Below are 56,315 nucleotides of genomic sequence, written 5' to 3'. Positions count from 1 at the left end.
CCGGTGCGCAGCTTCCAGATGGTGTTGATGGGCGTGAAGTACGCCGGGTTGATGGTGTCCACCCGGATGAGGCCGAACAGGTTCGAGCCGTTCACCGTCCGAGGCACCACGCCGCCGCCGAAGTTCAGCGTGCGCATCGCGGAGTCGTAGATCTGATGGATGGCGAAGGTCTTCGCCAGGTTGCCGATGTCATCGGTCCGGCCCAACGTGGGCAGCAACGCGACGATGGCCGCGTCATGCATGCGCTCGTTGTTGCCGTTCCACACGATGCCGGCACGCGCCGCTTGATACGCGGCGTACTCGGTCATCAGCTTGGCGTGCTGAATCAACGTGAGCTGGATGATTCCCAGCGTCATGAACACAGCGAGCGGCATGATCATCGCCGCTTCGACCATGGCCTGCCCGGATTGCCGGCCAGCCGCCCCCCGCGGCCGCGAGTCCTGTTCCATTCCCATGGTGCCATTATCTCGATCAGCGCCCCTGAGACGCATCGGTCAAATGGCCAGCTTCAACCGTCCCGCTCTCCCATTTATTGAAAAATCGCGGGCGGTTACGGCGCCGGCTGGGCGTCACTCGTCGGTGTTTCAACCGATTCAGCCTCATGGCTCAATCGGCGACGCGCCGCCTGGGCCGCGCTGGAACCAGGAGCTTCCGTCAAAACCTGATTACACGCCGCCAGCCCCTCGCGTCGACGCCCCAGGGCCAGCTCCGCGTCACACAGCCGGTTGAGCAGTCCCGCACGCTCGGTTCCAGATGCCCCGGCGGCCAGGGCGAGTCTCAACAGCCTCGCCTCCTGGCTCCTGTCCCCTGCCCGGTTCGCGGACTGGGCCTGGCGGGAGAGTTCCGCCACGGAGGAACCCGACGTCTTATCCTCGGCCTCGGAGCGCCCCACCGCCGCGGGGGTGACCGGAGCGGGGCGCGGCATCGGGGCTTCGGGGACGGCATCCGCCTTCCTCGTCGCCTTCATCGGGGACTTCGCCCGGGAGGCTGAAGCGCGCTCCAGCTCCAACTGCTCTCGCGCATCGGACGGCTGCTGGGCCACGCCTCCACGGCTCTCGTTGGCGGAGGATGGCGCGGGGGCGCTGACCACGGTGCCCTGCGCCAGGGGCTCGGTGACGGCCTCCAGGGCGGGCGCCCCCGGGCCTTCGTCCCATGCGCCGTCCTTGGCCAGGTCATCCGCACTGGGCTTGTTCGCCTCCTTTTTCGCGTACGGGCCCCCCAGCCGCAGCCCATCCCTGGGAGGGCTGCTGGATGCAACGGCCTGAGCCGGAGCGGCTTCCGCCAGGGCCTCCTCATCGAGGTTCGACACCTCTCGCTGGGACTTCTCGGCGGGGGCGGTCTTCGAGCGGCTCTGCTTGCCCCCGAACGACTCCGCGCCCTTGACCTTCGCCTTCAGCTCATCGGCACGGCCTCGGCCCCCCACGTCGCCTCCGCTCCCCGCCAGCGCCCAGCCTTCCGCGCGCTGAACCTCCGCGCTTCGCGTCTTCGCCGCGTCCTTGGGGGCATACGCGGCATCATCGTCACGCATCTCCGGAGGAGGTGGCGGAGCCTCCGCGGCGGCGGCCGGAGCCGGCGCGGCGGAGGGCTCGGCGCTTCGTGCCGAAGCGGACGGTACGGGTGCGGCCTTCTTGCTCGGCATCACTTCGGCTGCCGCGAGATTGGCCTGGGTCAGCTCCGGGGACTGCGCGGAGAACGTGAGGATTCCCAGCGTGCTCACCGAGGCGAGCCCGACAACGGGAAGCAGCCAGCGGCGCCAGCGCGACGGCTTGGGCGCGGGCCCCGCGCTGGCCCTGCGCGCGGACTGCTGCGCATACGCCAGCAGCGACTCCAGCCCCGCGTCGGGCGCGCTCTCCTCGGAGAGATGGCCCATGGTGACTCGCACGCCACGAATGTCGTCCAGGGCCTGGGTGCAGCGGGCGCATCCCTGAAGGTGCGACTCCACCACCTGGGCATCCGGGGCGGGCAGCTCGCCATAGGCGAAGTCGAGGAGCCGGTCCTCGTGCGCATGGAGGTTCTGCGGCTTCATCCCACCACCGTCCTTCCGTCCTCGGCGAGATCGCCATCCACGCCCAGCTCCGCCAGTCGGCGACGCAAGCCGTCGAGCGCGTAGCGCATCCGGCTCTTCACCGTGTTCTCCGAGACGCCCGTCACGTCGGCGATTTCCTTGAACGGGATGCCGCTGTACTCGCGGAGGATGAACACCTCACGCTGTTCTTCTGGCAGGGAGGCCAGGGCGCGCTCCAGCAGCGGACGCAGCCGGGCGTTGTACGCGCCCCGCTCCGGACTGGCGCCGGAGTCCGGCAGCGCATCCGCCAGCGCGCGGCCTTCCTCGCCGTCCACGCCACTCACCGGAGACTCCAGGGACGCGGCCTGGCGGTAGCTCTCTTTGCGCGCGCTGTCCACACAGAGGTTCCTCGCGATGGTGTAGACCCAGGTCGTGAACCGGGCCTTCGCCTGATATTCGCCGGCGCTGCGTACCACCTTCAGCCATGTCTCCTGCAGCACGTCCTCCGCCCGTGCCCGTTGCCCGACGAAGCGAAGGATGAAGTTGAACACCGGTGTCCGGTGCCTTCGCACCAACGCCTCGAACGCGCGAGCGTCCCCCGCCTGGAAGGCGAGCATCAATCGCTCGTCTGAGGTCTCCGGTCCCAACACTCCCCCATCGCTCGTGGAGCCACGTTCACTCCGGCCCACCCTCAACCCGTGCCCTCTTAACGGGCGACGGGCCACCAGGGTCTAATCCGGACGTGGCTTCCGGTAAGTGGCGAGAATGACAGGGAGCGCGACGGCTGTCACGAGTGCGGCCTGCGCCAGCAGCACCCCCGGCAAGGGTCGCTGGACGTGGACGTACAGCGACCGGCCGAGCGCCATCCCCAGAAGGACGCCCGTCGCCGTCCGCACCGCGTTGGAACCGGAGACCGGGCGGAAGCGCCCCACCGCCCAGTCCACCAGCGCCGGCAGCGTGAGCAGCAGCACGGCGGGAACATCCCAGGGCCAACCCAGCGGGGCGCGCGCGATGAACAGCCCCACCAGCGTGGCCATCAGCACCGGATAGGTCCCCAGACACCGCGCGCAGACGCGGAGCCCGCCGAGCCGGTACGTGCGGTTGTACTCATCCGGATGATGGTGACTGAGCCAGAACACCGTCGGCACCTCCGGACCGCGGGGCGGTCAAGGACTGGTGGGACTCCCCTTCCGCCAGGAAACACGCGGCGGAATGCCCGGAGCCCAGCGGATACAGCGGGGGCGACTCGCGTCGACACCGCTCCATCGCGTGAGGGCACCTCGGGTGGAACGTGCAGCCCGGAGGTGGCGCGAGCGGCGAGGGCGGCTCTCCGGGCACCAGCAGCCGGGTGCGTGCCCGCTCAGGGTCCGGCACCGGCACCGACGCGAGCAGCGCCTGCGTGTACGGATGGCGCGGTCGCCGGTACAGCGAGTCCGAGGGCGCCAGTTCCACGATGCGCCCCAGGTACATCACCGCCACGCGAGTGGAGACATGCTCGACGATGTTCAGGTCGTGCGCGATGAACACATAGGTGAGGCCGCGCTCGCGCTGCAGGTCCACCAACAGATTCACGATCTGCGCCTGGATGGAGACGTCCAACGCGCTGATGGGCTCGTCGGCCACCACCAGGTCCGGGCGCAGGGCGATGGCCCGAGCGATTCCGAGCCGCTGACGCTGCCCTCCGGAGAACTCGTGCGGGTAGCGCCCCAATGCCTCGCGCGGCAGGCCCATCGCATCCAGCAACGCGGCGACCTCGCGCTCACGCTCCCCGGGCCCTCGGGCGAGACCGTGGATGTCGAACGGCTCGCCTAGGATATCCCGCACCGTCATGCGCGGGTTGAGCGAGGCATACGGGTCCTGGAAGACGAGCTGCATGCGTCGCCGCAGCGGCCGGAGGCGATGCTGGGACAGCCCCGTGAGGTCCTGTCCGTCGAAGTGGATGGAGCCCGCGGTGGGCGTCACCAGGCGCAGCAACGCGCGCCCCAGGGTGCTCTTCCCGCAGCCGCTCTCCCCCACCAACCCCAACGTCTCCCCCCGGAAGACGTCGAACGTCACGCCGTCCACCGCCTTCACCGCGCCGCGCGAGCGACCCAGCCAGCCCCCGCGCACGGGGAAGTGGACCTCGACATCCTTCGCCTGGAGGAGCGGCTCGGTGCTCATGGCGCGGGCACCGGATGATGGCAGGCCACAAGCTGCCCGCCCCGCTTGAGTTCGAGCACGGGCGTCACGCGAGCGCATGCCTCCTGGGCCCGCTCGCACCGCTCGCGGAACGCACAGCCCGACGGCAACCGCCCCAGGGCGGGCACCATGCCGGGGATGGCGCGCAGGCGACGCCGAGGCCCGGCTCGTCCCTCCTCCACCTCGCCCCCCAGCGCTGGAAGCGAGCGCAACAGGCCCGCCGTGTAGGGATGGGCGGGCCGGGCGAACAGCTCGCGCACCGGAGCGTGCTCCACCACCTTCCCCGCGTACATCACCACCACCGTGTCGCAGCTCTCCGCGACCACGCCCAGATCATGGGTGATGAGCATCACCGCCATGCCGCGCTCGGCCTGCAGGCGCTTGAGCAGGTCGAGGATCTGCGCCTGGATGGTGACGTCCAACGCGGTGGTGGGCTCGTCCGCGATGAGCAGCGACGGGTCACACGCCAGCGCCATGGCGAGCATCACCCGCTGCCGCATCCCGCCCGACAGTTGATGAGGCCAGGCGTCCACGCGCTCACCCGGCGCGGGGATGCCCACCTGGCGCAGCATCTCCACCGCGCGCTCCCGAGCCTGCGAGCGCGAGGCCCCCAGGTGGAGCCGCACGCCTTCGGAGATCTGCTCCCCCACGGTGAAGACGGGGTTGAGCGAGGTCATCGGCTCCTGGAACACCATGGCCGCATGGCGTCCGCGCACGCGCCGCAGCTCCTCGTCGGAGAGCTTCAGCAAGTCCCTGCCCTGGAAGAACACCTCGCCCGCCGCCACTCGCACGGGAGGTCGGGGCGCCAGCCGCAGCAGGGACAGCGCGGTGAGGCTCTTGCCACAGCCGCTCTCCCCCACCACGCCCAGGGTTCCGCCGGGAGGCACCGCGAAGGACACACCGTCCACCGCGCGCACCGTCCCCTCGTCCCTCGACAGCTCCACGGCGAGCCCTCGGACGTCCAGGAGGGGCCCGTCCCCCGAGGGCGACGCGCCGGGCGTCACTTCTTCGCCAGCTCCTCCAGGAACTCCACCTCCTGGATGATCTCCTTGCGGATGAGCAGGCGGATGAGGCTGGCCACCATGCGCGCGGGCTTCACCTTCTCCGTGTCCAGCACCGCCTCGTCGCCCCGGGACATGCGCTCCAGGTCGTCGAGGATGGCCAGATCATCGTCGGAGAAGTCAGGCGTCGGCGTGAGCGCCAGCGCGGGCTGCGAACCCTTCGCGGCCCCACCGAACATCACCACCGGCACTCGGGGCTTCTCCTCTTCGTCCGCCTCGAAGATGGGCGGAGGAGGCGGCGGTGGCCGAGCGGCCGGCTTCACGCCCAGCAGATCATCCAGCGCATCTCCCCCAGCCCCCGGCCGCAGGGCTTCCGCGGGCGGGGGTGGCGGCGTCCCGGGCCGACGGGCCGAGGGAGCCGCGGCGGCGGCAGGGGGTCTCGCTGCGGGGGGCTTCGGTGTCTCCGGCATCTCCCACTCCAGTGGCGTCCCCGCGGCGACGGGAGGAGGGCCGGAGCCATCCTCTTCGTACAGCGGCTCCGCCTCGACGATGTCCAGCGGCTCTCCCCGCGCCCGGGCCAGCGCGGCGTCCAGGTCGTCCGACGCGACGACGAAGACCCGCACCTGCTTGCGGAGCTGGAAGCGCAGCTCGTCCACCAACGTCAAATCCCCCGGGTCCTCCACGGCGACGTGGATGCGCTCGCTGCGCCCCTCCACTTCCATGCGGAAGAGCAGGACGCGATGCTCCGCCTGGAAGTCCAGGGACACCAGCGAGGCCACCGCCGGGGGAATCTCCTCGGGCAGCTCCACGAAGGGCAGCCCGTGTTGCACCGCCAGCGCCCGAGCCACATGCAGCGGCGCGCACAGCCCCTGCGCCACCAGCGTCTCGCCCAGCCGCAGGTTCCCCGGAGCGCCTCGACGCCCGAGCGCCACCCGCACCTGCTCCTCCGTCACCACCCCCGCCTCGACGAGCAGCTCACCAATCTTCTTGCGCATAAGGCCGGGCTACCGCTTGACCTTCGCGAGGTACTCGTCGCGGGAGAACACACCCTTCTCGATGAGCAGCTCCACCATGGCCTTGAGGGCCGCGACTTCCTTGCGCTGTACCTCTTCCACGCTGCGCAACAGGTCGGCCGGGCTGCCAGTGCCCGCCGTGCTGCGAGGGGCCTCTGGCACCGGCGGCGCGGGACGCGCGACTGGGGGCGCGGGCTTGGGCGCGGAGATGACCGCGGCGGCGGCCGGATCCAGGTCCTTCAGGTTCTTCACCACCGTGCGGCCCTGGGCGTCCACCACCTTGAAGTTGGTGTCCGCGTCCTCCAGCTCCATGTTCTCTTCGTACATGCGGGCGAAGGCCCGAGCGATGGAGGTGCGCCCCGCCACGTTGGGGATGATGCGGCACTTCGTCACGGCCCGAAGCTCGTCCAGCATCCGCATGTTGAGCGGATCCGACATCGCCACCACGAGCGTCTTGCCCTCGTCCCGCAGCTGCAACGGCAGCACGGAGAAGTCGCGGGCCGTCTGCGGCGGAATCTTGGCCTTCACATGCGGGGGAACCATCTGGACCGCGTCCAGGTTCACCGCCGGCATGCCGAGCTGCTTGGACAGCGCCCGCACCAGGATGTCCTCGGAGACGAGGCTCATCCGGACCAGGATTTCGCCGAGCTTGCCGCCCCACTTCGCCTGTTCGGCGAGCGCGGCCTTGAGCTGGCTCTCCTGGAGCACATTCGCCTTGATCAGCAGTTCTCCGAGCTTGATCTGTGCCATGTCGTGGGCGCCACTCTACCCGACTCCAGCCGCTGCGCTTCTTCTTCCGTGCCTGCCCGGTCAGGAACCCGGCACCGGGGGCGCCGGCGACTCGGGGGCACCGGCCGGCAGCTCCCGCCCCGAGTCATCCACCTCCACGACCTTGGCCCCCTCCGGGGGCGTCAGCTCGTAGAGCGTGAGGTCCGGCCGGCCATTGAGTTTGATCTGCTGGTAGCGAAGCTGGAGCTTCGTCCCCGCCTGCTTCGCGATGAGCTCCACCTTGCCCGGGAAGATGAGGTTTCCCCGCTCGAGGAAGTCGTCGAAGGCCAGGTCATAGCCGGGGACGCCATGCACCTGGCTCTTCACCACGCGCAGATACTTTGGGTGAACCTGGAGCACCTGGCGGGCCGTCCCCCGGTGGAGGGTGAGCACGTAGACGCCCTCCTTCGTGTCCAGCTCCAGCGTCATGCGCTCCGGAGGGATGAGGGGCACCTGGCCCAGCATGATGGCCACCAGTTCCTCGCCCGGCAGGACCACGGGCAGGAAGCGCGACACATTCTGCGGGCTCGCCGGCCCCTGGTAGTACGTGTGCGTCTCCGTCTGGTACAGGCCGAAGCGCGTCCCGTCCGCGACGAGGGAGGCGAGGGGCCGGTTGAAGAAATCGAACGTCTCCAGGTGCAGGAGGGCCGGGCGGGTGACGGAAAGGAACATCCCAATGGTGCCACTCTGCTGGGGAGACTCGACACGCAGCTTCGCGTCTCCCTCGAGGGAGACGACGTTGTCCTGGTTCCGCCGGACACGCTGATAGACGACCTCGGCGTCGGTGAGTTGCCCCTCCGGCCCGAACTCGATGCGCTTGGGGCAGGCCGAACAGAGCACTGCCAGGAAGATTGCGGCGGCTGCGCGGTTCATATCTCCTAGTCTGGGCCATGGCGCCCTGCCGGGTCACCCACCAATGAGCCTGAACGACATCCTGCATTACCTCCGCCTCGGCGGAGTCACCCTGGCCCTGCTGCTGCTGGCCTCCGTCGGCGCGCTCGTCGTGGCCGTCGAGCGCATCATCGCCCTCTGGGGGGTGAGCGAGCGCTCCCGCCTCCTGGGCGAGGCGGTCAGCAAGCACCTGCTTCGTGGCGACGTGCCAGCGGCCCGCACCGCCGCCGAGCGCTCCGACTCCGTCGCCGCCGACATCTTCCTCGCGGGGTTCGACCGGTGGGAGCGCACCCGCGGCTCAGGCGGCGCGGGCGTGGAGGCCGCCGTGGAGCGCGAGCGCGCCCAGGTGGGCCTCAAGCTGCGCCGCAACCTCTGGATTCTGGCCACCATCGGCTCGATTACGCCCTTCGTGGGCCTGTTCGGCACCGTGGCCGGCATCATGCGCTCGTTCAAGGACCTGGGCCTGGACGTGGAGGCCGGCGGCACCGGCGGCACCGGCGCGGTGATGACGGGCATCTCCGAGGCCCTGGTCGCCACGGCGGTGGGCATCCTCGTCGCCGTGCAGGCCATGGTCTTCTACAACTACTTCCAGGCCCGCCTGTCGCGCGTGCTGGTGGAGCTGCGGCTGATGGGCGACGAGTTCGCGGAGCTGCTCAAGGAGCGCGCCTCGGGCCTTCCTCCCGAGCCCGCGCCCCGCGTCGATTCACAGCAGCCCCCCACCTCTCCGGCGCGCGTCGACACGCAGCCCGCCTAGTCCCAGGGAACCGAGCGCCATGGCCATGGGCAAGACACCGGGGTCCGGTGACGAAGGCGAAGAAGGTGTCTTCGCCGAAATCAACATCACCCCGCTCACCGACATCTTCCTCGTGCTGCTCATCATCTTCATGGTGACCAGCTCCGTCATCGTCCAGCAGGGGCCCGGAGGAGGCGCCAAGTCGGGCCTCAAGGTGAACCTGCCCAAGGGCGGCGCCGCGGACGTCACCGCGCGCACCACGGACATGTCCGTCGCGGTGCTCGCCGACGGCCGCTTCGTGCTCGCCGGAAACGTCGTCAGCCAGGACGAACTCCAGAAGGCCTTCGACGCCGCCAAGGTGAAGGACCCGGACACCGTCGTCATCGTCCAGGCCGATGAGGGCGTCCCGCACGGCACCGTCGTCCAGGTGATGGAGCTGGCGAAGAAGGCGGGCCTGGGTCAGCTCGCCATCGGCGTGCGCGAGGGCGAGTAGCACCCTTCCCGTCACACGGCCGCCGCTGAAACACGAAGGCCACCTCGGGAGCGAATCCCCAGGTGGCCTCGGTGTTTCTGGAGGGCACCCCTCTGTCAGGGCGCCCCGTCAGACGATGTCGCGACTCAGACGGACGCGAACGCGGCGTCGGTGATCTCCATCGGGGAGGTGTCCTCGAGGGCGATGAGGCGCGCGGCCTGCTCCACGTTGGGCAGCACATTGCGCGCGTAGTACAGGGCGCTGTACTTCTTGCCCTCGTAGAACGCGCGGTCCGGGTGGTCCGCCGACAGCGCGCCCTGCGCCTTGTCCGCGATGAGCGCCGCGTCCAGGAGCAGCCAGCCCACGGCGACCTCGGACATCATGTTGAGGAAGCGGTTGGCGGACAGCGGAATCAGCGGGAACTTGCCGCCGTCCTGCGACCAGCTGAACACCGTCATCGCGCTGGACATGAGGGCCTCCTGGGCGCTCGCCAGCAGCTTCACGGCCTCGCCGTAGACGGCGTGCTCGCGGTGCGCTTCCACGAAGGCGCCCACGTCACCCATGAACTGCTGGAAGTGCATGCCACCGGCCTGCCCCAGCTTGCGGCCCACCAGGTCCATGGCCTGGATGTGGTTGGTGCCCTCGTAGATGGAGAAGATCTTCGAGTCGCGCGTGTACTGCTCCACCGGGTAGTCCTGGATGTAGCCGGCGCCGCCGTACACCTGGATGGCCTGCGCGCAGAGACGGAAGGACTGGTCGGAGCCGTAGGACTTCACCAGCGGGGTGAGCAGCTCCACCTGGCCCTTGTGGTAGGTGGCCGCCTCGTCGTCCTTGCCCGCCAGTTGCCGCGCCTTGTCCAGGTGCATGGCCAGCTTGATGATGAGCGCGCGGATGCCCTCCACGTGGGACTTGATGTCCAGCAGCATGCGGCGGACGTCCGGGTGCTCGATGATGGCGGCGCGCGGCGCGGTGGGGTCCTTCCACTTGGTGAAGTGGGAGCCCTGCTTGCGGTCCTTCGCGTAGTCCACCGCGTTGTAGTAGGCGGCCGACGCCAGCGCGACGCCCTGGATGCCGACGGCGATGCGCGCGCCGTTCATCATCTTGAACATCTGGCTCATGCCGACGTGCTCGACGGTGCCGACGAGCTCGCCCAGACAGCCGTCGCTCTCACCGAAGTTCAGCACACAGGTCGCCGAGCCGTTGATGCCCATCTTGTGCTCGATGGAGCCCACGGACACGTCGTTGGCCTGGCCGGAGCTGCCGTCCTTGTTGATGCGCAGCTTGGGGACGATGAACAGCGACAGGCCCTTGGTGCCGGGCGACGCGCCGTCGATGCGCGCCAGCACCAGGTGGATGACGTTCTGGGCCATGTCGTGGTCACCGCCGGAGATGAAGATCTTCGTCCCGCGGATGTTGTACGTGCCGTCGGCGTTGCGCCGGGCGGTGGACTTCGCCGCGCCCACGTCGGAGCCGGCGTGCGGCTCGGTGAGGCACATGGTGCCGCCCCACGTGCCGTTGAGCATGCGCTCCACGAAGAGGTGCTGCTGCTCCTTCGTCCCGCACTCGGCGATGACTTCCGCCGCGCCGAACGACAGGCCCGGGTACATGTTGAAGGCCGTGTTGGCGCCCGATAGCAGCTCCTCCACCGTCACCTGCAGCATCATCGGCGCGCCCTGGCCACCGTGCTCCGGGCTCACCGCCACCGTCTTGAAGCCCTGCTCGTAGAGTTTCTTCCACGCGTCCTTGAAGCCCGTGGGCGTGAGCACCGAGCCGTTCTCCACCCGACAGCCCTCACGGTCTCCCACGGAGTTGAGGGGCCCGAGCACCTCGCGCGCGAAGCGGTACGTCTCCGACAACACCGCCTTGGCCTCATCCGGACCCCAGGCGTCGTACGGGGCCTGACCGGCCACCTGGCCGAAGCCGAACTGCTCGAACAAAGCGAAGAAAATCTCTCGAAGGTCGGTCTTGTAGGTGTTGATGCCGGCGGACATGGCCACTCCTGCGTGACGGCTCGCTGCCCGCCTTCGGATGGGAAGGCCTCGGGTCAGCGGCGCGAATGAGACACAGGAAGTGTGGCGGCGACTGATTTTTGAGTCAACCCTGAATGACACCCTGCGTTGAGGGGCAGCCCAGGCCGCCCCTCACCGCAGGCCATGAAACCGCTACTTCTTCGCCTTCTTGGGCGAGGGAAGCGTCGCCGTCTTGGCAGCGGGCTTCTCCCGGGGGACGGTCTTCTTGGACGAGGCGCCGGTGCGGCGCTCGTCCGACTCGTCGGCCTCCTCGTCGACGGCCGAGGCCTCGCTCGAGCCTCCGCCCGTGGACGTGGTGGGGGTGGCGGCCAGGCTCTCCCGGGGCACTTCGATGACGATGGGGGACTGGCCGGAGCGCTGCCGGTTCTCGTCCTCCAGGGAGTAGAAGAGCTGAATCTGCGCGCCGCCCTTCATCACCAGCTCACCGCGCTGGTTCTCCGCCCACAGGTCGATGTCCACGAAGTAACGGCCCGCGGTGCCGTGGCGGTTGCTCACCCGGCCCTTGCAGACGACGGTGTCACCCGGCCACACCATCTTGATGAAGCGCACGTTGTAGCGCCGCATCTGCCCGCCCCGGGCCCAATCGCTGATGAGCTGGCCGAGCATGCCCATCACCAGCATGCCTGGGGCATACACGCTCGGCATGCCCACGCTCTTGGCGTAGAGCTCGTCGACGTGCACGGGGTTGTAGTCGCCAGAGGCGCCGGCGTACCGGGACAGCTGGACACGGTCCACCGGGGCCTTGGCCAGCGCCGGCAGCTCGTCTCCGACGCGGATGGACTCGAAGTAGAGCTTGCGCGCGGGCATCACGGGGTCTCCTTGGAGGCGCGGACCACCAACGTCCGGCGGGCTCGGAACACCAGGTTGCCTTCCTCGTCGCGGCCTTCATCCTCGATGACCGCGATGTCCATCTTGCCGGACATGCCCTGTCGTTCGGAGACGTCCGCGACGCGGGTGGAGACGTAGATGCGGTCCCCGGCGAAGATGGGCCGCTCGTAGTCAAAGCCCTGTTCGGCGTGCAGCAGGCTCTTGATGCCCACGCCGAGTAGCTCCCTCAAGTCCGCGGCCGAATGGAAGGACGCGGGAAACGTGGGAGGCGCGATGATGGTGGGATATCCGGAGGCCCGAGCGTACTCCTCGTCGTAGTAGATCGGGTTGTAGTCTCCGATGGCCTCCGCGAAGCGGCGGATGGCACCCTTCTCCACTTCGTTGAGCGTCGGCGGCGAGGCACGGCCGATCGCATTCTTGTCCAGCATTATCCCTCTCCTGACTCTAACGTCCGGCCGGAAGCTCGAGCACCGTGAGGAGCCCTGCTTCGGCGGCCGTCAAGCGTGGCGCGGCATTCACCAGCGCATTCGCGGTGGCCCGGTCGCCTGCCACTCCCCCCGGGATTTCCAACACCAAACGAGGATCCGCATCGATTTCAATGCGGTCCTTCGGGTCGTCAGCCCCCACGGCGATGGTCAGCTCCAGTCGAACCCGCTCCTGCCCGTCCTCCAACCCGACCACCGACTGGAACATGCCCGCCACCCGTCCCTTCTTCACGGCGAACGCACCGCCCGAGATGTCTTCCTCGGCGAACACGGGGGCTACCTCTTCTTCGTAGTCATCACAATCCAACCCCAGGCCCAGTGCCGCGAGTGCCGCCGACTCCACCAGCCCCACGTGGCCGAGCTGCTCACCATCCACCAACTCGAAGAACTCTTCCTCGGTCAGACCCGCGCCGACCTTGCGCTGCAGGGCCTCCCGGCGGGTGCGAGCGTCCACCACCCGCGTCACCGTCGCGCGCCGCACCGGGCCGCACACCTGCCCCGCCGTGGCCACCAGTCTGTCCAGAACGAAACCCGGGTTGACACCCGCTCCGACGATGGAGACCTCGGCGCGCTGAGCGGCGCGGTCCAGCTTGTCCGCCAGCTCCGGGTACTTCAGGTACGGGAAGGCGAGCTCCTCACAGGTGCTCGCGATGGGCAGGCCCAGCTTCAGCGCCGCCAGCAATTGGTCCATCACCGCCGGCAGTCGGGAGCCCGTGGCATGCAACAGCACCGCGCCCTTCCGGCGGCCCACGGCCTTCTCCAGCGAGTCCATCACCTTGACGCGCGGCGCGGGCCCTCCCAGCACGTCGCCCAACGGACGACCGACCAGGGAGGAGTGGGTATCCACGGCCCCAATCAATTCCACTTCCGGGCAGGACAGGGCAGCTCTGGCAATCTCCTGCCCGATGAATCCCAGCCCCATCACCACCACCGGCACCGGCCCTGCTGGGGCTCTAGCCATCGGAGATTGCTCCAGGATTCCAAGGGGTTAGCGTTGAAACGCAGCCTTGCCGCGCACCATAAATCACACCTTGGCGAGCAGGCAAGCATGACTTGGTTCTACCACTCTTGCACAAAGGAAGAACCTCCAAGGATTTCCGGGGCTTGCAGGCGCAAAACCTGCGGGGGGGCCCTGTTTGGGCGCACGGCAAGGCGTGTATAACGAAAGACAGGCCCGCGACCTCCCGGAGACCTCCAACATGGACCGCATCCTCGTGGTGGATGACGACGTGCTCATCCTCGCCGCGCTCTCCCGGATCCTCCAGACGGAAGGCTATGACGTCGTCACCTACAGCGACCCGGCCCTGGCCGCTCGCGAGGTGGGCTTCAGCGTCGTGCTGACGGACTTCATGATGCCGTACCTCAACGGCATCGAACTGCTGGGCGTGCTCCGGGAGAAGAATCCGAAGGCCGTGCGGTTGATGCTGACGGCGGCGGCGGACTTCCGCACCGCGTCCGAGGCCGTCAATCGGGGCGAGGTGTTCCGGCTGCTCGGCAAGCCCTGGTCGCTCAGCGAGCTGACGAGCAGCGTGCGGCAGGCCGTGGAGCACTACCGGCTGGTGGAGGCCAACGAGCGGCTGACGCGCGAGGTGGCGGACAAGAACGCGGAGCTGGTCGCCATCAACCAGGACCTGGAGCGTCGGGTGGTGGAGCGCACCACGGGCCTCCTGGATGGTCTCATCAGCGCGCTGGACTACCGCGACACGGAGACGCAGTGGCACTCGCGTCGCGTGGCGCTCTACTCGCGCCGGCTGGCGGAGGAGGTGGGGCTGGCGGGGGCCGCGCTGGACGTGGTGGAGCAGGGAGCGCTGCTGCACGACATCGGCAAGATTGGCGTGCGCGACTCCATCCTGCTCAAGCCCGGACCGCTGACGCCGGACGAATGGGTGGAGATGCGCAAGCACCCGGAGTTCGGCTACCGGATGATGGGCAAGATGCCCTACCTGCACGAGGCGGCGCTCATCGTCCTCCAGCACCAGGAGCGCTGGGACGGCAAGGGCTACCCCCAGCAGCTCGCCGGCGAGGACATCTGCATCGGCGCGCGCATCTTCTGCATCGCCGACACCGTGGACGCGATTACGTCGGACCGCCCCTATCGCAAGGGCCGGCCCATGAGCGTGGCCCGGGACGAGATTCGCCGCTGCTCGGGCACGCAGTTCGACCCGAACCTCGCGGACGCCTTCCTGCGCATCCCGGAGACGGAGTGGCAGCGCATCCGCAACCAGGTGGAGGCGCTGGAGGAAGAAGAGAGCCAGCGCTGGCGAAGCCACCCGCTGGGCCCCCAGGCACCGCTGACGCGCGCCAGCGGCGCCTGAAGCCACCTCACGGGGTGAGCGTCACCGCGCTGACCTCGCGGATGACGTCGCCTTCCAGCAGCGCATCCACCACGTCCAGACCCGACACCACCTCACCGAAGGCCGTGTAGCGGCCATCCAGGTGCGGCTGCGGCGCGTGCGTGAAGAAGAACTGGCTGCCTCCGGTGTCCTTGCCTGACAGCGCCATGCCGAGCACCCCGCGCAGATACGGCCGCCGGGTCATCTCGCAGCGGATGGAGTGGCCCGGGCCGCCCTCCCCGTCCCCACGCGGGTCTCCACCCTGCGCGACGAAGTCCGGCACCACGCGGTGGAAGGTGATGCCGTTGAAGTAGCCCTTGCGCGCCAGGGCAAACAGGTTGCCGGAGGTGAGCGGCGCCTCGTCCGCGTCGAGCCGCACGGTGATGTCGCCCTTGTCCGTGCGCAACACGAGCGCGGCGTCCCTGGGCGCGGGCTCCGGGCGGAAGGCGTAGGGAGGAAGCTCCACGCGCTCGGAGCGCACGGGCTGGCCGGTGAGCTGGGTGAGGGCCTCGGCGGCCACGCGGCGCACGTTGGCGTGCGGCAGCGTCAACCACTGCTTCATGCGCGCCTCGGTGCCCGGAATCTGGAGCGCGACGAGCGCACCGCCCACGGGGTCCGCGAGGTCCGGCTCGGAGGGCACGCGGTCGGCCAGCGCCTCCAGGTCCGGATGGGCCCCTGGAGCCTTCAGCTTGCCCAGCGTCGCGGCCGCGGCGCCCGCCACCACCAGGTCCTCGCTCCGCAGAAGCGAGCCCACCGCCGTCGCCGTCCGGAGCACCGGGCGCTCCGCGAGGACCTCCATCGCCGTGAGCCGCACGCGCGCCGACGGGTGGCGCAGGTAGCCCACCGCGAAGTCGGCGGGCGTCTTCTTCGGGGAGAGCGCGGCCTCACGCAGGCCCAGGGCCAGTCGGCGCTCGTCGGACACCCGGCCGAAGCCACAGTTCATCGTGTCCGCCACCATGCCGCGCTGACGGTCCAACGCCGCCGCCAGCCGGCAGTCGAGCCAGCCCAGGTCCGCGCGAGCCACCTCCGACGCCGCGCCTCGCTCCGCGTCCGCCAGCGCCAGCCGGAGCGACACGAGCAACGGCGCGCCGAACTCCGGCAGCCCCTGCTGCGCCAGGGCCAGCAGCGGGTGACCGTCCGCGGAACGCGCCAGCGTCTCCACGCGCGGCGCCGCGCCCGTGGGCATCGGCGTCTCCATGCCCCGCGCCACGCGCTTCGCTCGAGGCGCCAGGGCCTCCAGGGCCTCCAGCGGCGCGCAAGGCCCACCACACGTGGCCGCGAGCTTCGCGAGCGAACGCGCCGCCTCCGAGGCCACGCGAGGCACCGTGTCGTCCAGCAACCGGCCCAGCACCACCGCGTCCTCCGGGCCGCCCACATCGCCGAAGGCCTTCACACACAGGCCACGCACGTCCGCGTCCTCATCCGACAGACACGCGCGCAGCGTCGGCAGGCTCTCCGCGCGCTTCGCCGTGGCCAGGAGATACGCGCCGCCATACCGGGCCGCCACCGGCCGCCCCGCCGCCATCAACGCCTGCGCGGGAGCCAGGGGCACGTCCTTCACCACCGCGGCACCTCCACGTCGCGCCGCCACGCCCAGCGACAGCGCCGCCCGTCCGGCCGTCTCGACGTCGTCGCCCTGGAGCCGCTGGACGAGGCGCGCCAGCGTGTCCGTCGTCGCCAGACGCCCCAGCGAGTCGAGCTGGGCGGCACGCACCGCCGCGTCGCGCTCCTCCTCCTCGGCCACCAGCAACGGCGTCGCCAGGCTCGCCCGCTCGGCCTCCGTGAGCGGCTCCCAGGAGAGCGCCAGCTCGCCCACCGCGAAGGCGGCCTCACCTCGCACCAGGGCTTCGGAGTCCTTCAGTCCGGCGACCACGGCGCCCAGCGTGGCCACATCCTGGATGCGGGCCAACGCGCGCAGGGCCCGCGCCCGCACGCGAGGATCCGGAGCGCCCGTGACGAGCGCCACCAGCTGTCCGTCGCCCAGTGAGCGCCGGTCTTCCCAGTCCCGGATTCGAGCCATCACCTCCGCGTCGGGAGGGTCCACATCAGGGCCCGGCACGGAGCGGACACACCCGGAGACGAGGACGAGGAGGGCCAGACAGACGCTTGGGAGTCGGACGGGGCTCGGGCGGCTCATGCGCTGGGGCCTAGGCCAATTCCCCGCGAAAATCCAGGGGTTAGGCCGCATGCCGTTTGACACACCCGGCCCCGGGCTCCGAAGATGGGTGTTCGCATCTCTCAGCAGGAGCGCTGGTCCTGAACTGCCCTGGCTGCGGCTCGAAGGTAGCCGCGAACGCATCCATCTGTTCTGTTTGCGATTACATCATCGACACCTCGTTCCTCTCCGCGGAGCCGCCTTCCGACAACGACGAGGAATCCACGGGCGCGAGCGAAGACCCTCGCCCCGCCCCGAAGCCCGCGCCCGCCAGGCCCCGACCGGCCAAGTCCGGCGCCAGGCCCCCGGCGCCGGCCAGCGGGGACGCCACCAACGTCAAGAGCGTGCAGGACATCGCTCGCGGTGCACCTCAGCGTCCCAGCCGTCCCGCGCCCGCGAAGAGCGCCGCGACGAACACGGCTCCGCGACGCGCCGCCCCCGCCCCCGCCCCCGCGCCGGCCTCGTCTGGAGCGGACCCGTGGGCAAGAGGGGGCCGGGACGACGACGAGAACAACGGCAGCGCCATCGTCGACCCCGACGAGCTGATGCAGGACGCCAGGGATTTGATGGGCGCGATGGGCGCCGGCGACAAGATCGCCTTCTATGGCGCCGGGCTGGTCGTCCTCTCGTGCTTCACGCCGTGGAAGGAGACGGCGGCGGACGGTGACGCCCTGGGACTGATGAGCACGGGCTTCGGCGCGTTCCTGCTCGCGCTGATGGTGATGGTGGCCATCGGCGCCCGGGTGCGCAGCGCGTTCCCCAACCTCAACCCCGTGGTGCCGTGGATGGCGCAGCTGTTCACCACGTTCCTGTGCCTCATCTGGTGCATCGTCTTCATCAAGGTGTCCTCGGACACGACGCTCGTGCCCACGCCCATCGGCAACGCGGAGATGATGAACTCGTCGCCCAGCTTCGGCGTCTTCATTGGCCTCTTGGGCTCGGTGGCCGCGCTCATCGGCGCGTTCCTCGGACTCAAGAGCAAGAACGACTGACGACACGGCGCGCGCGCCACGAAAGTGGTGCCGCGCGACTCGACGGCGGTCTACCGTTCCCCGCCACCATGTCCGACGCCACTCCCCTCGCCCGACTCACCGCCGCGCTCGCCGGCACCATCTTCGGCCAGCCCCGCGTGCTCGCCGACCTGGTGACCGCCTTCCTGGCGCGAGGCCACGTCCTGCTGGAGGGCGTGCCCGGCGTGGCGAAGACGCTCACCGCGCGCAGCATGGCCGGAGCGCTGGGGCTGCTCTTCACCCGCATCCAGTTCACGCCCGACCTGATGCCGGCGGACATCCTCGGCACCAACATCTTCCAGCCGCAGGACAACGCCTTCCGCCTGGTGAAGGGCCCCATCTTCACGGAGGTGCTCGTCGCGGACGAAATCAACCGCACCCCGCCCAAGGCCCAGGCCGCGCTGCTGGAGGCCATGGAGGAACGCCAGGTCACCATCGACGGCGTCACCCACCCACTGCCGCCCCACTTCTTCGTCGTCGCCACGCAGAACCCGCTGGAACTGGAGGGCACCTATCCATTGCCCGAGGCCCAGCTCGACCGCTTCCTGATGCGCATTCGCGTGGGCTATCCGGACTCCGACTCCGAGACGACCATGCTGCGCGCCTTCCACCAGCGCGAGGGACGGCCGCCCTCAGTGGACCGCGTGCTGGACGCGCCCACGCTCGCGGAACTGCAGGCCCGCGCGGCCCGCGTCACCTGCGACGAGTCCATCCTCCAATACGTGGTCGCCGTGGTGCGGGACACGCGTGCGAATCCCCGCGTGCGCCTGGGCGCGAGCCCCCGAGCCGCACAGGCGCTCCTCGCCGCGTCCAAGGCCCGCGCGGCGCTGATGGGCAATGACTTCGTCACCCCCGACGACGTGAAGGGCGCGGCGGGCAGCGTGCTCAACCACCGCCTGCTCCTCAAGGCCGAGGCCGAGGTGGAAGGCGTCACCGCGGACGACGTGCTGAAGCAGACACTCGAGCGGGTCCGGGTCCCTCGGTGAGCCTGGGCCGTCCCGTCCCCACCGGCCTCGCCGTCGCACTGCTCGCGGTGGGGCTCGTCCCGGCCGCGCTGACGGTGGCCAGCCCCGTGTTCGGCTGGCTGGCGCTGGCCCTGGACGTGGCGGTGCTCGCCCTGTGCGCCGTGGACTTCCTCCGCGCGCCCCGCGGCGAAGACGTGAAGGTGTCACGCGAGGTAGAGCCCATCCTCTCCTCGGGCACTCGCAACGCCGTACACCTCGACTTCGAGCGACTCGACGCGGGCGCCACACCGCTGCGCCTGGAGGTCCGCGACGAGCCTCCCGACGTCGTCGCCAGCACTGGCCACCGCCAGACCCTCCAGGTGCCAGCCCGGAGCGCCACGCCACACGCGCGCTCACGGCTGACGTACTTCGTTACCCCTCCTTCCCGAGGGGATGCGCGCTTCGGAGACCTCCACTTGCGGCTGCTCGGCCCGCTGGGGCTGTGCGCCCGACAGGTGCGGCTGCCCGCGACGCGGACGGTGAAAATCTATCCGGACCTCACCGCGCTCTCGAGCGAGGCCCTCGCCCTGGCCCGCTCCTCGGACGCGCCCTCGGAACGGACCCTGCGCCGCCGCTCGGCCGAGGGGCGCGAGTTCGAATCCCTGCGCGAGTACCGCCCCGGCGACGACTACCGGCACATCGACTGGAAGGCGTCCGCGCGCCACGCCAACACCCTGGTGCGCACGTGGCAGCCGGAGCGGCACCAGCCCATGCTGCTCTTGCTCGACTGCGGGCGGCACATGGCGGGCAAGGTGCACGGCCGGCGCAAGCTGGACCACGCGGTGGACGCGGCGCTCCGACTGGCGCGGGTGGGCCTGGACGCGGGCGACGTGGTGGGCGTCATGGCCTTCGCCAGCGACGTGCTCACCTTCCTCCCACCGCGCAAGGGCCACGAGCACCTGCGCCTCATCACCGAGTCGCTCTACCGCGCCGAGGCCGCGCTGGAAGAGAGCGACTACGGGCGCGCGTACGACTTCGCGTTCGCCCGGCAGACGCGGCGCACCCTCGTCGTCCTCTTCACGGACCTGGTGGACCCGGACGCGTCCGCGGGGCTGCTCACCCGCACGCTGGCCTTGCGCCCCCGACACCTCCCCGTCGTCGCCTCGCTGCTGGACGAGGACGTGCGCGACGCGGCCACCGACGTGCCCGTGGAAGCCCAGGACGCGTACTCGCGACAGGCCGCCACGCGGCTGGAGTCGGAGTTCCGCCGCACCGCCAGCACCCTGCGCGACGCGGGGGCCCTCGTGGTCCGCGCACCGGCCCAGGGTTTCGGCGCGGCCGCGCTCAACGTGTACCTGGACGTCAAGTCTCGCGGCCTGTTGTAGGCCTCGCGAAGATGTCCAGCGGAAAGTTCGCGCGACACTCATTTATCGAGTACGCGCGCGTCGCTCGCGAAGAAGCATGCCAATCGCGCGGAGGCCTAGAATTCGGCCTCGGAGACGACCCCCTTTACAGCGGAGCCTCCGTCAACAAAATGGCCCGTCTCTCTCGCCCGCTGTGTCGGTGGGCGCCCCGAAACAACACGGATGGAGACAGTCTTGGCGGAGGTCGCAAGGGGTTTGAGGTTGGAGGTGGAGGCAGACGCGGCGGCCATCGCCGCCCGCGCGGAGGCCACGGAGCCGCCCGCCCGGACGACGCTGACCCCCTTCCACGAGCGCCTGCTGGCGGAAGAGCTGCTGGCGCGCAGTGGTGATACGCAACAACGGTTGGCGGGAGCCCTGTCCGAGGCGAAGGTCGACCTCAACCCGCATCAGGTCGAAGGCGCCATGTTCGCGCTCGACTCGCTTTCGCGCGGCGGCTGCATGCTGGGCGACGAGGTGGGCCTGGGGAAGACCATTGAAGCGGGGCTCGTCATCGCCCAGCTCATGGCCGAGGGGAAGACGCGCATCCTCATCCTCGCGCCGGCCACGCTGCGCGCGCAGTGGAACAGCGAGCTGCGAGAGAAGTTCGACCTGGACAGCGTGCTCGTGGACGGCCGCACCGTGCGCGCCACTGGCAACTGCTTCGACCAGCCCTTCCCCGTCATCTGCTCGCACCCGTTCGCGGCCAACAAGGCGCACCTGACGTCGGAAATCGCGTGGGACCTCGTCGTCATCGACGAAGCCCACCGCCTGCGCAACGCGCACCGCGCCAACAACAAGATGGGCCAGGCGCTCAAGGCGTCCCTGGGCGGCAAGCCCAAGCTGCTGCTCACCGCCACCCCGCTCCAGAATGACCTGATGGAGCTGTTCGGCCTGATGTCGCTGCTGGACGAGCAGATTCTGGGCCCCGAGCACGCCTTCCGCAGCCGCTACCGCGTGGACGAGGGCGGCGGCATGTCCGAGGCCGCCGCGGGCGAGCTGAAGGAGCGGCTGGCCCCCGTGGTGCAACGCACGCTGCGCCGGCAGGTGCGCGAGTACGTGCGCTACACCAACCGCCGCTCCATCGTGGAGGACTTCACGCCCTCGCCCGAGGAGCATGACCTCTACGAGAAGGTCAGCGAGTACCTCCAGCGCTCGGAGGCCGCGGCGATTGAGCCCGGCAAGAAGACGCTGCTGACGCTGTGCTACCGCAAGCTCCTGGCGTCCTCCACGTACGCCATCGCCCCGACGCTGCGGCGGCTGTCGGACAACCTGGAGAAGCGACTCGCGGCGGCGAAGCTGGGCCAGCAGGCGCTCGCGATGTTCGAGCCCGAGGAGGCCAAGCAGTTCGTCGAGGAGGGCGAGGAGTGGTCCGACGACCCGGCCAAGGCGCCCAACGTGCGCGCCCTGGAGCAAGAGGTCTGGGAGCTTCGGCAGTACGCGGACCTGGCGGACTCCATCAAGGTCAACGCCAAGGGCGAGGCCCTCAAGCGGGGCCTGGACCGGACCTTCACGGTGATGCGCGCGCACGGCTGGCCGGAGAAGGCGCTCATCTTCACCGAGTCCAAGCGCACGCAGCAGTACCTCTTCAACCTCCTGTCGGAGCACGGGTACCGGGGGAAGATTTCGCTGCTGTCCGGTGACGCGGGGACGCCGGAGGACCGGCGCGCGCTGGTGGACGACTTCCGCAACAAGACGCAGATCCTCATCTGCACCGAGGCCGGCGCCGAGGGCCTCAACCTCCAGTTCTGCAACCTGGTGGTGAACTACGATTTGCCCTGGAACCCGCAGCGCGTGGAGCAGCGCATTGGCCGCTGCCACCGGTATGGCCAGCAGCGCGACGTGCTGGTCATCAACTTCCTCAACCGGATGAACGCGGCGGACGCGCGCCTGTTCGAGCTGCTGGAGAAGAAGCTCAACCTCTTCGACGGCGTCTTCGGCGCGTCGGACGAAATCCTGGGCGCACTGGAGAGCGGCGTGGACTTCGAGCGCCGCGTGCTCGACATCTACCAGGGCTGCCGCAAGGTGGAGGACATCAACGCGGCCTTCGACAAGCTGCGCTCGGAGATGGAAGGGCGCATCAGCCAGCGCATGACGGAGATGCGCTCGGTGGTGCTGGAGCGCTTCGACGGCGATGTCCGCCGCCGCCTGCGCGGCCAGGGTGAGCAGACGAAGGAGGCCCTCGCGAAGCGGCAGCAGGAGGCGCGCGCCCTCACCAGCTCGGTGCTTGGCAGCCGCACCTCGGGACGGCTGGAGATCGCCAAGGCCGCCTACGCCGTCAAGGAGCGCAAGCAGGACGCCGTCAGCTACCTCCAGCTCGACGCCGCGGGCCTGCCCTCTCGGCTGGCGCGACTGGCTGGCAGCGAGGGCTGGTGGTTCGCGTACAAGTTCGAGACGACGGGCCTCAAGCCCGAGGAGAAGCTCGTCCACCTGGTGCTGGTGAAGGACCGCGAGGGCAACTTCCGCGCCCTGCCCCTCCAGGACGGCGCGCACTTCGTGAAGCTGGCGGCGAAGGAAGAAAAGCGCCGGCAGCCCGCGCCCGTGTCCGTGCAACTCATGCAGGAGCAGTCGCTGGTGACGGCGAAGGACGAAATCGTCCGCGCCGCCGAGCGCCGCAATGCCTTGGAGCTGGACAAGGCCAAGGAGCGCGCGGACCGCTACGTCGAGGACTGCCTGATGGAGTCCCGTGAGGGCGTCGAGGCGGCCCGGCAGCAGTGGATCGACGCACGCAAGCAGGTGGCGTCCGTGGAAGACATCGCGGAGCGCGCGAAGGCGCGGGCGAACTCGGACCGGATGGAGCGCGAGTACCGCCGCAAGCTGTCCTCGCTGCGCAACGAGGAGGAGAAGCGCTACGCCGCCAAGGATCGGCAGCTCGCGGAGCTCGCCAACAAGGCCAAGGTGAACGAGAAGCGCTCGCTCATCGCCTCCGCCTACTTCTGGCTGTCCTGAGGCGGGAGCGGCTTGAGCCGCACCCACGTCGCACCCCAGCCTCCGTCGAACTCGGAGGCGGGGCGGAAGGACTCCACCTCCTCCAGCTTGGGCAGCAGCGCGTGCACCGTGCGCCGCAGCGCGCCCGTGCCCTTGCCGTGGATGACGCGCACATCGAGCAACCCCTTCTGGCGACACGCCCAGAGGTACTCGATGACGAGGGGCTTCACTTCACGAGGCTGGAAGAAGTGCAGGTCGAGGTTGCCGTCGATGGGCAACTCGAAGACTTCATCGTCAGCGGGCGGGGGTTCCGGCCCCTCCGGCGGGAGCGATGGCTCGCCTGCTGGGAGAGGGAGGAGACGTCGCGGGCTCATTCGTCCATTCCCCCGACTCGCGCTTCTTGCGCTCTGACTCCTGACGCCGCCGCTCTCGGGCCTGCCGGTACTGCTCCGACACCGAGTCCAGCTCCTGCTTCAGCGCGGAGAGGTGCTTGCCCACATCGTCCGCCGCCGCCGTGTCGCGCGCGTTCGCACGCTCCTCGCGCGCACCCGCGCCTCCGGCTGTCGTCATTTGAACCACCAGTGCGGCGACCAGGACGGACTTCATGCCCCCTCAAGTAAGCAAGTGTTGTGCACGGTGGCAAGTCTCGTTCATGACGCGACGCTCCGCTGGCTCCCCTCCGTCGTCCTGCTCGTGACGATACGTTCCGCCAGTTTGATGGCGGACAGAGGTGCGCTTCCCTCGGCTTTGTTGTTGATGGTGACGAAGACGGGGCGCTCGCGGCGCTGGGCGGCCAGGCACGCTCGCGCCAGCAAATCCCGGGTGGGCACGTCCTCGTCCACCAGCCGGTTGAACGGCGCATAGCGAGCACGTGCCTCCTCGTAGCCGAGGTTCGGCGGCAGCATCCACCGCACCACGAGGGCTCGCGCCTCCAGCGCCCGGGTGCGCCTGGCCTGGATGCCCATGGAGGGCATGTGGGCCCACACCGCGAGGACGGGACAGGCGCCCACGTCCGCCAGCGCCTGCGCGAAGCCCTCCGTCAGCAGCTCCTCGTTGCGCACCTCCACCGCGTACAGCGGGCCCTTGGGGAGCGCGGAGAGGAACGCGTGCAGTCGCTCCACGAAGCGCGCGGGGCCGCCCAGCACCTGTGGGTCCTGCGGAGGGAACTGGAAGACGAGCGGGCCGCCCTTGTCGCCCAGTCCCTCCACGAAGGGCCGCACCACGGCCTCCTCCGCGTAGGCCGCGTGAAGGAAGCGCTCGTTGAGCTGGCCTCGATGCGCGCCGTAGCGCTCGTGCATGGGAAAGCGCGCCAGCGTGCAGACCTCGTGTGCCTTCACCAGGAAGCGGAAGTCCGCGGGCACCTGCTCCGCGTACTCGGCGAAGGCCTCGGCGTTGATGGGACCGTAGAACGTCCGGTCGATGCCCACGGTGCGCAGCACGGGGTGGCGCGAGTACGCGGACAGTCCCTCGCGCGCGAGCTGCGACGCGGCGGCCTCGTGGTCATAGACGAGGCCGGACCAGCCGGGGAACGTCCACGACGAGGTGCCCAGATAGATGCCCGTGGGCAGCTCGCGACCGAGGGACGCGAGGGACTCCTCCACGGGCGCGGGCGCTACCGGCTGGGTCCGGCTCCGGCTCCGGGTGGGCGCCTCCACGGGCGCGCCCGTGAAGAGGTCGAGCTGGGAGGGTCCACGCTGCTGGGCCATCGGGCATCTCCTGCGTCCTGCGGACACCGGAACGCGGTGCCGCGCGTCCGGCAGGGATAACGCCGGGCGCCACATGATTCAGGAGGTTGCCTCAGAACCCGGGGCCTACCCAAGAGGGATGTCCGAACTACAGGCAGCCAAGCTCCATGCCCCGGAGCACCGCTCGAGTCCTGTCCCGGACACCGAGCTTCGACAGGATGCTGGAGGTCTGGTTCTTCACCGTGCCCTCCGCCGTCCCGAGCGCCTGGGCAATCTCCCGGTTGCTCAGTCCCCGGGCGATGAGCCGCAGCACCTCGACTTCCCGCCGCGTGAGCCCCTCGGGAAGCTCCGCATGCGCGAAGTCCCGGGACAGCTCCAGGAGCCCCCGGGTCACGCGCTCGGCGACACCGGGGGGCAGCAGCGTCTCGCCCGCGTGGACGCGGCGGATGGCGTCGGCCAGCTCCTCCAGCGACACGTCCTTGAGGAGGAAGCCCTGCACGCCCGCGCGCAACGCCTCGACGATGGCGGCGTCCTCGTCGAAGGTGGTGAGCAGTACCACGCGCCGATGCACGGGCCCGCGCCGCAGCTCCCGCAGCGCTTCCAGGCCCGTCATGCGCGGCATGCGCACGTCCATGAGGACGACGTCGGGATTCAGCTCCGCCACCTTGCGCAGCGCCTCCTCGCCATCCACCGCCTCGCCCACGACGCGCAGGTCGGGCGTGAGGTCCAGCAAGCCGCGAAGCCCCTGTCGCACCAGCGCATGGTCATCCACCAGGACGAGTCGAATCACGCGTCGGCCCTCCTCTCGGCCGGAAGCCACGCATCCAACTCCCAGCCCTTCCCTTCTTCCGCGCGCCAGTCCACGCGGCCTCCCAGGCGGGTGAAGCGCTCTCTCATGCCGGTGAGGCCCGCGCCAGGCATCGGCGACCGCGCGCCCCGGCCGTCGTCTCGGGTCATGACCCGCACGCCGCCTTCCTCGGTCGGGACGATGCGAATCCAGAGCTGCGTCGCGTGGGCGTGGCGCAGCGTGTTCGTGAGGACCTCCTGGACGCAGCGGATGAGCGAGTGCGTCGCCTCGGCCGAATCGAGGGCCAGCGTCTCGGGGACCTCGAGATGGACCGCGAGCCCGGGCATGTCGTGCGCGAGCTGACGCAGCGTCGCAAGCAACGGCGCGGGGGTGTCACGCAACGCCGACACCGTCTCGCGCACCTCGGACAGCAGCATGCGGGCGGCCTCGCGTGCGCGGCGCAGGTGCTCGGCGGAGGGCGTGTCCTTCGCCGTGTGCGCGGCGGCTTCCAGGTTGAGGGACAGGGCGGTGAGGTGATGGCCCAGGGAGTCGTGCAGCTCACGGGCGATGCGCAGCCGCTCCCCTTCCCGCTCGCTGGCGGCGAGCAGCACCTGGGTGGACTGGAGCTCCGCGTGGAGGCGGGCCAGCTCGCCTCGCGCTTCGGCCTCGCGAACCATGACGACGGCCGAGCCCAGCGTGAAGCCCTGGAAGCCGATGAAGATGAGCGCCTGGAGCAGCGCGCGCGACAGCGGGTAGATGGAGACGAAGACGAGCAGCAGGGCCACCGACTGCGCGAGGACCCAGAGCATCGCGCGCCGCTGGGGCAGCAGCTCGGGCGCCTGGGCCGCGACGATGGCGAGCAGCGCACCGTCCACTCCCGTGCGACTGGTGGCCACGATGACGAGCGCGCTGACGGCCTGTACGCCCATCAGCGGAATCCCGCGCCGGTCCTCGACCTCGGCCCGCGCATTCCACCAATAGGCCAGGCCGAACGCGAGAAAGGCCACCAACCACGCCAGCTCGCGCGGAGTGGAGAGCAGCGAGGGCTCGCGCAGCACGTCCTCCGCATGGGGAGAGCCGACAACAGCCCACGTGAGCAACCCCGCCACGCGCAGCAGTCTTCGGATGGATGCGGGCTTTCGTGCGGCGTGCTTCAAGGCCATGGGCGCGGAGCATAGGACCCGCCTCGGCGGCGGGACATATGCCGGAAGTCATGGTGCCCCCGTGTGACTTCCAGCCGATGTGGGCCCTGGAGCACTTGCGTACCTTGGCCTCCGTCTCGCAGCACGTCGGAGTCCTGCATGTCTTTCTATTATCTCGCTCGCGCGATTCACATCATGGCGGGTGTCGTCGGCTTCACCTCGCTGTGGCTGCCCCTGGTGGCGCGCAAGGGAGGCTCACTCCACCGGCGCGTGGGCTGGGTCTACGTGGTCGCGATGGGCGTCGTGGCCATCACCGGATTGATCATCTCCAGTTGGAGATTCCTGCAGGGGCCGGAGCATCAGGCCCATGCGTTGTTCTTCATGTTCCTGAGCGTGATGAGCGGAAGCTCCGCGTCCATGGGAGTACGCGTGCTGCGCACGAAGTCTCGCACGACGGCGCATCGTCACCCCTTCGACCTGGGCCTCTCCGCGCTGACGCTGGGGCTGGGCCTGTTCACCGGAGCGTGGGGCCTCGTGAATGACGTTCCACTCCTGTGGGGCTTCGCGCCCGTGGGAATCCTCCAGGGCGCGGCATCGCTGAGGTACTGGCTCCGCCCGCCCCAGGAGCGGATGCACTGGTGGTTCCAGCACATGGGCGCCATGGTGGGCTCGGGCATCGCCACGTTGACGGCCGTGCTGGTCGTCAATGCGAGGCACCTGGGTATCGAGGGCATGCAGCTCGCCGTGTTCCTCGGCCCCACGCTGGTGGGCGTTCCGGGACTCAAGCTGTGGGAGCGCTACTACCAGGGGAAGTTCGCGGCCAAGAGCAAGAGCCCGCGTCCCGACCGCGCCCCGCCTCCTGCCCATGCACAGCACTCGCGCGCGGCTTCCGAGTCCTGACCGTTGCCCCTGAGGCCACTCGTTCGAGACATGCACCGAGACACCAGGGAGGCCGCCTCGGCCACGAGGACCGAGGCGAACCCCAGGGGCGACTACTGTCCCGTGGTGACGGTGACGCCCGTGCCCACGTTCCGCGCCGTGGTGACGCCCGTCACCAGGTTCCCTGTGGACGTGACGGTCAGCGCGGTGCCCCCGCCCTTCTCGTAGTTCAGTCCGGTGCTGCGCGTGCTGCCGATGCCCCGGATGGCGTTGCCCGTCACGGAGACGAAGCCCGTGCCGTAGTTGACCTGGCTGATGGAAAGGTAGTGGTAGCGCGAGGCGGTGTTGGGCTCGCCTCCGAAGTTGAAGATCTTGTTGTCGGAGATGACCGACGCCGCATCACCCTGCACGGTGGCGCCGATGCCCGCCCAGGTGCCAGCGGTGGTGCCCTCTCCGAAGCCCTCGATGTAGTTGTCGGAGATGGTGGTGCCGAACAGCCGCTGCGCGACGATGGCCGTCTGGCCCACGCCGTAGAGGTGATTGCCGCGCACCTTCCAGCCCGCCGAGTTCTCCAGGCGGATGGCGCTGACACCCGAGTCGGCGATCCAGTTGTCGATGAGGTCCCAGTCCGTCACGGAGTTGCCCGAGTCCTGGACGTGAACGCCGTGGACACCCGAGTCGCTGATGAAGTTGTGGACGATGCGCCCGTTCACCTGCGTGTTGACGATGGGCGTCCCCGCGCTGTTGGTGTTCGTGAGGCGGATGCCCGAGCCGCGCATGTTGTTGATGCGAGTGTTCTCCACGGTGGAGTTCCACGACATCAGCACGATGCCGTCCGTGGCACGGCCGGTGTTGTTGGTCGGGTTCCCCTCCAGCGTGAGGTTCTTCACGCTGACCGGGTCGCCCGTGAAGGTCGCCACATCCAGCCACGTGTCGCTGGCCAGCAGCGCCGCGAGGTTCGCGCCGTTCGCCTGACGGATGACGGTGCCCGAGGGCTCGCCGCCCCGATACGCGCGCTGGCCACGCAGACGCACCGTCGAGTTGATGAGGCAGGGCCCGGAGATGACCAACTCGTCCCCCACCGCGCTGGCGGCGACGGCGGCGTTCAGCGTCTCGTCATCGGTGACGGTGTTGTTGCAGGCGACAGGCACTTGCGCCGCGAGTGCGGGGAGCGGGAGCAGCAGGAGCGCCGCGAGCGAGGGCAACAGCCGCGACGACAGGGAACCACGAGCCAGGGGTGTGGACAGGGTGGGTTTGTGCATGCTCGCCGGATAAACGCAGCCACGCGGCGGCGCACGCTCCAGTCGAGGAATGCGCGCGAGAATCGACACGCATCACCGTCGCGAGACACAACGCCCGCACAAACTTCCACTTCACCGGCACGGTTCGGACGCGACTTTCACGGGCCTGAAAAGCAGCAGGACCGCTGGAGCCGCAGACCCGCTACACCTTGATGCGGATGGCGGCGGGCAGGAGCGTGAAGGTCGCGGGCAGGCGGCCCGGCGTTTCTCCGTCGACGTCCAGGTAGACCTCCTGGCCATCCACGGACTCCGCGTGAACCGTCTGGCAGCGCAGGCGACGCGTGCCTTTCCAGGTGACGTGCGAGCCGTTGTAGACGCCCTTGGACTTGAGGAGGAAGTCGCTCAGGCCGTAACCGGACCAGATGGTGATGTCGAACAGCCCATCGTGCGTGACGGCCTCGGGGGCGACGAACATGCCGCTGCCGAAGTAGCGGCCGTTGGCCACCGCCACGGCGGTGACATCGAGCGTCTCCGGGGGCCCACCATCGGTCGACAGCTGGACCTTGCGCTCGGTGTACTTCACGAGGCCCTTCAGCGTGCCCCAGACGAAGCTGAAGTTGCCGCCGAGCGCCTTGCTTCCGCTGTTCACCTCACGAGCCACCACCGCGCTCACGCCGAGCGAGGCGATGTTGGCGAAGTAGCGCGTCGCGGGGTTGCCGTCGTTGTCGATGAAGTCGAGGCGGCCCACGTCAAAGGGCTCGGTCGTGTCCGAGCGGAGCCGTTCCAGGGAGGACTCCAGGTCAAGCCCCCAGCCGAAGGTGCGGCGGAAGTCGCCACCGGTGCCTCGCGGAATGAGGCCGAGGGCGGCGTTGGGATTGATGGCCTTGCCGTCGCGGAAGAAGCCGTTGGTGACTTCGTTCAGCGTGCCGTCGCCGCCGACCGCGACGATGCACTCGTAGCCCTGGTCAATCGCCTCGCGGGCGATGCGCGCGGCATCCATCCCGCCCTGGGTGAAACCGTGCCCGAACTCGCCAAGCACCTTTCCCACCTGCGCGGCAATCTCCACCCAGCGCTTCCCGGTCTGGCCATTGGCGCTGCGCGGATTGACCACGAGGAACGTCTTCATCGGCACCTACCCCTCCCTGTAACGCCCCTGTTTACGCGGTTGTGGCTCGGTACTCCACTCCGCGACGCACCTCCAGGGTCGTCCAGGTCTCCCGCCACCCCGCGCACCGCTGACGCACCGCACGGTGGGGCCCCGTTCCGGGTGGCGGGTCCATGGAAGGCGCCACCCGGGGACCGTAGGCCGGTCTACACGTGCAGCGTGCCGTCGAGGACCGTCACCGCCACTCCGCCGATGCGCGCCCGCTCGGGCTGCCCGGCACGGCCGGTGACCTCCACCTCGATGCGCCCAGGCTTGCCAATGGCATCCCCCTGCTCGATGCGAGCGCGCACCGTGCCACCCTCCGCCGGCAGCGGCAGCACGCCGTGCATCGCCAGGTACATGCCGAGCGGCCCGGCCGCCGAGCCCGTCACGGGGTCTTCCGCCACGCCCATGCCGGGCACGAAGTATCGCGAGTGTGCCACGCTGCCTGCCTCCAGCGTCTCGCGCGTGAAGAAGTACACGCCGCTCACGCCATGGGGCCGAAGTAGTGTGTCCAACGCGCCCGAGCGAGGCGCCAGCTCCCACACGTCCTCTCTTCGTCGGAACGGCACCATCACCCGGTGCGCATTGCGCCGCACGGGCAACGAGCCATCCACCATGTCCACCGTCCCGCCCACGAGCGCGAGCACCTGCTCCAGCGGAACCGGCGTCTCCAGCCACGGATGCCGAGGGGTGACAATCCACGCCCGACTCCCTCGCGTGCTCGTTGCCTCCAGCTCCACGTCGAGGACGCCCGCCGCGCACTCCAACTTGAGCGCTCCCGAGCGAGGCACGAGCCCCCGCTCCGCCATCAGGTGGAACGACGCCACCGTGGCGTGGCCGCAGAAATCAATCTCAACCGTGGGAGTGAAGTAGCGCAGCCGCACGCCCTGCGCCGTGGGGCCGGAGACGACGAATGCCGTCTCCGATGCTCCCACCGCGGTCGCGATGCGCTGCATGGCCTCCACACTCAGCCCCGCGGCGTCCAGCACCACTCCCGCGCGATTGCCAGCCCCAGCGGTCTGCGTGAAGGCATCGACGATGGTCACCTGCATGGCGTGCGTCTCCCATCCACGGAACCGGGCCAGGGCCCGAACCGTCCTTCGAGTGTACCGATACAATCCAGCTCAAGAATCGACACAATCGATGCATTGCGCGGAGGCGCCCGTCAACTGTATGCATTGTCACCATGACAATCTGGACGCCCAACCTCCGGGGCCGAGAGGGGCCGCTGTATCGAATCCTCGCGGATGCGCTCGGAGCGGACATCGAGGAAGGACGCCTCGCCGCCGGAACCCGCCTGCCCACGCACCGTGAGCTGGCGGAGAAGGTGGGTGTCACGGTGGGCACGGTGACGCGTGCCTACGCGGAGGCCGAGCGTCGGGGCCTTATCGGCGGCGAAGTCGGTCGAGGCACCTTCGTGCGCCACCGGGATGCCCCTCGACAGCTCCCGCCCCCTGCCCAGGACTCGGGCGACGACTCGCTCGTGGACCTGGGCCTCAACTGGCCAGCCACACCCCCCGGAGACCCGGCCGGCTCCGCGCTGAAGAAGTCGCTGGACGCCCTGCAACGCTCGCCTCGCCTCGCGGAGCTGCTCGACTACCAACCCCCCGCGGGAAACCCGGCGCACCGCGAGGCCGGCGCCGAGTGGATGTCCCGCTTCGGCCTGGAAGTCGAACCCTCGCGAGTCATGGTGTGCTCCGGCGGTCAGCACGCGATGGAAGTGGCCCTCAGCACCCTCACGCGCCCCGGGGACACGGTGCTCTGCGAGGCCCTCACCTACCCCGGCCTCAAGGTGCTCGCGAACCGGCTCCACCTGCGACTGCACGGCGTGGCCATGGATGAACACGGCCTGCTCCCCGACGCGCTGGAGACCGCGTGCCGCACCGGCGCGAAGGTCCTCTTCTGCCTGCCCAATCTCCAGAACCCCACCGGCGCCGTCATGCCCGAGGAGCGCCGTCGCCGCATCGCCACGGTGGCCCGACGACACGGCCTCACGGTGGTGGAAGACGACGCCTACGGCCTGCTGCTCGACAAGCGCCCCCCACCGCTCTGCACGCTCCTACCGGAGTCCGGCTGGTTCATCGCCGGCGTCTCCAAGCTGCTCGCCCCGGGGCTGCGCATCGGCTACCTCGCGGCGCCAGCGGGACCGAGCACCGAGCGACTGGCGGAGGAAGCAGCCCTCGCCGCGCGGATGACCCCCGCGCTCACGGCCGACATCACCGCGCGCTGGGTGCGTGATGGCACCGCCGACGAGCTGGTGGTGCGCCGACGCCGCGAAGCGCACGAGCGATTGGAGCTGGCGAAGGACGTGCTCGGGGACTTGATGCCACGTCCAGGCAAGGCCACCACGTACCACCTGTGGCTGAAGCTTCCCTCGACCTGGCGCGCGGAGGCGTTCACCTCCCAGGCCCGGCGGCGCGGCGTGCTCGTCATGCCCGCCGAGCTGTTCACCGTGGGCCCGGCCACCGCTCCAGCGGCGGTGCGCGTGTGCCTGGGAACCCCACGCACCCGCGCCTCGCTGGAGAAGGGCCTGCATCGACTGCGAGAGACGCTGGAGGGGGGGCCGGAGCCCCTCGCCTCCATCGTCTGACTACTTCTGCGGAGGCGGCACCGGACGGACATGCAGCTCGCGCAGCTGCTTGTCGTCCACGTCGCCGGGGGCGCCCGTCATCAGGTCCGTGCCCGTCTTCGTCTTGGGGAACGGAATCACGTCGCGCAGGGACTCGGCGCCCGTCAGCAGGAAGGCGAGCCGGTCCATGCCCAGGGCGATGCCACCGTGCGGAGGCGCGCCGAACTTGAGCGCGTCCAGCAGGAAGCCGAACTTCGTCTGCGCCTCCTCCTCGCCGATGCCCAGCGCCTTGAAGACCTCCGCCTGGACCTTCGGGTCATGCAGACGGATGGAGCCGCCACCAATCTCGAAGCCGTTGAGCACCACGTCGTAGCGGTGGCACTTCACCCGGCCCGGGTCGCTGAGCAGGAACGGCACGTCCTCGTCGTGCGGACGCGTGAAGGCGTGGTGCGCCGCCACCCAGGTGTTGGAGTCCTCGTCGTGCTCGAACAGCGGCGGGTTCACCACCCACAGGAACTTCCACTGGCCACCGCTGCCGTACTCCGGAATCAGCCCGAGCTTCTTGGCGACGTGCACGCGCAGGTTCGCCATCACCGTGTGGACCAGCGACTCCTTGCCGAACTGGAACAGGATGAGGTCGCCCGTCTTCGCGCCCACGGCCTGGTTGATGGCCGCGCGCAGCGCCGGGGTAATCGTCTTGGACAGCGGGGACTGCGTCCACTCGCCGCCCTCGGCCACCTTCGCGCGCGCCAGGCCCTTCGCACCGGCCTGCTTGGCGAACTCCTCCAGCTTGTCGCTCTCCGCGCGGCTCATCGCCTTCTCCGCGGGGACGACCATCGCCTTGACGATGCCCTTGTTCTGCACCGCCTCGAACATCATCGGCACGCCGCCCGCGTCACCGTGCTCGCGAATCAGGTCCGTGAGCACCGTGTGCTCCAACCCGAAGCGCAGGTCCGGCTTGTCGTTGCCGTACTTCGCCATGGACTCGTAGAAGTCCATCCGCGCGAAGGGCGTGGGCACGTCGATGCCGAGCACCTCGCCCCACAGCTTCTTGATGAGCCCCTCGATGATGGTGAAGATGTCGTCCTGGCTGACGAAGCTCATCTCCACGTCGATCTGCGTGAACTCAGGCTGCCGGTCCACGCGCAGGTCCTCGTCACGGAAGCACTTCACGATCTGGAAGTACCGGTCGAAGCCCGCGACCATGAAGAGCTGCTTGTAGAGCTGAGGGCTCTCCGCCAGCGCGTAGAACTTGCCCGCGTTCATCCGGCTGGGGACCAGGAAGTTGCGCGCGCCGCCGGGCGTGTACTTGCCCATGAACGGCGTCTCCAGATCCAGGAAGCCGTGGTCCACCATGTACGCGCGCGTCAGCGAGTGCATCTTCGAGCGCGTCATCAGCGACTTCTGGAGCGGCGCCCGGCGCAGGTCCAGATAGCGATGCGCCAGCCGCTTCTCCTCCGAGGTGTCAATCGAGTCCTCGATGGGGAACGGGGTTGGCTCGGAGCGATTGAAGATGGTGAGATCCGTCGCCTTGATTTCGATCTCCCCGGTCTTCATCTTCGGGTTCACGTTCTTGCCACGCGACACGACCTTGCCGCGCACGCCGATGCAGAACTCCAACCGGAGGCTGCCCGCCAGCCCATGCGCTTCGGCGTGGTCCGGCTCGAACACCACCTGCGTCAACCCATCCCTGTCCCGCAAGTCGATGAAGACCGCGCCGCCGTGGTCTCGACGATTGTGCACCCAGCCGAAGAGGACGACCTCCTCGCCAACATTGGTCGCGGTGAGCTGACCGCACGTGTGGGTACGCTTGACCTCGGAGATGAACGGGACCGCCATGGAGACCGCCTGCGTGGTTCGTAGAAGGAAAAGGCGCGGCACCATAGGGACCGTGGAAACGGTGCGTCAAGGAGTCCGCGCCGTGCTGACTGCTCTCAAACGGTCGACTCCTGGAGGGCTTCCTGACGTCCGCCCCACCCGAGTGCAACTTCCCGCCGCCTTCCGTGTTGGCCTCCGCATGAAGGGGGAGCCCAGCACGCGCAAGCCCAGGCCCTCGGGCCCTCTTCGCCACGCCTGCGTCCTGCTCGGACTGCTCGCCCCCCTGCTCACCGCCCGCGCGGAGTCCGGTGACACCACCGTCAGCGTGGAGACCACCGTCGGCAAGGACCTCCGCGCCTGGAGCCTCCTGGGCGACGTGGAGCTGCGCGATGGGGCCACGTTCCTCACGCTCGGCTACACGGGCGCCCGCCTCGAAGCGGGCACCGCCCTCACCCACCAGCTCAGCCTGGGCGCCGACCAGGTGCTGGGCGAGCACTGGCTCCTGTCCGCCATCGTCAGCGCGGGCCTGCCCAAGTCCACCCGCGTCGAGCTCATCCCCGAACGACCCGCGCGCCGCCTTCCCGCCGTCGACGCCAGCACCGGCTACGCCAGCCAGGGCGCGCTCCTGTCGGTGGCCTACGACTCGGCGGGCCTCTCCGACGTGGAGTCGGGCGCCGACGCGAGCCTCGCCCTCACCCGCCACCCGCTGAGCCGGGCGCTGCTCGTCACCCACGTCCAGGGCAACACCACGCGCTACACCCGCGAGGACACCCTGTGGGCCGCGCGGCCGGGGCTGGGCCTCCGGCTTCTCCTGGGAACGCGCTGGGAGCTGGGCGCGCGCGGCAGCCTCTCCCTCTACAGCGAGGACCCGCTCTCCGCCGGCCAGTTCACCGAGGAGGAACAGGCGGCGATGGCGCGCCGCGTGGAGAACGCCGTCGAGACGCGCCGGGCCCTGCGCCGCTACCAGGCCCGCGTCAACAGGGACCTGGGCACCGTCCTGGCCCGACGCATGGCGGACGTCAACGCCACCGCGGGCATCCCCACCGCGCCCGCGCGCTTCGACGTCAGGCCCTCCGTCACCTGGAAGCCCGGACGGGACGTGCGGGGACAGCTCTCCTACGCCTTCACCCGCTACGTCTCGGGCGAGGGGTGGTCCCACCTGCTGGCCACCCGGTGGACGGTGCGACTGGGGACGCCACTGAGGGTGTGGGCCAGCGTGGCGCTCCAGCAGGACCACCCGGAGGGGGCGGCGGACCCGGAAACCCCCTCCCCGGTCCATTCCGGCCTGGTGACGCTCGGGGGGGAATACACGTTCTGAGCGGACCGGAGTAAAACGGCCCCCATGCTCCGAACAGTCATCGCCACCACCGCCGTGCTGGGCCTGGCCGCCGGCTGTGCGCCCGACACGAGCGCCCCGGTCAAGATTCGCGCCCTGGTGCTCTCCAGCAATGGGCAGTACGTCCCCGAGGAGGTCGAACTCAAGACGGTCGCCGACGTCGTCGGTCTCAGCGGCAGCGTCGCCGACCTGCACGGCGGCGCGCGCATCGTCTACGACTCCAACGACCAGGACCTCGCCACCGCCACCACGCCCGAGGCCTTCGCCAACGCCCTGCTCAAGGGCGAAGGCCGCGACGTCACCGCCAGCTACATCTCCCAGGATGACGTCCTCTGGCCCGCGGACTTCCACACCTGGAACATGGTGACGACGTATTACAACCTCGAGCGCGCCTTCGATTACTTCCACGACGTCACCAACATCCCAACGGCCGACTTCAAGAAGCCCGTCAAGACGTACTACTTCCCCGACTTCACCATCACCGACGTCAGCCGCGACTCGCTGAAGGACAACGCCCTGTATTTCTCGGCGATGGAGTCCTTCCTCGTGCTGCCCTTCGATGAGCTCCAGCGCGCGCCCCTGGCCATCAACGCCGGCGTCATCACCCACGAGTACTCGCACCGCATCTTCAACCTGAAGGTGTACGCCGGGCAGGCCTTCCCCGCGGCCCTCACCGCGTGGGCCAGCACCGGCGGTCCCAGCCCTGGCGCCAACATCCTCAAGGCGTTCGACGAGGGGCTCGCGGACCTGCACGCATACGGCGCCACCTGCCGCTCCAAGAACGGCTGCGACACCCGCTTCCTCTCCTCGTCCTTCGAGGGCCCCGAGTACGGCTCCATCCCAGCCGACCGGGACCTGGCGAAGACGGACCGCTGCATGGACGCGTCCCTGCGCGACAGCATCCGGAACAACAGCCTGAGCGAGTTCAGCGGCAAGGAGTACCGGGTGGGCACGCTGCTCGCCAGCGCGCTGTACCAGGCCGGCGAGGCCACCGGGCAGCGCGACATCCTGCTGCGCTCCATCGTCACCGGCTACAGCGACACCTCGACGGCGACGCCCGGCCTGCTCCAGCTCACCCAGCAGTACACCTCCGACCAGACGAACTTCACGCTGGCCGTGGCGTCGAGCGCCATCATCAGCCACATCACGGACCTGCGGCTGAAGGAAGCGGTCTGCAACGAGCTGATGGACCACCTGCAGATTCCCCGAGATCTGCTCGTGGGCACCACGAATCCCAACCTCTGCCCGGCCAGCGCCGCTGGCGGTACCACCTGCCCCCGACTGAGCGCCGACTGATGAGGACCGCCACCGTGAAGAACTGGCTCACCCGCTGCCTCGTCGGCGGCCTGCTCGTAGCGCCCCCCGCCTTCGCACAGGATGACGACGACCCGTACGCCTATCCCGAGGACGAGCCGGGCCCCAGCCAGGAGCAGATTGAAGAGGAGGAGGCCGCCGAGCGCCGCCGTCGCAACGTGGACCAGGCCGACGAGTTCCGGAACGCGTCAGAGCAGGAGGGCGAGGAAGGCGACTTCAAGGAGCTCGCCGGCCTGGACGACCCCAACCTGGGCGTGGGCGTGGAGCTCCTCGCCGGCGCGCTCCTCCTGGAGAGCCCCCGGGGCCGCTTCGCCGACACCGTGCTGGGCCTGGGCGTGCGCACCACGTGGGAGTTCGGCCGCACGTTCGACCTCGAGCCCTTTCGCGAGAACCTCTGGGCGGACCTGCGCTGGACGTACGGCAACAGCAGCGACGGCACCGACTTCATTCGCGGCAGCACCAGCCAGCACTACTTCACCATCGCCCCGGCCTACGAGTTCAAGTTCGGCAAGTCCGACTTCGGCTTCTTCGGCCAGGTGGGTGGCGGCGTCGCCTACCAGACGACCTCCATCACCGTGGACGCCAACGAGACGAAGGTGAATGGCCTCAAGCCCCTCCTCCAGTACGGCGTGGGCCTCCGGGGCCGTCCCCGACTGTCCAGCAGCAGCAACTTCCGGCTGTCCTTCCGCCTGGAGGCCATGGGCTACCGCCGGGGCTACATGAACGACTTCTTCCTGGGTGGCAGCGTCGGCGCCACCTTCTGAAGAACACTTCCCGACCGCTCCTTCCCCGCAAGGAGCGTGAACGGGTGGAAGTTTTTCCGCTTCCGGCCCTTCGTGCGGCCCTCCGCTCCTCGGCATTCCGGGGAGTTGGGGGTTGGCATATGCCCTGCTTGTAGCCACCGTCGGGAATGGGCGTGGGGCCCCAGGGCGGGGAGGCGAGGCATGAAGGGCGTGCAGGGGCAGGGACAGGGCCAAGGCCAGGGCAAGCATTGGGACCCGGTGTGCGGCAAGCAGTTGGAGACACCGGATGGCCAGCCATCCTCGGAGTACAAGAAGCGCCGTTACTTCTTCTGCTCGGAACGGTGCCGCCATGCCTTCGAGCGACAAGCCGAGCGCTTCCGTCTCAACGAGCTGGCCCGCGTCGGCGCGCTGATGACTCCGGGCCGGGTGCGCTGGGGACTGGCGTAGGACTTCCGGGGCCCGCGGATGAACCACCGCGGGCCCTCACTCACTGACGAAAAGATTACGCGGCGACGCGCACGTCCTTGAGGCGCAGCGACAGCTTTCGCTGACCTCGGAAGGTGTCGAAGCCCGCCTGGAAGGCCAGGTCCACCGGGCCATCCACCATCCTCACGCGGTCCGCCATGCCGAAGCCGATGGCGTCCAGCTCCGGTGCGTCCGCCAGCGCCAGCTTGAGGTGACCGCTGCCACCCGCCGCCTTGGCCGGCAGCACGCGCGAGCGGGCCACCTGATGGCGCAGCACCAGCACCGGCTCGGGATTGCCCTGGCCGAAGGGACCGAGGCGCTGGAGGGCCTCCACGGCCGTCGCATCCAGCTCCCGGGCGCTCACCACCGCGTCCACGCGGCAGCGGGGAATGAGGTCCTCGGGGGTGAGGCGCTGCCAGGCGATCTTCTCGAACGCCTCGCGCAGCGCGGGCAGCTTGTCCGCGTCGATGGTGAGGCCGGCGGCGTGCTTGTGGCCGCCGAACTTCGTGAGCAGCTCCGAGCACCCGCTGAGCGCGTCGTAGAGGTGGAAGGCCTCGATGCTGCGCGCCGAGCCCTTCCCCACCCCGTCCTTCACGCCCACCATGACGGTGGGCCGGTGGTAGCGCTCCACCACGCGCGAGGCGACGATGCCGATGACGCCCGGGTGCCAGCCCTCGTCGAAGAGCACGAAGCCGCGCGCGTCCTTGCGCTCCTCGGCCTGGGCCAGCGCCTGCGTGAGGATGCCGCTCTCGATTCCCTGCCGCTCCGCGTTGGCCCGGTCCAGAACCGAGGCCAGTGAGCGCGCCGACTCCAAGGACTCCGAACAGAGCAGCTGGAGTCCCAGGGACGCGTCATGCAGCCGTCCCGCGGCGTTGATGCGAGGCCCCAGGCGGAAGCCCACCTGGCCCGCGGTGATGGTCGTGTCCGGGTCCATGCCCGCGGCTTCCTTCAGCGCGCGCACCCCCGGACGGCGGGCGGCCGTGAGTTCCTGGAGGCCGTGCGTCACCAGGATGCGGTTGGCGCCGGTGAGGGGCACCACATCCGCGACGGTGGCCATCGCCACCAGGTCCATCATGGCGCGAAGGTTGGGCTCCTTGCGGGTGGCGAAGTAGCCATCGTCGCGCAGCCGCTTGCGCAGGCCCATGCAGAGGTTGAAGGCCACGCCCGCGGCGCACAGGGCCTTGGTGGGGTACTCGCAGCCGGGCTGATGCGGGTTGAGCACCGCGACGGCGGGAGGCAGTGTGGGAGGAACCGTGTGGTGGTCCACCACGATGACGTCCAGCCCCAGCTCCTTCGCGCGGGTGATCTCCGCCACGGAGGTGATGCCGCAATCCAGTGTCACCAGCACCCGCGTGCCATCCGCGGCGATGCGCTCCACCGCGGACATGTTGAGGCCGTAGCCCTCGTCCAGCCGGTGGGGGATGTACGTGGCCGGCGGCACGCCCAGTTCCTTCAGGAACAGGAACATCAGCGACGTGGAGCACACCCCATCCACGTCATAGTCGCCGTACAGCGTCACCTTCTCGCGCCGGTGCAGTGCACGCACCAGCCGCTCCACGCCCGCCACCATGCCCTTCATCCGGAAGGGGTCTGGCAGGTCCGCCAGACGGTCCGACAGGAACGCGGAGGCGGACTCAGGCGTCCGGTAACCGCGGTGCAGCAGCACCCTCGCCGCGAGCGGATGGAGCGACAGCTCCCCAGCGAGCGACCCCACCTCCTCCTCGACCACGTCTGGAAGCAACCACCGCACTCGCAGCTCCCCTCCTCGGCCACCGGGACTCCTCCGTGGCCGGGACGAAATCTTGACAGTCCGACAGTACCTCAGACGTCTGACGAGGAAAGTCCAACCTTGGGCACGACATTTCCCTTCCTGCTCAGGCGTTCAGGCGTGCGCTTGCCCTGTCGTCTGCCGGTGGGGAGCGCGTCGGCCACCCGGTGCACAGCTTGATTGCACACCACCTGACAGGGAGGACCGCATGGCTGCAAAGGGTATCCAGGTCGGCGCGCTGGCGCTCGCGCTGCTCGCCGCTGGCACGGCTTCCGCGCAAGAACGCAAGCCGGGCAAGCGAGGCGACGTCAACGTGTTCCTCAAGGGCGGCCTGGGCGATTACACGGGCAACCTGGGAGATCTCACGAACACCGGTCCGGCATGGGGTCTCACACTCAACGTGCAGCCCACCACGTTCATCGGGTTCGAGCTCGGCTACGAGGGTTCGCAGAACGGCATCGACGACATCCGGCTGCTGGATGACGGCCCCTCCATCGTCCGGCAGGGCGGCAGCGCGCTGGTGAAGGTCTCCCCGCCCTTCCTCACGGCGGTGCGGCCCTTCGTGGGCGCGGGCTTCGGCCTCTCGTATGTGGACGTGCGCGGCATCGGCGGCGGCCTCTACGACTCCGACACCATGGAAGAAGTGCCGCTGGCCGCGGGCGTGGAGTTCAACAGCGGAGCGCTGACAGCGGGCGTCCGCGCCACCTGGCGCGTGCTGCTCGACAACGGCTTCGCGAATGACGCGCTGGACGAGGACACCGACGGCGGCCTGCTCGACGCCTCGGTGACGCTGGGCGCGCGCTTCTGACACGCGCACCCGCCTGAAAAACAACAAGGGCCCTGCCTCCACGTGGGAGACCAGGGCCCTCGTCGCGTTCGGCTCCCGCGAGCGGGAGTCAGGCGGGGTACGTCACGCCGCCTTCGGCTCCTGCTTCATGCCGTCGCCGTGACGGCCTTCCTTCGCCGCCGCGCGCTCGTCCAGCCAGATGGTGAGCGGGCTGGCGATGTACACGGAGGAGTAGGTGCCGACGAGGATGCCCACGAGCATCGCCATGGCGAAGTCGAAGATTTCGCCCACGCCGAAGATGAGCAGACCGATGAGCGACAGCGCCGTCGTGCCGGACGTGAGGATGGTGCGGCCGAGCGTGTCGTTGATGGCGATGTTGATGACCTCCGCCAGCGGCTTGCCCTTGTACTTGGCCATGTCCTCGCGGATGCGGTCGTAGATGACGATGGTGTCGTTCACCGAGTAGCCGACGATGGTCAGCAGCGCGGCGATGGCCGTGAGGTTGAACTCGCGGCGGCTCACCAGGTAGTAGCCCGCCACCATGATGACGTCGTGGAGCATGGCGAGCAGCGCGCCCGGGCCGAACTTGAAGTCGAACCGGAACGCCACGTAGATGAGGATGGCCACCATCGAGTACAGCAGCGCCATGACGCCGCGGTTGCGCAGCTGCTTGCCCACCTGCGGACCGACGTAGTCCACGCGGCGCTGCTCGAAGTCCGGCTTCTCCAGGCCCGCCTTGAGCGCGGAGTTCACCTTGTCCGCCATGCCGCTGGCGACGACCTGGTAGTCGACGCCGGTGCCGCCCTGGGACTCGCCCAGGACACGGACCTCCTGCACGCCGGTGCCAGACCCCTCCACCGCGCTCTTGATGAGCTCCGCCGTCAGCGGGGTGGCCGAGCGGAAGTTGATGATGCCGTTGGCGAGGTCCGAGTAGACATTGCGGACGGTGCCCAGGGCCTCGATGGCCGTCTTGGCCTTCGCGGCGTTCTCTTCGTTGAGCTGGGTGACGCCGCCCATGCGAAGCAGGAAGGCGTTCTCCGAGGCGCCGCCGATGTTCTGCACGCTCACGTCGTGCAGGCCGCCCTTCTGGGCGCGCTCACGCACTTCCGCCGCGCTGATGGAGTGGTCGAACTTCAGCTCCACCACCGTGCCGCCGGCGAAGTCCACGCCGTAGTTGAACCCCACCGTGGCGATGCCCACCAGGATGGCGAGGTTGACGAGGGTGGAGATGAAGATGGCCGGCTTGCGCTTGCCGATGAAGTCGATGTTCGTCTTGTTCTTGAGGATCTGCATGGCAGTTTACCGGGCTCCCGCCGGTCTCAGACCGACACCGACTGCGCGTTACGGCCGTGGACGAAGTAGGTCATGATGACGCGAGTCACCACGATGGACGTGAACAGCGAGGCCAACAGCCCCACGATGAGCGTGGTGGCGAAGCCCCGAATCGGTCCGGTGCCCGTGAAGAACAGGATGAAGCCGGCGATGAGCGCCGTCACGTGCGCATCGAAGATGGTCCAGAAGGCGCGGTCATAGCCCTGGTCCACGGCCGCCTTGGCCGTCTTGCCGTGACTCAACTCCTCGCGGATGCGCTCGTTGATGAGCACGTTGGCATCCACCGCGACGCCCAACGTCAGCACGAATCCGGCGATGCCCGGCAAGGTCAGGGTCGCGTTGAAGAACGCCAGGCCCGCCAGGATGAGCAGACCATTCAAGAGCAGCGCGACGTCCGCGATGAGCCCCGCCTTGCGGTAGTACAGCCCCATGAAGAGGAGCACGAGCCCCAGGCCGACCAGCACCGCGAGGCCGCCCTTCTTGATGAGCTCGTCACCCAGGCTCGCGCCCACCTGACGAATCTCACCCACCGTCACCGGCGCGGGCAGCGCGCCCGCCTTGAGCACCAGCGCCAGCGTCTGCGCCTCGCCCAGCCACTCGTCGTGGGAGCGAGCCCCCATGCGACCCATGGTGATGCGGGCACGGCCTCCGCCGATCTTCTCGTTGATGTTCGGCGCCGTGTGGACGTTGTCGTCCAGCACGATGGCCATGCGACGGCCCACGCCCGCCTCGGTCAGCTTCTCGAACTCGCGCGCGCCCGCCGGGTCGAAGGCGATGTTCACCTCCGGCTCGTTCATCTGGTTCACCGACGCGTCCGCGCCCGCTAGGCTCTCGCCCGTCAGCGGCACGACCTTGTCCAGCAGGTACGTCCGGTAGGACGAGCACTCGTTCTTTCTCAGCGGGTTCGCGATGCACTCGGTGACGACCTGGCGGTTCTCCGGAACCTTGCCCTCGGTGTACTTCAGGAGCGCGTCACGCGAGGCGCTCTGCAGCTGCGGGAAGCCACCCTCTTCCGACACGGTGATGTCGCTGCCGGCCGGAGGCGGGTTGGACTGGAACAGCTGCGCGAAGAACTGCGGGTTGGTGTCGTCCACCATCCGGAACTCGAGCTGCGCGGTGGTGCCGACCAGTTCCTTGGCCTGCTCCGGGTTGCTGCGGCCGGGCAGCGAAATCTGGATGGAGTCGGTGCCGAGCTTGCGCACGTCGACTTCGGCGACGCCCCACTTGTCGATGCGGCGGCGGATGACGAGCATCGCCTGGTCGACCGCTTCCTCACGGAAGCGATTCACCTGGGATTCGTCGGGCGACAGCACCAGCGTCGCGCCATCGCGGTTGACCCGCTTGAAGTCCCCGAAGGTCGCCAGGACGTCCTTCTCGATGGCGTCCATGGTCGCCGGGTCCTTCGCGGTCAAGGTGAGCTGGAGCTTCTCTGGATCCGTCTCCGCCGTGACCTCGCCGAGCTTCTTGTCGGCGACGTACGTGGCGATCTGCTGGCCCCGGCGCTCGGTCCGCTTCTGGAGCGCCGTCTTGGTGTCCACGCGCATGACCATGTGGATGCCGCCCTGAAGGTCCAGGCCCAGATTGAGCCGGTACTTCGCGGGAGGCGCCCAGGCGGGAAGCCGCGCTTGCAGCGCCGCCAGGTCATTGCGCTGGGCACGGTCCATGACCACCAGCGAGTAGTACGACGGAATCAGGAACCAGATGGTCCCCAGCGTCACCGCGACAATCAGTCCAAACTTCCACCACCAGCCGCGGTCCATTTACTTCTCCTCCTTCTTCTTCTCTTCGGCGGGCGCCGCCTGCGCGGGCCCCTCAGCCACCGTGCCCTTGGCACTGATGGACGTCTTCAGGATGCGGATGCGCACGCCACTGGCGACTTCCACCGTCACGGTCCGCTCTTCGACGAGGTGGATCTTCCCGAGCATGCCGCCCGAGGTGACCACTTCATCGCCCTTCTTGAGCGACGTGAGCAGCGTGCGGTGCTCCTTCATCTGCTTTTGCTGAGGGCGGATCATGACGAAGTACATGATCGCCACCAGTCCCACGAGCAGAGCCAGGGTGTTCAGCGGGTTGGTCCCGCCCCCGGCCTGCGCCAGCATCAAAAAGCTCTCAGCCACAGACTGCCTCGTCGGTTGAGGAAGGCTTGGGATGGGGGACCCCCCACACTACCCGAAGGACCCATCCTGAAAGGGGGCCCTCTTAGCAAGGGGTCCCCATGTGAGCAAGTGAACGCGGGAACTCGGGATTCCATCCGGTCGCTCAGCGACCACGGGTCCGTTCGGCCTCCTGGGCCCGAGCCCTCTCCCGGAACTCCCGCGCGAAAGCGGCATATCGGTCCTCGGCGATGGCCTTGCGCACATCCGCCATCAGCCCGAGGAAGTAGTGGAGGTTGTGCAGGGTGTTGAGGCGCATCGCGAGGATTTCGCCCGCGGCGAAGAGGTGCCGCAGGTACGCCCTGCTGAAGTTGCGGCAGGTGTAGCAGGAGCACGCCGGGTCGACCGGCCTGGGGTCCCTGGCGAATGCCGCATTGCGGATGGTGAGCTTGCCCTCCGAGGTGAAGAGCAGGCCGTTGCGCGCACAACGGGTCGGCAGCACGCAATCGAACATGTCCACCCCGTGCTCCACGCAGGTGACCAGGTCCACGGGGGTGCCCACACCCATGAGGTAACGCGGCTTGTCGCGAGGCAGGAGCGGCGCCGCGTAGGCCACGCCCGCATGCATCGCCTCGGGGGCCTCGCCCACGGAGTACCCCCCCAGCGCGTACCCTGGCAGGTCCACGGCGCACACCTCCTCCGCGTGGCGCTTGCGCAGGTCCTCGTGGAGGCCGCCCTGGACGATGCCGAAGAGGGACGAGCGGCCTTCCCGGTTCCACGCCTTCACGCAGCGGTGCAGCCACCGCGTGGTGCGTGCGAGGGAATTTTCCAGGTACGGGCGGTCCTCGGTGGAGGGAGGGCACTCGTCGAAGGCCATGATGACGTCGGCGCCGAGCGTCTCCTGGATTTCGATGGAGCGCTCGGGGGTGAGGAAGTGACGCGCGCCGTCGAGGTGGGATTGGAAGGCGGCGCCCTCCTCGGTGATTTTGCGCTTCTCCGACAGGCTGAAGACCTGGAAGCCGCCGCTGTCGGTGAGCATGGGCCGGTTCCAGGAGACGAACTGGTGCAGGCCACCCATCTCCCGCATCAGCGCTTCGCCGGGGCGCAGCATGAGGTGGTAGGTGTTGCCGAGGATGATTTGCGCGTCGAGCGCGAGCAGGTCATCCGGCCCCACGCCCTTGACGCTGCCCACGGTGCCCACGGGCATGAAGATGGGCGTCTCGATGGGGCCGTGCGGGGTGTTCAGCCGCCCGCGGCGGGCCTTCGTTCCAGAGGCGTCCTCGTGGAGCAAATCGAAGCGCACCAGGCCCGGTGCCACCCGCGTGTCGCCCTTCTCGCGCGCCGTCTCCCGTACTCCCGCGTCCTGCTCACTCATGGCACTCACTCCGACACCAGCATGGCGTCGCCGTAGCTGAAGAATCGATAACCCTCACGCACCGCCTCCGCGTATGCGGCCAGCGTGCGCTCGCGCCCCAGAAGCGCGCTGACGAGCACCACCAGCGTGGAGCGCGGCAGATGGAAGTTCGTGAGGAGCGCGTCCACCTGGCGGAAGGTGAAGCCCGGGCGGATGAAGAGCGTCGTCTCGCCCGGCCCTTCGCGCAGCAGGCCCGTGGTCGGGTCCGTCGCGGACTCCAGCGTGCGCACCACGGTGGTGCCCACGGCGACGACACGCCGGCCCTCCGCTCGCGCCGCGTTCACCTCGCGCGCGGTGGCCTCGGGGACGGTGAAGCGCTCCGGGTGCATGTGGTGCTTGTCGAGTTCCTCTTCGCGCACCGGCAAGAAGGTCCCCGGCCCCACGTCCAGTGTCACCAGCGCGCGGCGCACGCCCTTGGCCGCCAGCGCGTCCAGGGTGTCCTGCGTGAAGTGCAGGCCGGCGGTGGGCGCGGCCACGGCGCCGGAGGCGCGCGCGTACACCGTCTGGTAGCGCTCGGCGTCCGCGGCATCGGGCTCGCGGGTGATGTAGGGCGGCAGCGGCAGGCGACCGGCGGCGTCGAGCAACGACGCCAGCGAGGCCCCCGGGGGCGCGTGGAAGCGCACGCGGTACTCCCCTCCTCCGAGCACCTCCAGCACCTCGGCCTCCAGGCCGCCGGCGAACGTGAGGCGCTGGGGTGGCTTGAGGCCCTTGGAGGCCTGGCCCAGACAGAGCCAGTCGAGCGACTCGGGAGCGCCATCGAGCGCGGCTGACGTCAGCGTGGAGGCGGCGGGCCGCACCACGAGCAGCTCCACGCGTCCGCCGGTGCCTGCCTTCTGGCCCAGCAGGCGCGCGGGGATGACGCGGGCGTCGTTGAGGACGAGCAGGTCACCGGGGCGCAGGAGCTCCAGCACGTCGGAGAACTGGCGGTGGCTCACGTCGCCGGTGGAGCGGCGGACGAGCATCAATCGCGAGGCGTCGCGCTGGGCGAGCGGCGCCTGGGCGATCTGGGACTCGGGGAGTTCGAAGTCGTAGTCTGAGAGGCGGGACGACACGGGGTTGGCGCTTGTAGCAGCCCCCGCGCCGCCGCGGAAAGCGCGCCGACGAAGGGGACGTCAGTAGAGCTGTTGGAGCTCGGCCCCGGGGTAGTAGTGGGTGAGGATTTCCAGGTACCCCCTGCCCTTGTCGGCGAGCGCCTTGGCGCCCCACTGGCAGAGCCCGGCCCCGTGGCCATAGCCGCGACCGGAGAACACATAGCCGTGGTCGGTTCGCTCCACCTCGAAGTCGAGACTCTTGAGGCGCGTGTAGCCGAGCCTGCGGCGGAGCTCCACGCCGTCCACCGTGCTGCCATCGCCCATGGTGATGCGGGTGACACGGCGGGTGGGCGTGCGCGCGGACACCTTCATGCCCTGGGCGGGGCGCTTGAGGGCGGCCTTGATTTCGGTGTCCGACATGGAGGCGGACCAGCGGCTCGCGGGCAGGCGTCCGCACGGACAGTCGACGGGCTGGAGGTAGGGCAAGTCGCGGTGGAGGGCGTCCTGTCCGGACTCGGTGCGACCGCCACAGGAGGCGTGGAAGTAGGCCTCGATAGGGGCGAGCTCGTAGGTGAGCACCTGCCCTCGGGTGGCGTCGACGGCGGCGCGGGTGCGGGGGTCCTCGCGGTTGACGCCGCCATACACCTGATGGAGCACGCTGCTGCCAAGATGAAATGCGTTGCTATAGCTCTCCAGTTTCTTCTGGAGGGCATAGGTGCGCGCGGCGATGGCCTGGGCCTTGAGGGCCTCGGGTGGGAAGGAGACCGGCATCTCGCTGCCAAGCACCGCGGCGAGGTAGTCCTCGAGGGAGATGACATTGATGAGCTGGAGCCCCTCGCGGAATGGCCGCACGACGACATCACCACGCACCTGGGCACTGCCGGCCTTGAGCGGCTGTTCACCCGGAGCGCTCCCCGCATCGTCGGAGGGGCTCAGACCCGCGCGGAAGCGCACGGAGTCTCCGATGACGGGTGCTCCGTTGACCTCGAGCCGGCCTGCCTTCCGACGAATGGTGGCGACATCGGAGGGGATGGGCACGAAGGTGGCTTCCTCGCTGTCCACGCCGAAGCCAAGTCCGCGCCCGCTGATGCGCACCTCCACTCCCGTGTCCTCGATGGCGATGCGCAGGGTCTCCACCGCGAGTGAACGCAGGGGAGCGAGCAGGAGCAGGAGCAGTGCAACAGGTCGCAACATGGCCTGGGAGTGTAGGAGCGTGGCCACGTGCCTCAAGAAAACGGCCAGAGGATGGGAGAGGATGGCGCGGCCGTGACACCTTCCGAGCCGCCCATTTCCCGTCTGCCCCCCTCCTCCTTCGTCCAGGCCCTCAGGGGGCTGGAGCCCCGTCCCGCCGCCCTGCTGAGCCGCCGGCTCGTCTCGGGGGCCTCCCTGGAGGACTGCGCGAGCTTCTACGGGGTGTCGGAGCAGGCCCTTTCGGTGCGCTTGCTGCAAGCCGCGGTGTTGCTGGCGATGAGGACGGGCACGGCAGCGAGGGATCCGACGGAGAGCGAGGAGGAAGCGGCCTGGGCGCGGATGCTCGCGGCGGCGTTGGAGCGGGAGGATGCACCGGTGCCCGTGGGACTGGTGCCGGTGGTAGAGGTCTGCCGTCGGGTGCGAGCCGTGAGTGCCGAGGTGGCCGCGGGCCTCGAAGCCGCGACGAGGGAAGACCAGGCCTCGCCAGTTCGGCAGCGCGAGGACTGGATGCGGAGGCTGGCTGTCGCGGCCCTCCTGGCCCTGACTGCATACCTGTACCTGTCGCGTCCGGAAGAGCCGCCCCGCCGCCCGCGCCCCCCGCCCCAACAACAGTTGGCGCCTGACGCCGGGTGACGGGCGCAGCCGCGTCCAGCAAGTGTCGCGCGTCACCCACAACAGTGAGTCCACTGTGTCCCGACGAACGTCCGACACTCGCGGATGCCCTTGCTGGACGAAGTGCTGTCCGCGCGAATATGGGAGGCCCATGCGAGTCCCCTTCGTCGGCCTCCCGCTGCTCGTGGTCACCTGCCTCCTCGTGGGTTGCTCGAAGAACGTGGACACACGCGTCGCCGGTGATGACGACGCTGCCATCGATGGTGCATCCGCGAGGCTCGAAGAACTGAGGGCACGCGCGGCCCAGGATGACCTGTCGTGCCAGGACCGCTGTGAGGTGGCCAACCAGACCTGCGGCGTGGCCGAGGAGCAGTGCTCCCTGGTGGACCGGAACCCGGACCGGGATGATCTCCCTCCGCGCTGCGCACAGGGCCGCGAGCAGTGCTCCAGCGCGAGGGACAGCTGCGCGAGTTGCCAGAACGGCTGACCGGGCCGACGACGGGCTCGCGGGGGGAATCACCGGATTCAGCGACAGTCCTCGCCGGGGGAAGTGGACGGAACGCGACCGATGCGCACCGACGGCGGACCGTGCTTAGATACGCGGGTTTCCACCGTCGAGGAGCCGCGTCATGTCCCGTCCCATTTCCATGCTCATGGCAGCCCTGTTGGTCCTTCCGGGCATCGCCGGAGCGGACGAAGGGGGCGAGCTGACCCCCGAGAAGGTGGCTCACATCCGCCGAGACGAAGCGGCGGCGATGAAGAAGGTCGACGACGAGTTCGGCAATCGCAAGTCCTCGGAGATGAGCAACGAGGAACGCGGACAAGCCATCCAGAAGCAGTCCGCGGCCACTTCGTCGGTGTTGGAGAAGCACGGCGTCACCGCGAAGGAGTACGACCGCTTCACCGCGAAGATGGGCCCCGAGGGCAACGAGCGGGCGAAGGCCGAGGGGCAGCGGCTGGAAGAGCAAGCCAAGTCGGCGAAGCAGGCCGCGGCGAAGCCCGCCGAGGAGAAGGAAGTCACCATTCAGCAAGGCTTCAGCAACGACAACCCCGTCGAGCTGGAGTCCACCGAGGGCGACAATCCCGTCGTCGAGATTGGCATTCCCGTCGAGGACGAAGAGGGAGCCGAAGGTGGCGCGGGGGCCGAGGGTGGCGAGGGCGCGAACGCGGAGGGCGCGGTGGCAGCCCAGGCCGCTGCCGCGAATGAGGATCAGGTGCCCGTGGAGATCATGGGCGGTGGGGACGACAAGCCTTCGAAGAAGGCCGCGCGCCGCGCCAGCTCACAGTCGCCCAAGGTGAAGAAGAAGGCGGCGAAGAAGAGAAGGAGCTCGAACGACGACTGACGAAGTCGTCCGCTCCCGGAATCACGCTTGCCGGGAGCCGCTGACGCTCAGCCCTTCCGCAGGTAGCCGTACTCCTGGGCACGAGCACGCCAGGTCTCGTCATACGGGCACGAGCAGTCGGTCTCTTCCGGCTCCGGGTAGGCGTAACGCTCGCCCTTGTAGTTGCGGAACACGGTCTCTCGCTCGCCCCGCTCGACGACGTAATCCGGCTGGAGCGTCACCTTGCCGCCGCCGCCGGGCAAATCCACCGCGAGGTGCGGCACGGCGAGTCCGGTGGTGTGGCCACGAAGCTGCTGGATGATCTCCAGGCCCTTGGCGATGGGCGTGCGCAGGTGCTCACAGCCTTCGGCCACGTCCATCTGGTGCAGGTAGTACGGCCGCACGCGGCTGCGCAGCAGCAGGTGGGACAGCTCCTTGATGATGCGAGCGTCCGAGTTGAGCTGCCGCATCAGCACGGCCTGGTTCTCCACGGGCACGCCGTGGTCCACCAGTCGCTCGCACGCCTCGCGCGCCTCGGGCGTCACTTCCTTCGGGTGATTGAAGTGCGTGACGACGAAGACGGGCGCATGGCGTCGCAGCGTGCTCGCCAGCGCATCGGTGACGCGCATGGGCAGAACCACGGGCACACGCGTGCCAATGCGAATCATCTCCACGTGAGGAATCTCGCTCAACGGCGCGAGCAACTCTTCCAGGCGCTGCTCGCTGAGCAGGAACGGATCCCCGCCGGAGATGAGGACGTCACGCACCTCGGGATGGCGCCGGACGTAGTCGATGCCACGGCGCATCTGGTCCTTGGACAGCTCCGCCACGCCGCCCTGGGTGATGCGCCGTCGCGTGCAGTGCCGGCAGTAGACCGAGCACGTATCCAGCGCCAGGAACAGCACCCGGTCGGGATACTTGTGGACGATGCACTCCTCTGGCCGCGTCTTGTCCTCGCCGAGCGGATCCTCCAGCTCGCCGGGGCGTACGCGAGCCTCGGCCCGCACGGGAATGGACTGCATGCGGACCGGGCAGAACGGATGCTCCGGGTCGATGAGCGACAGGTAGTACGGGCTGATGCCAATGCGGAACAGCGAGGACGTCTCCTGGACGCCCGCGCGTTCGTCGGCGGTCAATGGGATGAAGCGCTCGAGCTGCTCCAGCCCGCGCACCGCGTGGCGCTGATGCCAGCGCCAGTCGCCCCACTCCTCATCCGTGGCCTGGGGAAACAGGCGACGGCGCCCCGCGTCACTGAGCGAGGAGCGCTCGGTGAGGGAGTCCGCCGCCCCATTCATCGCAACCGCGGAGGTGTCCATCACGCCGCCCGGGTCTGCTCCCGCCACCACGCCTGGCCCTCTTCGGGCAGGGAGTCGATGGGGTCGAAGTATTCGTACTTCCGGTCGAGCGCCTCGGGGTCATTCGCCTCGATGCCCGTCCGGTAGTTCTTGGTCCAGAAGGAGATGCCGCGCGTGCGGTCATACTCGGCGATTTGATGGACCCAGCGTTTGCCCACGAAGGGCACGTCACAGACGATGCGCGGCGTCGCGAAGCCGGGCATGTAGCCCATGATGTCGTGCTGGAGCCGCTGCGCCTGATCCACGGAGAGCCGCCAGTGCTCGCTGTTGGGGATCATGTCGCACATGTAGAAGTAGTACGGCAGGATCTTCGCGTGGTCGAGCAGCGTGAAGCACAGCTCGAGCAGCGATTGCGCGCTGTCGTTGACGCCTCGCAGCAGCACGCCCTGGTTGCGGACATCACGGAAGCCCATGTCCAGCAGCTTGCGCACGGCCTTGCCCACCAGCGGCGTGAGCTGCGCGGCGTTGTTGACGTGCGTGTGCATCGCCAGGTCCACGCCCCGCTCCACGGCCTTCTTCGCCAGCCGGTCCAATCCCTGGAGGACCGAGTCCTGGAGGAAGTGCTGGGGAATGGCCATCAGCCCCTTGCTGGCCAGCCGGATGTCCCGGATGTTCGGAATGTCCATCAGCGAGCTGACGAACGGCTCCAGCTGCTGGATGGGCAGGTTCGCGATGTCGCCGCCGGAGACCACCACGTCGCGCACGGTGGGCGTGCGGCGCAGGTACTCGAGCATCTGCTCGTAGCGGTCCTTCGGTCCGATGGAGAACTTGTGCTTGCTGACCTGTGGGACGTCGTTGCCCACCAGGTCCATGCGCGTACAGTGCCCACAGTACTGGGGACACGTTGGCAGCATCTCCGCGAGCACCTTCGTCGGATAGCGGTGCGTCAGACCTTCGACGACCCACATGTCCTGCTCGTGAAGGCTGTCACGGCTGGCCTTCGGGTGATTGGGCCAGTCCGTGAGGCGGTCCGCGAAGGCGGGCAGCATGTAGCGCCGCACCGGATCCTTCCACAGGTCCTGGTAGTCCATCGTGTTGAGCATCTGCGGCGGGACGAGGATGGACATCGTCGCGCGCTCGCGCTGATCCCGCTCGAGGCTCTCCGCCAGGTCGTCCGGAAGGAGCGCACCCAGGGTGGCCCTGAGCTCCTTCAGGTTCTTGACGGTGTGCTTGCGCTGCCAGACGGAGCTTTCCCACTCCGCTTGGGTGACGTCCTTGTAGCCGGGGATGCGCCGCCAGTCGGGTTCCACGAACTCACGGCGGAGCGGATAAGAAAACGGCTGTTGCGCGGGACCGGCCTCGGCCTTGCCCCGGATGGGCGTCGATTGCATGGCGCATCACCTCAGCATGTAGCGTCGCGGGCCGGGCGTCATACCGCGCCCAGCACCACTTCATTCAACAAATCGTCGACGACGCCCGATGCCCGCTCCCTACTCAATGGCGAAGTTGACCAGCTTTTCGATCTTGTTCTCGGAGATCGAGACAACGACGGGCTTGGTCGTCTTGCCATTGAGCTTGAAGGAGATCTTCCTCTTGCCCACTGGGAGCACGAGGGGGCTTCCGAGCGTCACCGGCGTCTGACGGCCGGTCTTCTTGCCGTCGACGAGGATTTCGGCGCCTGCGGGCTTCGTGCTGCAAGCCAGCATTCCCGTGGCCTTCGGCTTCGGCGGGGTCGGAGGCGCGGGAGGAGGCTTCACCGTCTCGACGCGCTTCTCCTCCTTGGTGAGGTCGAAGGAAATGGTCAGCTCACCGCCATCACCCTCGGCCAGGAACTCTCCGGAGTAGGTCTTGTAGCCCGCCAGCTTCGCGGTGAACTGGTAGGTCTTCCCCACTTCCAGGTTGGCGAGCCGCGCGGCCGGGGTGCGTCCGACCTTCTTTCCATTCACGGCGATTTCCGCGCCGCTCTCACCCTCGAAGACAGCAGCGAGCTTCTTGGGCGCAGGCGGCGGAGGCTCCACGGGCTTGTTCTCCACGACAGGGTTCGCGGGAGGAGGCTTCTGCGTGGGAGGCGGAGTGGGCGTCTCCGTGCCTGGGGCGGGAGCGGTGTCGGGAGGCTGAGCGTTGACGACGGCGGTCGGAGGATCCGGGTTCTGGGGGGGCGTTGGAGTCCCCGTCTGCCCCGGGTCCACGATGGTGCCCGAAGGCCGCTCCTGGCCTCCCGGGTTGGCCACGGGCTCCGAGGGCCTCGCGGGTGGTTCCTCCGGCGGAGCCTGCGCCACGACCTCCGGGACCAGGTTGAAGGACACGGCCAGGGGTGGGCCTTCGACCACCGTCACGAACTTCTTCTCGGGCTTGTGCCCGGGAGCACTGGCCACGACCTCGTAGTCGCCGGCCGGAAGGGCCAGCATCATGTTGGGCTCGACCCTCTGCCCATTCACTTCGACGACGGCGCCGGCCTGCGGCACGGTGAAGGTGACCTGCTCCCCTGAAGGGCCGCCGAACAACACGACCAACAGGAGCAGCACCACCACGGCGATGCCGGCCGCGGAGCCAAAGAGCACCGGCTTGGGAAGGTTCGCCAGCGACTGCAGGGGCGAACCCTTCGCGGCGGGCCTGGACTTGGTCTTGGTCTTGGGCTTCGCGACAGGAACGGGCTTGGCCGTGGCCTTGGCGCCCTTCTTCGGCGCGGGCGCGGGCGTCTGCGTCCCGGTGACTTCCTCGCGCTCCTGGGTGTCGTCGGGATAACCCCCGCCGTCCTCGGAGCCGTAGCCGTCGTGTGTGTCGTAGCCCCCATCATCCTGGGGTGCGTCGTAGCCCCCGGCATCCTGGTGCTGGGGTGACGAGCCTCGCTGCGGAACGCGATTGCTCCGCCCGTTCGCCGAGACGGTGATGTTGCCGGTGGTCTCTTCGGGCGGCTCCGCCGAGGCCTTCGAGCGCGTGGGGGGCGCGGTCGGCGCCGGGCCGATCATCGTCGCACCCGCGTAGGCCTCACCGTCCTCGCTGGCGATGACGACCTGGGACTTGGGTCCGCTCTTGCCCTTGCGCACCGAGGGCTCCGGCTCCCGCGACGGGTAGGCCGAGGCGGTGCTACTGCCCTGGAGGGTCGGAATCTCCGAACGCCCCGTGATGCTGTCGTCCACCAGCACGCTGCTCTCGGCGACGCGCGTCTCCGGGGACATGAAGGTCTGGGTCGAGTCGACGATCTGCGTCTTGTCGGCGCCACCGCCGTCCATCTCCTCCAGCTCTTCGGCCGTGGGGGGCGGAATGTAATTCGGGGCGGGATGAGCCGGTGCCGTGGGCGCGCGACCCGCGGGAGAACCCGTCACCACCACCGCGGGCGGCGGGCGCCTCGTGCTCTGGCGCGGCGGCGAGGGGGGAACGGTGACGCCCGAGGTTTCGATCTGATCCGGGCGCTCGATTCCCGCGTAGCGCTCCATCTTCTCCGCCTCGCGGAGCATGTCCTCCGCGAAGGCCTCCTTCATGTAGGAGGAGAGGTGCTTCGACGAGTAGATGGCATCCCCAGCGAGGAGGAAGCGCATCAGGTCCTCGGCGAGATCCGAACCCCACTGGTAGCGGTCCTCGGTCTCACGCGCGAGCGCCTTGAGGACGACCTTCTCGAGTCCCGGCGGGATGTTCGGATTGAACTCGCGAGGAAGCGGAACGTCCGCGTTGCGCACCTTCTCCAGCGTGGAGAAGTCCGACTCACCGACGAAGAGCTTCTCACCGGTGAGCATCTCGTACAGCAGCACGCCGACGGCGAAGATGTCGCTGCGCCGGTCGATGGGCATGCCCCGGACCTGCTCCGGGCTCATGTAGCCGAACTTGCCCTTGAGGATGCCGGCCTGCGTCTTCTGCGAGCGGTTGGCCGCCTTGGCGATGCCGAAGTCGATGACCTTGACCTCGCCCTCATAGGAGATGAGGACGTTCTGAGGCGACACGTCACGGTGGATGATGTGCAGGTCCTGCCCGCGTGCGTCCTTCTTCCGGTGAGCGTAGTCCAGGCCGTCACAGAGCTTGGAGGCGATGAACACCGCCTGCGCGGTGGGCATGATCTCCTTACGCCGCCGGTATCGCTCCAGCATGGTCCGCACGTCGCGGCCCGCGACGTACTCCATGGCGATGAAGTACGTGTCGTCGTGCTTCCCGAGCTCGTGGATGTGCACGACGTTGGCGTGGTTCAGCTGAACGCTGATCCGCGCCTCATCGATGAACATCGTGATGAATTCCTCGTCCTCCGCCATCGTGGGGAGGATCTTCTTGATGGCGAGGATGCGCTCGAAGCCCTCGACGCCGAAGGCCTTCGCGATGAACACCTCGGCCATTCCGCCGACGTTGATGCGCTCGAGGAGCAGGTACTTCCCAAAAAGGGTCGGCTTCTTCATCTCGTGGAGCGGTCCGGGGCCGGGGAGCACCGCGGCAGGCGGAGCGCAGACCGGGCGGAGGACTGGACTCTAGTCGCAGCCTTCATAGCGAGTCAAACACGCATACACCCCTGAAACCTCAAGGAATTCGGGAGCTTGAACGCTTCTGAGCCCCATGGAAGCAGGAGCGGGAAGGAGGCGGCGCGTCACATGCCGGACGACCCATGCCCCAAGCCGCGAGGTGAAGCCCTACATCGCCCCCTGTCGTTCACGGTGTTCAGCGACAACCGGAGCGCCTGCGGCGTCGCTGGAGCAGACCACCATCCCGCGAGGCCACCTGGGATCCGTGGGTAGAACCCAGCGACGCAGTCCGGCGCAGGTGGAACAGGAGAGTTCGTACCGGCCCGTGCGGAGCCAACATGTGGGCAAGCGGTTTGAAGCCACGCGCCGGATTTGAGACCGCGCCAGTGAGAGTCGAGCCTGCGCACGCGTGCGGCAGGCATCATCGAGCCAGCCACTGGCGCCCTCCCAGGCACCAGGCGTTGCGTACGGAAGCGCCGCCAAGCCCCAACGCCAGTGGATATAGCCGCGTACCGCAATCCCAGCCGCCCCCAGCTCCGGTAGAGCTGGAGTGGAGGTGGTGCTGGACTCCGTGGGTGCCAGCACATGGGCAAGCAGCCTGGAGTCGCTGGCGGCCTTCGGGCACCTGGTGGCGTACGGGAGCGCGAGCGGGCCCCCGGCGGCGGTGGAGGTGGAGACGCTGTACGCGAAGTCGCTGAAAGTCAGCGCGTACTGGCTGCGCACACCGC

Annotated in this window: 51 protein-coding genes (1 of these 51 running past the window's edge); 17 read left to right on the top strand and 34 right to left on the bottom strand. The window is 68.9% G+C overall.

Annotation, left to right across the window (positions count from 1 at the left end; all coding sequences use genetic code 11):
• The 9 genes from HUA78_RS37425 to HUA78_RS37385 form a co-directional block, all read right to left on the bottom strand.
• Positions 1-455, bottom strand: partial view of a TadE/TadG family type IV pilus assembly protein gene (locus HUA78_RS37425; RefSeq protein WP_141647173.1) — the start only. Its footprint begins 532 nt before the window's first position; the window shows 455 of its 987 coding nt (coding positions 1-455); the start codon lies at positions 453-455; its stop codon lies off the left edge, out of view.
• A gap of 95 nt (positions 456-550) precedes the next feature.
• Positions 551-2,026 carry a zf-HC2 domain-containing protein gene (locus HUA78_RS37420; protein ID WP_174463441.1) on the bottom strand — a complete coding sequence of 492 codons (1,476 nt, stop codon included), beginning with the start codon at positions 2,024-2,026 and terminating at the stop codon, positions 551-553.
• A complete protein-coding gene (locus tag HUA78_RS37415; protein ID WP_141647175.1) occupies positions 2,023-2,655 on the bottom strand; it encodes an RNA polymerase sigma factor in 633 nt (210 codons plus the stop codon). The genes HUA78_RS37420 and HUA78_RS37415 overlap by 4 nt, the downstream gene beginning before the upstream one ends.
• Before the next feature lie 81 nt (positions 2,656-2,736).
• Entirely contained in the window at positions 2,737-3,144 is a 408-nt protein-coding gene (locus HUA78_RS37410; protein ID WP_174467613.1) for a DUF2085 domain-containing protein, read from the bottom strand.
• The gene (locus HUA78_RS37405) at positions 3,113-4,165 is read right to left on the bottom strand and encodes an ABC transporter ATP-binding protein (protein WP_174478355.1); all 1,053 of its coding nucleotides are present in this window, start codon (positions 4,163-4,165) and stop codon (positions 3,113-3,115) included. The genes HUA78_RS37410 and HUA78_RS37405 overlap by 32 nt, the downstream gene beginning before the upstream one ends.
• Positions 4,162-5,187 (bottom strand): ABC transporter ATP-binding protein, encoded by a 1,026-nt coding sequence (locus tag HUA78_RS37400; RefSeq protein ID WP_174468038.1) that lies wholly within the window; start codon positions 5,185-5,187, stop codon positions 4,162-4,164. The genes HUA78_RS37405 and HUA78_RS37400 overlap by 4 nt, the downstream gene beginning before the upstream one ends.
• Positions 5,184-6,179 (bottom strand): general secretion pathway protein GspE, encoded by a 996-nt coding sequence (locus HUA78_RS37395; RefSeq protein ID WP_141643265.1) that lies wholly within the window; start codon positions 6,177-6,179, stop codon positions 5,184-5,186. The genes HUA78_RS37400 and HUA78_RS37395 overlap by 4 nt, the downstream gene beginning before the upstream one ends.
• A 9-nt stretch (positions 6,180-6,188) precedes the next feature.
• Entirely contained in the window at positions 6,189-6,947 is a 759-nt protein-coding gene (locus HUA78_RS37390; RefSeq protein ID WP_141643264.1) for a general secretion pathway protein GspE, read from the bottom strand.
• 60 nt (positions 6,948-7,007) lie between these two features.
• Positions 7,008-7,838, bottom strand: coding sequence for a DUF4292 domain-containing protein (locus HUA78_RS37385; protein WP_141643263.1), 831 nt, complete (start codon positions 7,836-7,838; stop codon positions 7,008-7,010).
• A 43-nt stretch (positions 7,839-7,881) separates the two neighbouring features.
• On the opposite strand from HUA78_RS37385, the gene HUA78_RS37380 reads away from it, so the two are divergent.
• Both HUA78_RS37380 and HUA78_RS37375 read left to right on the top strand, forming a co-directional pair.
• On the top strand, positions 7,882-8,610 hold the full coding sequence (locus tag HUA78_RS37380; protein WP_141643262.1) for a MotA/TolQ/ExbB proton channel family protein: 729 nt from the start codon (positions 7,882-7,884) through the stop codon (positions 8,608-8,610).
• Between the two features lie 19 nt (positions 8,611-8,629).
• Positions 8,630-9,082 (top strand): biopolymer transporter ExbD, encoded by a 453-nt coding sequence (locus tag HUA78_RS37375; RefSeq protein ID WP_141643261.1) that lies wholly within the window; start codon positions 8,630-8,632, stop codon positions 9,080-9,082.
• A gap of 125 nt (positions 9,083-9,207) precedes the next feature.
• Here the strand turns inward: HUA78_RS37375 and HUA78_RS37370 are convergent, their stop codons facing one another.
• From HUA78_RS37370 to HUA78_RS37355, 4 genes are all read right to left on the bottom strand, one after another.
• Positions 9,208-11,052, bottom strand: a complete 1,845-nt coding sequence (locus HUA78_RS37370) for an acyl-CoA dehydrogenase (protein WP_141643260.1) — start codon at positions 11,050-11,052, stop codon at positions 9,208-9,210.
• A gap of 171 nt (positions 11,053-11,223) precedes the next feature.
• Positions 11,224-11,898 carry a MaoC family dehydratase gene (locus HUA78_RS37365; RefSeq protein ID WP_141643259.1) on the bottom strand — a complete coding sequence of 225 codons (675 nt, stop codon included), beginning with the start codon at positions 11,896-11,898 and terminating at the stop codon, positions 11,224-11,226.
• Entirely contained in the window at positions 11,898-12,347 is a 450-nt protein-coding gene (locus HUA78_RS37360) for a MaoC family dehydratase N-terminal domain-containing protein (protein ID WP_141643258.1), read from the bottom strand. Before HUA78_RS37360 ends, HUA78_RS37365 begins: the two co-directional genes overlap by 1 nt.
• A 16-nt stretch (positions 12,348-12,363) precedes the next feature.
• A complete protein-coding gene (locus tag HUA78_RS37355) occupies positions 12,364-13,365 on the bottom strand; it encodes a dihydrodipicolinate reductase (RefSeq protein ID WP_141643257.1) in 1,002 nt (333 codons plus the stop codon).
• 238 nt (positions 13,366-13,603) lie between these two features.
• Between HUA78_RS37355 and HUA78_RS37350 the strand changes: the two genes are divergently transcribed.
• Positions 13,604-14,719 carry an HD domain-containing phosphohydrolase gene (locus tag HUA78_RS37350; RefSeq protein WP_141643256.1) on the top strand — a complete coding sequence of 372 codons (1,116 nt, stop codon included), beginning with the start codon at positions 13,604-13,606 and terminating at the stop codon, positions 14,717-14,719.
• A 7-nt stretch (positions 14,720-14,726) separates the two neighbouring features.
• On the opposite strand, the gene HUA78_RS37345 is transcribed toward HUA78_RS37350, so the two are convergent.
• Positions 14,727-16,874 (bottom strand): peptidylprolyl isomerase, encoded by a 2,148-nt coding sequence (locus HUA78_RS37345; protein ID WP_174468039.1) that lies wholly within the window; start codon positions 16,872-16,874, stop codon positions 14,727-14,729.
• A 181-nt stretch (positions 16,875-17,055) separates the two neighbouring features.
• Positions 17,056-17,247 (bottom strand): hypothetical protein, encoded by a 192-nt coding sequence (locus HUA78_RS46880; RefSeq protein WP_246137222.1) that lies wholly within the window; start codon positions 17,245-17,247, stop codon positions 17,056-17,058.
• On the opposite strand from HUA78_RS46880, the gene HUA78_RS37340 reads away from it, so the two are divergent.
• From HUA78_RS37340 to HUA78_RS37325, 4 genes are all read left to right on the top strand, one after another.
• Complete coding sequence (locus tag HUA78_RS37340; RefSeq protein ID WP_254624108.1) at positions 17,237-17,884, top strand: hypothetical protein; 648 nt, start codon at positions 17,237-17,239, stop codon at positions 17,882-17,884. The genes HUA78_RS46880 and HUA78_RS37340 overlap by 11 nt on opposite strands.
• A 68-nt stretch (positions 17,885-17,952) precedes the next feature.
• On the top strand, positions 17,953-18,888 hold the full coding sequence (locus HUA78_RS37335; RefSeq protein WP_141643253.1) for a MoxR family ATPase: 936 nt from the start codon (positions 17,953-17,955) through the stop codon (positions 18,886-18,888).
• The gene (locus HUA78_RS37330) at positions 18,885-20,231 is read left to right on the top strand and encodes a DUF58 domain-containing protein (RefSeq protein WP_174478353.1); all 1,347 of its coding nucleotides are present in this window, start codon (positions 18,885-18,887) and stop codon (positions 20,229-20,231) included. Before HUA78_RS37335 ends, HUA78_RS37330 begins: the two co-directional genes overlap by 4 nt.
• A gap of 201 nt (positions 20,232-20,432) precedes the next feature.
• Positions 20,433-23,195, top strand: a complete 2,763-nt coding sequence (locus tag HUA78_RS37325; RefSeq protein ID WP_141643251.1) for an SNF2-related protein — start codon at positions 20,433-20,435, stop codon at positions 23,193-23,195.
• Here the strand turns inward: HUA78_RS37325 and HUA78_RS37320 are convergent.
• The 5 genes from HUA78_RS37320 to HUA78_RS37300 form a co-directional block, all read right to left on the bottom strand.
• Complete coding sequence (locus HUA78_RS37320) at positions 23,177-23,548, bottom strand: Smr/MutS family protein (protein WP_174463433.1); 372 nt, start codon at positions 23,546-23,548, stop codon at positions 23,177-23,179. The genes HUA78_RS37325 and HUA78_RS37320 overlap by 19 nt on opposite strands.
• Positions 23,469-23,780: a hypothetical protein gene (locus tag HUA78_RS37315; protein WP_141643249.1), complete on the bottom strand. Its 312-nt coding sequence runs from the start codon at positions 23,778-23,780 to the stop codon at positions 23,469-23,471. The genes HUA78_RS37320 and HUA78_RS37315 overlap by 80 nt, the downstream gene beginning before the upstream one ends.
• A 44-nt stretch (positions 23,781-23,824) precedes the next feature.
• Positions 23,825-24,880: a DUF72 domain-containing protein gene (locus HUA78_RS37310; RefSeq protein WP_141643248.1), complete on the bottom strand. Its 1,056-nt coding sequence runs from the start codon at positions 24,878-24,880 to the stop codon at positions 23,825-23,827.
• A 127-nt stretch (positions 24,881-25,007) separates the two neighbouring features.
• Positions 25,008-25,649: a response regulator transcription factor gene (locus tag HUA78_RS37305; protein ID WP_174478352.1), complete on the bottom strand. Its 642-nt coding sequence runs from the start codon at positions 25,647-25,649 to the stop codon at positions 25,008-25,010.
• Positions 25,646-26,809: a sensor histidine kinase gene (locus HUA78_RS37300; protein WP_174463431.1), complete on the bottom strand. Its 1,164-nt coding sequence runs from the start codon at positions 26,807-26,809 to the stop codon at positions 25,646-25,648. The genes HUA78_RS37305 and HUA78_RS37300 overlap by 4 nt, the downstream gene beginning before the upstream one ends.
• Before the next feature lie 138 nt (positions 26,810-26,947).
• Between HUA78_RS37300 and HUA78_RS37295 the strand changes: the two genes are divergently transcribed.
• Entirely contained in the window at positions 26,948-27,688 is a 741-nt protein-coding gene (locus HUA78_RS37295) for a DUF2306 domain-containing protein (protein ID WP_174455863.1), read from the top strand.
• Positions 27,689-27,780: 92 nt separating this feature from the next.
• Here HUA78_RS37295 and HUA78_RS37290 read toward each other — a convergent pair whose 3' ends face one another.
• From HUA78_RS37290 to HUA78_RS37280, 3 genes are all read right to left on the bottom strand, one after another.
• Complete coding sequence (locus HUA78_RS37290) at positions 27,781-28,929, bottom strand: right-handed parallel beta-helix repeat-containing protein (RefSeq protein WP_254624107.1); 1,149 nt, start codon at positions 28,927-28,929, stop codon at positions 27,781-27,783.
• Between the two features lie 181 nt (positions 28,930-29,110).
• Positions 29,111-30,034, bottom strand: coding sequence for a diacylglycerol kinase family protein (locus HUA78_RS37285; protein WP_141643244.1), 924 nt, complete (start codon positions 30,032-30,034; stop codon positions 29,111-29,113).
• 185 nt (positions 30,035-30,219) lie between these two features.
• Positions 30,220-31,107 (bottom strand): PhzF family phenazine biosynthesis protein, encoded by an 888-nt coding sequence (locus tag HUA78_RS37280; RefSeq protein ID WP_174478351.1) that lies wholly within the window; start codon positions 31,105-31,107, stop codon positions 30,220-30,222.
• Between the two features lie 134 nt (positions 31,108-31,241).
• On the opposite strand from HUA78_RS37280, the gene HUA78_RS37275 reads away from it, so the two are divergent.
• Positions 31,242-32,645: a PLP-dependent aminotransferase family protein gene (locus tag HUA78_RS37275; protein ID WP_174478350.1), complete on the top strand. Its 1,404-nt coding sequence runs from the start codon at positions 31,242-31,244 to the stop codon at positions 32,643-32,645.
• Here HUA78_RS37275 and aspS read toward each other — a convergent pair whose 3' ends face one another.
• Positions 32,646-34,463 carry an aspartate--tRNA ligase gene (gene aspS / locus HUA78_RS37270; RefSeq protein WP_141643241.1) on the bottom strand — a complete coding sequence of 606 codons (1,818 nt, stop codon included), beginning with the start codon at positions 34,461-34,463 and terminating at the stop codon, positions 32,646-32,648.
• A gap of 178 nt (positions 34,464-34,641) precedes the next feature.
• Here aspS and HUA78_RS37265 point away from each other — a divergent pair, with 178 nt between their 5' ends.
• The 4 genes from HUA78_RS37265 to HUA78_RS37250 all read left to right on the top strand — a co-directional run bounded on the left by HUA78_RS37265 (position 34,642) and on the right by HUA78_RS37250 (position 38,282).
• A complete protein-coding gene (locus HUA78_RS37265; protein ID WP_174478349.1) occupies positions 34,642-35,760 on the top strand; it encodes a hypothetical protein in 1,119 nt (372 codons plus the stop codon).
• Positions 35,761-35,784: 24 nt separating this feature from the next.
• A complete protein-coding gene (locus tag HUA78_RS37260; protein WP_141643239.1) occupies positions 35,785-37,074 on the top strand; it encodes a hypothetical protein in 1,290 nt (429 codons plus the stop codon).
• Entirely contained in the window at positions 37,074-37,856 is a 783-nt protein-coding gene (locus HUA78_RS37255) for a hypothetical protein (RefSeq protein ID WP_141643238.1), read from the top strand. The genes HUA78_RS37260 and HUA78_RS37255 overlap by 1 nt, the downstream gene beginning before the upstream one ends.
• 180 nt (positions 37,857-38,036) lie before the next feature.
• Positions 38,037-38,282 carry a YHS domain-containing protein gene (locus tag HUA78_RS37250; protein WP_141643237.1) on the top strand — a complete coding sequence of 82 codons (246 nt, stop codon included), beginning with the start codon at positions 38,037-38,039 and terminating at the stop codon, positions 38,280-38,282.
• A 55-nt stretch (positions 38,283-38,337) separates the two neighbouring features.
• On the opposite strand, the gene recJ is transcribed toward HUA78_RS37250, so the two are convergent.
• Positions 38,338-40,050: a single-stranded-DNA-specific exonuclease RecJ gene (gene recJ / locus HUA78_RS37245; protein WP_174455868.1), complete on the bottom strand. Its 1,713-nt coding sequence runs from the start codon at positions 40,048-40,050 to the stop codon at positions 38,338-38,340.
• A gap of 226 nt (positions 40,051-40,276) precedes the next feature.
• On the opposite strand from recJ, the gene HUA78_RS37240 reads away from it, so the two are divergent.
• Positions 40,277-40,876: an outer membrane beta-barrel protein gene (locus tag HUA78_RS37240; protein WP_174455869.1), complete on the top strand. Its 600-nt coding sequence runs from the start codon at positions 40,277-40,279 to the stop codon at positions 40,874-40,876.
• A gap of 102 nt (positions 40,877-40,978) precedes the next feature.
• Here the strand turns inward: HUA78_RS37240 and secF are convergent, their stop codons facing one another.
• The 6 genes from secF to HUA78_RS37210 form a co-directional block, all read right to left on the bottom strand.
• Entirely contained in the window at positions 40,979-42,148 is a 1,170-nt protein-coding gene (secF, locus tag HUA78_RS37235) for a protein translocase subunit SecF (protein ID WP_141643234.1), read from the bottom strand.
• A gap of 26 nt (positions 42,149-42,174) precedes the next feature.
• Positions 42,175-43,947 carry a protein translocase subunit SecD gene (secD, locus tag HUA78_RS37230; protein WP_174465798.1) on the bottom strand — a complete coding sequence of 591 codons (1,773 nt, stop codon included), beginning with the start codon at positions 43,945-43,947 and terminating at the stop codon, positions 42,175-42,177.
• Positions 43,948-44,304, bottom strand: coding sequence for a preprotein translocase subunit YajC (gene yajC / locus HUA78_RS37225; RefSeq protein ID WP_141643232.1), 357 nt, complete (start codon positions 44,302-44,304; stop codon positions 43,948-43,950).
• 142 nt (positions 44,305-44,446) lie between these two features.
• On the bottom strand, positions 44,447-45,655 hold the full coding sequence (tgt, locus tag HUA78_RS37220; protein ID WP_141643231.1) for a tRNA guanosine(34) transglycosylase Tgt: 1,209 nt from the start codon (positions 45,653-45,655) through the stop codon (positions 44,447-44,449).
• Positions 45,656-45,660: 5 nt separating this feature from the next.
• Positions 45,661-46,746: a tRNA preQ1(34) S-adenosylmethionine ribosyltransferase-isomerase QueA gene (queA, locus tag HUA78_RS37215; protein WP_174463424.1), complete on the bottom strand. Its 1,086-nt coding sequence runs from the start codon at positions 46,744-46,746 to the stop codon at positions 45,661-45,663.
• Between the two features lie 60 nt (positions 46,747-46,806).
• On the bottom strand, positions 46,807-47,919 hold the full coding sequence (locus HUA78_RS37210; protein WP_174463423.1) for a SpoIID/LytB domain-containing protein: 1,113 nt from the start codon (positions 47,917-47,919) through the stop codon (positions 46,807-46,809).
• 27 nt (positions 47,920-47,946) lie between these two features.
• On the opposite strand from HUA78_RS37210, the gene HUA78_RS37205 reads away from it, so the two are divergent.
• The 3 genes from HUA78_RS37205 (at position 47,947) to HUA78_RS37195 (ending at position 49,871) form a co-directional block, all read left to right on the top strand.
• Positions 47,947-48,549, top strand: coding sequence for a hypothetical protein (locus tag HUA78_RS37205; protein WP_371745751.1), 603 nt, complete (start codon positions 47,947-47,949; stop codon positions 48,547-48,549).
• A gap of 130 nt (positions 48,550-48,679) precedes the next feature.
• A complete protein-coding gene (locus HUA78_RS37200) occupies positions 48,680-49,015 on the top strand; it encodes a hypothetical protein (protein ID WP_174465797.1) in 336 nt (111 codons plus the stop codon).
• Positions 49,016-49,157: 142 nt separating this feature from the next.
• On the top strand, positions 49,158-49,871 hold the full coding sequence (locus HUA78_RS37195; protein ID WP_174455874.1) for a hypothetical protein: 714 nt from the start codon (positions 49,158-49,160) through the stop codon (positions 49,869-49,871).
• Positions 49,872-49,918: 47 nt separating this feature from the next.
• Here the strand turns inward: HUA78_RS37195 and HUA78_RS37190 are convergent, their stop codons facing one another.
• The 3 genes from HUA78_RS37190 to HUA78_RS37180 all read right to left on the bottom strand — a co-directional run bounded on the left by HUA78_RS37190 (position 49,919) and on the right by HUA78_RS37180 (position 55,527).
• Entirely contained in the window at positions 49,919-51,145 is a 1,227-nt protein-coding gene (locus HUA78_RS37190; RefSeq protein ID WP_254624114.1) for a KamA family radical SAM protein, read from the bottom strand.
• Positions 51,146-51,165: 20 nt separating this feature from the next.
• Complete coding sequence (locus HUA78_RS37185) at positions 51,166-52,536, bottom strand: KamA family radical SAM protein (RefSeq protein ID WP_141643228.1); 1,371 nt, start codon at positions 52,534-52,536, stop codon at positions 51,166-51,168.
• A 99-nt stretch (positions 52,537-52,635) separates the two neighbouring features.
• Positions 52,636-55,527 carry a serine/threonine-protein kinase gene (locus tag HUA78_RS37180; protein WP_174463421.1) on the bottom strand — a complete coding sequence of 964 codons (2,892 nt, stop codon included), beginning with the start codon at positions 55,525-55,527 and terminating at the stop codon, positions 52,636-52,638.
• Between the last annotated feature and the right edge of the window lie 788 nt (positions 55,528-56,315).

The sequence above is a fragment of the Myxococcus sp. CA033 genome (assembly GCF_013336625.1).
In the GTDB taxonomy this organism is placed as follows: domain Bacteria; phylum Myxococcota; class Myxococcia; order Myxococcales; family Myxococcaceae; genus Myxococcus; species Myxococcus llanfairpwllgwyngyllgogerychwyrndrobwllllantysiliogogogochensis.
Note: the sequence above shows the minus strand (reverse complement) of the source record. Positions and strands in the feature narration are given on the sequence as shown.

What these genes read in the sequence shown, in the direction of transcription:
- HUA78_RS37420 (WP_174463441.1), bottom strand. Translation starts at nt 2,026, where the DNA reads ATGAAGCCGCAGAACCTCCATGCGCACGAGGACCGGCTCCTCGACTTC.
- HUA78_RS37405 (WP_174478355.1), bottom strand. Translation starts at nt 4,165, where the DNA reads ATGAGCACCGAGCCGCTCCTCCAGGCGAAGGATGTCGAGGTCCACTTC.
- HUA78_RS37395 (WP_141643265.1), bottom strand. Translation starts at nt 6,179, where the DNA reads ATGCGCAAGAAGATTGGTGAGCTGCTCGTCGAGGCGGGGGTGGTGACG.
- HUA78_RS37390 (WP_141643264.1), bottom strand. Translation starts at nt 6,947, where the DNA reads ATGGCACAGATCAAGCTCGGAGAACTGCTGATCAAGGCGAATGTGCTC.
- HUA78_RS37385 (WP_141643263.1), bottom strand. Translation starts at nt 7,838, where the DNA reads ATGAACCGCGCAGCCGCCGCAATCTTCCTGGCAGTGCTCTGTTCGGCC.
- HUA78_RS37380 (WP_141643262.1), top strand. Translation starts at nt 7,882, where the DNA reads ATGAGCCTGAACGACATCCTGCATTACCTCCGCCTCGGCGGAGTCACC.
- HUA78_RS37375 (WP_141643261.1), top strand. Translation starts at nt 8,630, where the DNA reads ATGGCCATGGGCAAGACACCGGGGTCCGGTGACGAAGGCGAAGAAGGT.
- HUA78_RS37370 (WP_141643260.1), bottom strand. Translation starts at nt 11,052, where the DNA reads ATGTCCGCCGGCATCAACACCTACAAGACCGACCTTCGAGAGATTTTC.
- HUA78_RS37365 (WP_141643259.1), bottom strand. Translation starts at nt 11,898, where the DNA reads ATGCCCGCGCGCAAGCTCTACTTCGAGTCCATCCGCGTCGGAGACGAG.
- HUA78_RS37360 (WP_141643258.1), bottom strand. Translation starts at nt 12,347, where the DNA reads ATGCTGGACAAGAATGCGATCGGCCGTGCCTCGCCGCCGACGCTCAAC.
- HUA78_RS37355 (WP_141643257.1), bottom strand. Translation starts at nt 13,365, where the DNA reads ATGGCTAGAGCCCCAGCAGGGCCGGTGCCGGTGGTGGTGATGGGGCTG.
- HUA78_RS37350 (WP_141643256.1), top strand. Translation starts at nt 13,604, where the DNA reads ATGGACCGCATCCTCGTGGTGGATGACGACGTGCTCATCCTCGCCGCG.
- HUA78_RS37345 (WP_174468039.1), bottom strand. Translation starts at nt 16,874, where the DNA reads ATGAGCCGCCCGAGCCCCGTCCGACTCCCAAGCGTCTGTCTGGCCCTC.
- HUA78_RS46880 (WP_246137222.1), bottom strand. Translation starts at nt 17,247, where the DNA reads ATGTCCTGCACGCTCTTGACGTTGGTGGCGTCCCCGCTGGCCGGCGCC.
- HUA78_RS37335 (WP_141643253.1), top strand. Translation starts at nt 17,953, where the DNA reads ATGTCCGACGCCACTCCCCTCGCCCGACTCACCGCCGCGCTCGCCGGC.
- HUA78_RS37325 (WP_141643251.1), top strand. Translation starts at nt 20,433, where the DNA reads ATGGAGACAGTCTTGGCGGAGGTCGCAAGGGGTTTGAGGTTGGAGGTG.
- HUA78_RS37320 (WP_174463433.1), bottom strand. Translation starts at nt 23,548, where the DNA reads ATGAGCCCGCGACGTCTCCTCCCTCTCCCAGCAGGCGAGCCATCGCTC.
- HUA78_RS37315 (WP_141643249.1), bottom strand. Translation starts at nt 23,780, where the DNA reads ATGAAGTCCGTCCTGGTCGCCGCACTGGTGGTTCAAATGACGACAGCC.
- HUA78_RS37310 (WP_141643248.1), bottom strand. Translation starts at nt 24,880, where the DNA reads ATGGCCCAGCAGCGTGGACCCTCCCAGCTCGACCTCTTCACGGGCGCG.
- HUA78_RS37300 (WP_174463431.1), bottom strand. Translation starts at nt 26,809, where the DNA reads ATGGCCTTGAAGCACGCCGCACGAAAGCCCGCATCCATCCGAAGACTG.
- HUA78_RS37295 (WP_174455863.1), top strand. Translation starts at nt 26,948, where the DNA reads ATGTCTTTCTATTATCTCGCTCGCGCGATTCACATCATGGCGGGTGTC.
- HUA78_RS37290 (WP_254624107.1), bottom strand. Translation starts at nt 28,929, where the DNA reads ATGCACAAACCCACCCTGTCCACACCCCTGGCTCGTGGTTCCCTGTCG.
- HUA78_RS37285 (WP_141643244.1), bottom strand. Translation starts at nt 30,034, where the DNA reads ATGAAGACGTTCCTCGTGGTCAATCCGCGCAGCGCCAATGGCCAGACC.
- HUA78_RS37280 (WP_174478351.1), bottom strand. Translation starts at nt 31,107, where the DNA reads ATGCAGGTGACCATCGTCGATGCCTTCACGCAGACCGCTGGGGCTGGC.
- HUA78_RS37275 (WP_174478350.1), top strand. Translation starts at nt 31,242, where the DNA reads ATGACAATCTGGACGCCCAACCTCCGGGGCCGAGAGGGGCCGCTGTAT.
- aspS (WP_141643241.1), bottom strand. Translation starts at nt 34,463, where the DNA reads ATGGCGGTCCCGTTCATCTCCGAGGTCAAGCGTACCCACACGTGCGGT.
- HUA78_RS37265 (WP_174478349.1), top strand. Translation starts at nt 34,642, where the DNA reads ATGAAGGGGGAGCCCAGCACGCGCAAGCCCAGGCCCTCGGGCCCTCTT.
- HUA78_RS37260 (WP_141643239.1), top strand. Translation starts at nt 35,785, where the DNA reads ATGCTCCGAACAGTCATCGCCACCACCGCCGTGCTGGGCCTGGCCGCC.
- HUA78_RS37255 (WP_141643238.1), top strand. Translation starts at nt 37,074, where the DNA reads ATGAGGACCGCCACCGTGAAGAACTGGCTCACCCGCTGCCTCGTCGGC.
- HUA78_RS37250 (WP_141643237.1), top strand. Translation starts at nt 38,037, where the DNA reads ATGAAGGGCGTGCAGGGGCAGGGACAGGGCCAAGGCCAGGGCAAGCAT.
- HUA78_RS37240 (WP_174455869.1), top strand. Translation starts at nt 40,277, where the DNA reads ATGGCTGCAAAGGGTATCCAGGTCGGCGCGCTGGCGCTCGCGCTGCTC.
- secF (WP_141643234.1), bottom strand. Translation starts at nt 42,148, where the DNA reads ATGCAGATCCTCAAGAACAAGACGAACATCGACTTCATCGGCAAGCGC.
- secD (WP_174465798.1), bottom strand. Translation starts at nt 43,947, where the DNA reads ATGGACCGCGGCTGGTGGTGGAAGTTTGGACTGATTGTCGCGGTGACG.
- tgt (WP_141643231.1), bottom strand. Translation starts at nt 45,655, where the DNA reads ATGAGTGAGCAGGACGCGGGAGTACGGGAGACGGCGCGCGAGAAGGGC.
- HUA78_RS37210 (WP_174463423.1), bottom strand. Translation starts at nt 47,919, where the DNA reads ATGTTGCGACCTGTTGCACTGCTCCTGCTCCTGCTCGCTCCCCTGCGT.
- HUA78_RS37200 (WP_174465797.1), top strand. Translation starts at nt 48,680, where the DNA reads ATGCGAGTCCCCTTCGTCGGCCTCCCGCTGCTCGTGGTCACCTGCCTC.
- HUA78_RS37195 (WP_174455874.1), top strand. Translation starts at nt 49,158, where the DNA reads ATGTCCCGTCCCATTTCCATGCTCATGGCAGCCCTGTTGGTCCTTCCG.
- HUA78_RS37190 (WP_254624114.1), bottom strand. Translation starts at nt 51,145, where the DNA reads ATGAATGGGGCGGCGGACTCCCTCACCGAGCGCTCCTCGCTCAGTGAC.
- HUA78_RS37185 (WP_141643228.1), bottom strand. Translation starts at nt 52,536, where the DNA reads ATGCAATCGACGCCCATCCGGGGCAAGGCCGAGGCCGGTCCCGCGCAA.
- HUA78_RS37180 (WP_174463421.1), bottom strand. Translation starts at nt 55,527, where the DNA reads ATGAAGAAGCCGACCCTTTTTGGGAAGTACCTGCTCCTCGAGCGCATC.